Origin of the sequence: Hydrogenibacillus schlegelii, assembly GCF_001653195.1 — a bacterium.
Taxonomy (GTDB): domain Bacteria; phylum Bacillota; class Bacilli; order Thermicanales; family DSM-22653; genus Hydrogenibacillus; species Hydrogenibacillus schlegelii.
This window is the reverse complement of the sequence record NZ_JXBB01000008.1, coordinates 1-50,326: the sequence shown is the minus strand read 5'-3', so window position 1 is coordinate 50,326 and position 50,326 is coordinate 1. Positions and strand designations below refer to the sequence as shown.

At 67.6% G+C, this 50,326-nt stretch carries 41 protein-coding genes; 30 read left to right on the top strand and 11 right to left on the bottom strand.

Translation table 11 applies throughout. The features are described 5' to 3' along the window. From SA87_RS03670 to SA87_RS03660, 3 genes are all read left to right on the top strand, one after another. On the top strand, nucleotides 1-419 hold a 419-nt coding region (locus tag SA87_RS03670; protein WP_156516485.1), incomplete at its 5' end, for an RNA-guided endonuclease TnpB family protein. Nucleotides 420-594: 175 nt separating this feature from the next. After that, nucleotides 595-1,131 carry a beta-class carbonic anhydrase gene (locus SA87_RS03665; RefSeq protein ID WP_066199368.1) on the top strand — a complete coding sequence of 179 codons (537 nt, stop codon included), beginning with the start codon at nucleotides 595-597 and terminating at the stop codon, nucleotides 1,129-1,131. A 163-nt stretch (nucleotides 1,132-1,294) separates the two neighbouring features. Then, a complete protein-coding gene (locus SA87_RS03660; protein ID WP_066199366.1) occupies nucleotides 1,295-1,744 on the top strand; it encodes an OsmC family protein in 450 nt (149 codons plus the stop codon). A gap of 63 nt (nucleotides 1,745-1,807) precedes the next feature. Here the strand turns inward: SA87_RS03660 and SA87_RS03655 are convergent, their stop codons facing one another. Continuing rightward, complete coding sequence (locus SA87_RS03655) at nucleotides 1,808-2,065, bottom strand: hypothetical protein (protein WP_156423565.1); 258 nt, start codon at nucleotides 2,063-2,065, stop codon at nucleotides 1,808-1,810. A gap of 265 nt (nucleotides 2,066-2,330) precedes the next feature. Between SA87_RS03655 and SA87_RS03650 the strand changes: the two genes are divergently transcribed. From SA87_RS03650 to yihA, 9 genes are all read left to right on the top strand, one after another. Then, on the top strand, nucleotides 2,331-3,380 hold the full coding sequence (locus tag SA87_RS03650) for an ABC transporter substrate-binding protein (protein WP_066199358.1): 1,050 nt from the start codon (nucleotides 2,331-2,333) through the stop codon (nucleotides 3,378-3,380). 40 nt (nucleotides 3,381-3,420) lie between these two features. Then, complete coding sequence (locus SA87_RS03645; protein WP_082910461.1) at nucleotides 3,421-5,142, top strand: ABC transporter permease; 1,722 nt, start codon at nucleotides 3,421-3,423, stop codon at nucleotides 5,140-5,142. Between the two features lie 25 nt (nucleotides 5,143-5,167). Further along, complete coding sequence (locus SA87_RS13030) at nucleotides 5,168-6,589, top strand: ABC transporter ATP-binding protein (RefSeq protein ID WP_066199352.1); 1,422 nt, start codon at nucleotides 5,168-5,170, stop codon at nucleotides 6,587-6,589. Nucleotides 6,590-6,866: 277 nt separating this feature from the next. Next, entirely contained in the window at nucleotides 6,867-8,366 is a 1,500-nt protein-coding gene (gene tig, locus SA87_RS03635) for a trigger factor (RefSeq protein WP_066199349.1), read from the top strand. 185 nt (nucleotides 8,367-8,551) lie between these two features. Further along, a complete protein-coding gene (gene clpP, locus SA87_RS03630) occupies nucleotides 8,552-9,154 on the top strand; it encodes an ATP-dependent Clp endopeptidase proteolytic subunit ClpP (RefSeq protein ID WP_066199347.1) in 603 nt (200 codons plus the stop codon). A gap of 5 nt (nucleotides 9,155-9,159) precedes the next feature. Next, complete coding sequence (gene clpX / locus SA87_RS03625; protein ID WP_066199344.1) at nucleotides 9,160-10,425, top strand: ATP-dependent Clp protease ATP-binding subunit ClpX; 1,266 nt, start codon at nucleotides 9,160-9,162, stop codon at nucleotides 10,423-10,425. 380 nt (nucleotides 10,426-10,805) lie between these two features. Continuing rightward, nucleotides 10,806-12,545: an ATP-dependent protease LonB gene (gene lonB / locus SA87_RS03620; protein WP_082718332.1), complete on the top strand. Its 1,740-nt coding sequence runs from the start codon at nucleotides 10,806-10,808 to the stop codon at nucleotides 12,543-12,545. Nucleotides 12,546-12,578: 33 nt separating this feature from the next. Further along, nucleotides 12,579-14,897 (top strand): endopeptidase La, encoded by a 2,319-nt coding sequence (gene lon, locus SA87_RS03615; protein ID WP_156423567.1) that lies wholly within the window; start codon nucleotides 12,579-12,581, stop codon nucleotides 14,895-14,897. Then, complete coding sequence (yihA, locus tag SA87_RS03610; protein WP_066199337.1) at nucleotides 14,894-15,481, top strand: ribosome biogenesis GTP-binding protein YihA/YsxC; 588 nt, start codon at nucleotides 14,894-14,896, stop codon at nucleotides 15,479-15,481. The genes lon and yihA overlap by 4 nt, the downstream gene beginning before the upstream one ends. Here the strand turns inward: yihA and SA87_RS03605 are convergent. Continuing rightward, a complete protein-coding gene (locus tag SA87_RS03605) occupies nucleotides 15,417-16,490 on the bottom strand; it encodes a DMT family transporter (protein WP_066199334.1) in 1,074 nt (357 codons plus the stop codon). The two genes, yihA and SA87_RS03605, sit on opposite strands and share 65 nt — an antisense overlap. A 185-nt stretch (nucleotides 16,491-16,675) precedes the next feature. On the opposite strand from SA87_RS03605, the gene SA87_RS03600 reads away from it, so the two are divergent. The 6 genes from SA87_RS03600 (at nucleotide 16,676) to hemB (ending at nucleotide 22,774) form a co-directional block, all read left to right on the top strand. Next, entirely contained in the window at nucleotides 16,676-17,236 is a 561-nt protein-coding gene (locus SA87_RS03600; RefSeq protein ID WP_066199331.1) for a helix-turn-helix domain-containing protein, read from the top strand. Nucleotides 17,237-17,510: 274 nt separating this feature from the next. After that, on the top strand, nucleotides 17,511-18,902 hold the full coding sequence (gene hemA / locus SA87_RS03595; protein WP_066199327.1) for a glutamyl-tRNA reductase: 1,392 nt from the start codon (nucleotides 17,511-17,513) through the stop codon (nucleotides 18,900-18,902). A 14-nt stretch (nucleotides 18,903-18,916) separates the two neighbouring features. Further along, a complete protein-coding gene (gene ccsA, locus SA87_RS03590; protein WP_066199322.1) occupies nucleotides 18,917-19,732 on the top strand; it encodes a cytochrome c biogenesis protein CcsA in 816 nt (271 codons plus the stop codon). 118 nt (nucleotides 19,733-19,850) lie between these two features. Next, nucleotides 19,851-20,801 carry a hydroxymethylbilane synthase gene (hemC, locus tag SA87_RS03585; RefSeq protein ID WP_066199319.1) on the top strand — a complete coding sequence of 317 codons (951 nt, stop codon included), beginning with the start codon at nucleotides 19,851-19,853 and terminating at the stop codon, nucleotides 20,799-20,801. Then, nucleotides 20,798-21,748, top strand: coding sequence for a uroporphyrinogen-III synthase (locus SA87_RS03580; RefSeq protein ID WP_066199316.1), 951 nt, complete (start codon nucleotides 20,798-20,800; stop codon nucleotides 21,746-21,748). Before hemC ends, SA87_RS03580 begins: the two co-directional genes overlap by 4 nt. A 96-nt stretch (nucleotides 21,749-21,844) precedes the next feature. Then, nucleotides 21,845-22,774 carry a porphobilinogen synthase gene (gene hemB, locus SA87_RS03575; RefSeq protein ID WP_066199389.1) on the top strand — a complete coding sequence of 310 codons (930 nt, stop codon included), beginning with the start codon at nucleotides 21,845-21,847 and terminating at the stop codon, nucleotides 22,772-22,774. Between the two features lie 125 nt (nucleotides 22,775-22,899). On the opposite strand, the gene SA87_RS03570 is transcribed toward hemB, so the two are convergent. Next, nucleotides 22,900-24,216, bottom strand: coding sequence for an RNA-guided endonuclease InsQ/TnpB family protein (locus SA87_RS03570; RefSeq protein WP_066199313.1), 1,317 nt, complete (start codon nucleotides 24,214-24,216; stop codon nucleotides 22,900-22,902). Between the two features lie 145 nt (nucleotides 24,217-24,361). Continuing rightward, a complete protein-coding gene (locus tag SA87_RS03565; RefSeq protein WP_066199310.1) occupies nucleotides 24,362-24,799 on the bottom strand; it encodes an Hsp20/alpha crystallin family protein in 438 nt (145 codons plus the stop codon). Between the two features lie 486 nt (nucleotides 24,800-25,285). Between SA87_RS03565 and SA87_RS03560 the strand changes: the two genes are divergently transcribed. From SA87_RS03560 to SA87_RS03530, 7 genes are all read left to right on the top strand, one after another. Beyond that, nucleotides 25,286-26,371, top strand: coding sequence for an ABC transporter substrate-binding protein (locus tag SA87_RS03560; RefSeq protein WP_066199306.1), 1,086 nt, complete (start codon nucleotides 25,286-25,288; stop codon nucleotides 26,369-26,371). 154 nt (nucleotides 26,372-26,525) lie between these two features. After that, on the top strand, nucleotides 26,526-27,542 hold the full coding sequence (locus tag SA87_RS03555) for an ABC transporter permease (RefSeq protein ID WP_066199304.1): 1,017 nt from the start codon (nucleotides 26,526-26,528) through the stop codon (nucleotides 27,540-27,542). Next, nucleotides 27,539-28,369 carry an ABC transporter ATP-binding protein gene (locus tag SA87_RS03550; protein ID WP_066199301.1) on the top strand — a complete coding sequence of 277 codons (831 nt, stop codon included), beginning with the start codon at nucleotides 27,539-27,541 and terminating at the stop codon, nucleotides 28,367-28,369. Before SA87_RS03555 ends, SA87_RS03550 begins: the two co-directional genes overlap by 4 nt. A gap of 596 nt (nucleotides 28,370-28,965) precedes the next feature. Further along, complete coding sequence (hemL, locus tag SA87_RS03545) at nucleotides 28,966-30,273, top strand: glutamate-1-semialdehyde 2,1-aminomutase (protein WP_409359809.1); 1,308 nt, start codon at nucleotides 28,966-28,968, stop codon at nucleotides 30,271-30,273. 166 nt (nucleotides 30,274-30,439) lie between these two features. Next, nucleotides 30,440-31,402 carry a 4-hydroxy-3-methylbut-2-enyl diphosphate reductase gene (locus tag SA87_RS03540; protein ID WP_066199298.1) on the top strand — a complete coding sequence of 321 codons (963 nt, stop codon included), beginning with the start codon at nucleotides 30,440-30,442 and terminating at the stop codon, nucleotides 31,400-31,402. 153 nt (nucleotides 31,403-31,555) lie between these two features. After that, a complete protein-coding gene (locus SA87_RS03535; RefSeq protein ID WP_156516484.1) occupies nucleotides 31,556-32,740 on the top strand; it encodes a LysM peptidoglycan-binding domain-containing protein in 1,185 nt (394 codons plus the stop codon). A 10-nt stretch (nucleotides 32,741-32,750) separates the two neighbouring features. After that, nucleotides 32,751-33,785 (top strand): hypothetical protein, encoded by a 1,035-nt coding sequence (locus SA87_RS03530; protein WP_066199290.1) that lies wholly within the window; start codon nucleotides 32,751-32,753, stop codon nucleotides 33,783-33,785. Here the strand turns inward: SA87_RS03530 and SA87_RS13445 are convergent. From SA87_RS13445 to SA87_RS03520, 3 genes are all read right to left on the bottom strand, one after another. Further along, nucleotides 33,744-33,920 carry a hypothetical protein gene (locus SA87_RS13445; RefSeq protein ID WP_169793297.1) on the bottom strand — a complete coding sequence of 59 codons (177 nt, stop codon included), beginning with the start codon at nucleotides 33,918-33,920 and terminating at the stop codon, nucleotides 33,744-33,746. The genes SA87_RS03530 and SA87_RS13445 overlap by 42 nt on opposite strands. A 152-nt stretch (nucleotides 33,921-34,072) precedes the next feature. Next, a complete protein-coding gene (locus tag SA87_RS03525; protein ID WP_066199285.1) occupies nucleotides 34,073-34,981 on the bottom strand; it encodes a diaminopimelate dehydrogenase in 909 nt (302 codons plus the stop codon). 130 nt (nucleotides 34,982-35,111) lie between these two features. Continuing rightward, nucleotides 35,112-36,263: an MBL fold metallo-hydrolase gene (locus SA87_RS03520; protein ID WP_066199282.1), complete on the bottom strand. Its 1,152-nt coding sequence runs from the start codon at nucleotides 36,261-36,263 to the stop codon at nucleotides 35,112-35,114. Nucleotides 36,264-36,688: 425 nt separating this feature from the next. On the opposite strand from SA87_RS03520, the gene SA87_RS03515 reads away from it, so the two are divergent. From SA87_RS03515 to murC, 5 genes are all read left to right on the top strand, one after another. Continuing rightward, nucleotides 36,689-37,351, top strand: a complete 663-nt coding sequence (locus SA87_RS03515) for an MOSC domain-containing protein (RefSeq protein WP_066199383.1) — start codon at nucleotides 36,689-36,691, stop codon at nucleotides 37,349-37,351. Between the two features lie 157 nt (nucleotides 37,352-37,508). Continuing rightward, a complete protein-coding gene (locus SA87_RS03510; RefSeq protein ID WP_245637636.1) occupies nucleotides 37,509-38,531 on the top strand; it encodes a zinc-binding dehydrogenase in 1,023 nt (340 codons plus the stop codon). Between the two features lie 527 nt (nucleotides 38,532-39,058). Continuing rightward, nucleotides 39,059-42,004 carry a valine--tRNA ligase gene (locus SA87_RS14210; protein WP_281180920.1) on the top strand — a complete coding sequence of 982 codons (2,946 nt, stop codon included), beginning with the start codon at nucleotides 39,059-39,061 and terminating at the stop codon, nucleotides 42,002-42,004. 166 nt (nucleotides 42,005-42,170) lie between these two features. After that, nucleotides 42,171-43,670 carry a bifunctional folylpolyglutamate synthase/dihydrofolate synthase gene (locus tag SA87_RS03500; protein WP_066199279.1) on the top strand — a complete coding sequence of 500 codons (1,500 nt, stop codon included), beginning with the start codon at nucleotides 42,171-42,173 and terminating at the stop codon, nucleotides 43,668-43,670. Between the two features lie 4 nt (nucleotides 43,671-43,674). Further along, a complete protein-coding gene (gene murC, locus SA87_RS03495; protein ID WP_082910460.1) occupies nucleotides 43,675-45,063 on the top strand; it encodes a UDP-N-acetylmuramate--L-alanine ligase in 1,389 nt (462 codons plus the stop codon). On the opposite strand, the gene SA87_RS03490 is transcribed toward murC, so the two are convergent. From SA87_RS03490 to SA87_RS03475, 4 genes are all read right to left on the bottom strand, one after another. Beyond that, nucleotides 44,996-46,249 (bottom strand): MFS transporter, encoded by a 1,254-nt coding sequence (locus SA87_RS03490; RefSeq protein ID WP_066199276.1) that lies wholly within the window; start codon nucleotides 46,247-46,249, stop codon nucleotides 44,996-44,998. The two genes, murC and SA87_RS03490, sit on opposite strands and share 68 nt — an antisense overlap. A gap of 136 nt (nucleotides 46,250-46,385) precedes the next feature. Further along, nucleotides 46,386-48,068, bottom strand: a complete 1,683-nt coding sequence (locus SA87_RS03485) for an NAD(P)H-hydrate epimerase (RefSeq protein WP_066441662.1) — start codon at nucleotides 48,066-48,068, stop codon at nucleotides 46,386-46,388. Between the two features lie 82 nt (nucleotides 48,069-48,150). Continuing rightward, nucleotides 48,151-48,819 carry a [protein ADP-ribosylglutamate] hydrolase gene (locus SA87_RS03480; RefSeq protein WP_211258058.1) on the bottom strand — a complete coding sequence of 223 codons (669 nt, stop codon included), beginning with the start codon at nucleotides 48,817-48,819 and terminating at the stop codon, nucleotides 48,151-48,153. A 120-nt stretch (nucleotides 48,820-48,939) separates the two neighbouring features. Continuing rightward, nucleotides 48,940-49,953 (bottom strand): MBL fold metallo-hydrolase, encoded by a 1,014-nt coding sequence (locus SA87_RS03475; RefSeq protein ID WP_066199273.1) that lies wholly within the window; start codon nucleotides 49,951-49,953, stop codon nucleotides 48,940-48,942. Nucleotides 49,954-50,326 lie beyond the last annotated feature (373 nt).

Here is a 50,326-nt window from a genome sequence, read left to right as displayed (position 1 = left end):
AGAACCGACAAAAATCGGCCCTTCGCCTGGCCCGGCTGCACCGGAAGATCCGGAACATTCGTCTGGACTTCCTCCACAAGCGCACGACCGAACTCGTCCGGACGCATCCGGTGATCGCGATCGAGGATTTGAACGTTGCCGGCATGCTGAAGAACGACCACCTGGCGCGGCCCATCGCCGACGTCGGCTGGGGCACCTTCCGGGCGCTCCTCGAAGCGAAAGCCAAACTTCGAGGCGTGCGGATCGTGAAGGCAGGGCGCTTTGAGCCGACGTCGAAGACGTGCCACGCCTGCGGCCACGTTCTGTCAGAACTCCCGCTTTCCGTCCGGGCGTGGACGTGCCCGGCGTGCGGCACGCATCACGATCGGGACGTGAATGCGGCCAAGAATCTGCTCAGGTTTGCCCTGACCGTGGCGTAAGACGGTCCTACCGTGAGTTCCACGGGAAGTCAAGCCTGTGGAGACGGGCTCTGCGGCGGAACGCGGCTGGCCGCGGTCTACGAGCACCCCGCCGAAGAAGCAGGAAGCAACCGGGGCGGTATTCCTTCGATGGAATATTTGTCCATGAGTTGCGGAACGGGAAGGGTCCGTGAGCTTGAGTCAGCACATCGACGAGGCCATCCAAAAGCACGAAGCGTTGGTGCTTCGGAGACAACGGGGAATTCCCAACAACCGGCGGCTGTTTGTCCTGGCATGCATGGATGAGCGGCTGGATGTGGAAGAAATGCTCGGTCTCCAGCCCGGCGATGCTCATATCTTCCGCAACGCCGGGGGCCTGGTGACCGATGATGTCATCCGTTCGGCGGTTCTGAGTGTGAATTTCTTCGGAACGAAAGAGATCATCGTGATCAATCACACGGAATGTGGAATGATGACGGCTCAGGGCCGGGAAATCGTCGAGGCGCTCCGGGCCAAATTCAACATCGATGTGGAACGCGTTCAGCTGGACCCCTCGCTTCCCGAACGGGTGCTGACGGACCCCGACGCATTCGAACGGTGGTTTCGCACCTTTGAAAGCGTAGACGACGTGACCGTCGCCCAGGTCGAATATTTGCGGAATCACCCCTTGATCCCCAAAGACACGGTGATCAACGGATACGTGTATGAAGTCGAGTCTCATCGTCTGCGCTGACCGCATCAACGGCTGAGCCGGCGCGTGAATACGCGCGATGAACTGCTGGGGCGGGCTCGGGATTAACCGAGGAGGGCGGATGATCGCCTCCCGATGGCGCCGCCAAGGGCGTCGGGTCCTGCACGTTCATGCTTGATGAAGATCAGGACTGGAGGAGAACCGCATGCCCAAACAGACCTTTGCCTCTCGCGTCGAGTGGTCCGGGGAGGGCGTGCGCGCCGTCGCGCACATCCGCGACAAACAGATCGTCATCGACGAACCGCCGGCGCTCGGCGGAACGGACCAGGGCCCGAACCCGGTGGAGCTCGTCCTCGCGGCGCTCGGCGGATGCATCAGCGTCCTGGTGAGTTTGCTGGCCAAGCGACACGGCGTGGAGCTGCGCGGGGTGACGATCGATGTGGAGGGCGACCTCGATCCGGACGGCTTTTTAGAAAAAGCGCCGGGCGTCCGGCCGGGATTTCAAGAAATTCGCTATCGGATCGCGATCGACTCCCTGTCCGCCGCGGATCGGGTTCGGGCGCTCATCGAACACGTTGAGCGCATTTGCCCGGTGAAAGACACCCTCCGCGGCGTGCCGACGCTGGCCGTTCCGCCGGCGCAGAACGGGCGGTGAGCACCGGGGATCGGGAGAGGCTCGATCCCGACGGAGGAATTTCGTTCTCCCAAAGAGACCCGCCTATTCTTCGAAGGCGTAAAATGAAAATGCCCTGACGACGGCCCGCCCGGGCCGTCTTTTTTGAGCCGTTTTCGCCCGTGACGGCTTGATAATCGCGCGGTCGACCGGAAAACGGGCGGGGTTTCCCCCCGCGCCTCCGGCGACGGGGACGTTATCTTTGACGGTCAATCCCAGATACGAACGGGAAACGAGAACATGCTCGTCGTCATCGACAAGATCAAAATCGGCGACCGGATACGCTAAGGTCTTCGACGCCATCGAAGAACTCGCCCGGGACATCGAATAGCACCGCTTTATCACCACCGGTTTGAATGCAGCCGGTGCTCGGGGAAAGCTCATCGTCTTGCTGGCGACGGGAACGCGGCCAGTGGTCGGCGCGCCGATCGTCCGTTTTACACAATCTTTATCTTCCGTTCATCCGGCCTTAACATATCTCCGCTATGCTTGTCCTAGGCGCGTGCGAGGGAACACCCGGCATGAGCGGCAATGACCAGAAAGCATGAGAACGAACGGAGGAAAAGCGATGGTTAAGAAAGCGCTGGCGAGGTCGATCTTCGCTTTCGTTTTCGTGACGGTCGGGGTCGGTTTTTGGCTTTCGGGTTGCGGACAAAACGGGCAAGGTCAGGTTCAAGATGCCGAAGGGAACGGTAAAGCCCCGGTGGGAGGGACGCTTCATTTTTACACCTCGCAACCGGACGACGATGCGAACAAGCTCGTCGAGGCCTTCCGCGGGCGGTATCCGGCGGTGGATGTCGTCGTTTTTCGCTCGGGAACGGAAGAAATCGTCGCCAAGCTCAGGTCGGAAAAGCTGGCCGGCAGGGTGAAAGCCGACGTGCTCCTCCTGGCCGATGCGGTGACGTTCGAAGCGTTGAAGGCCGAAGGGCTTCTCGAACGGTATCGCTCGCCGAACGTCGAGGCGATCCCCCAGGCGTTTGTCGATCCCGACGGGACGTATACCGGAACGAAGGTCATGGCCAGCATCATCGTCGTAAACACGAAGGAAGTCAAAACGCTTCCGGATTCCTGGCGTGTGTTCACTTCTCCGGAGGCGCGCGGCAAGGCGATGATGCCGAGCCCGCTCTACTCGGGCGCGGCCGCCTATAACCTCGGCGTGTTCGTGCGGCAGCCGGAGTTCGGCTGGAAATTTTATGAAGACATGAAGCAAAACGGCGTCGTCGTCGGAAAAGGGAACGGCGGGGTGCTCACGGCCGTCGCCGGCGGCGAAAAAGCGTACGGCATGCTCGTCGATTTTATGGCCGCCCGGGCGAAGCGGGAGGGCTCACCGGTCGAGTTCGTCTATCCGAAAGAAGGCGTGCCGGCGATCACCGAGCCGGTGGCCATCGTGAAAGGGACGAAAAACATAAAGGCGGCGCAGGCGTTCGTCGACTTCATCCTTTCGGAAGAGGGGCAGAAGCTCGAGGCCGAACTCGGTTACACGCCGATCCGCCCGGGGATTGCGCCTCCTGAAGGGATGCGGCCCGCCGAGTCGCTTCAGGTGCTGGGGGCGGACCCGAAGGAGATGGCCCGGACGCGGGAAGCGGAAAAAGAGAAGTTCGCTGCCCTGTTCCGCTGACATCGAGAGCCATGGCAATCGGCGGTGGAGATCGGCCGTGATGGAGGATCGTTCCGGGCAGGCCGTAGCGCACGCGCGGCAGGCAAATGAGCGATGGTGGAGCGCGGTGCGCCGGGGAGGAGAAGCGGCGGCGGTTATCGCCATCGTCGCTTTTTTCGCCGGGCCGCTCCTGGCGCTTCTGGTTCAAAGTTTTCGCCATGGGCCGACGGCAGAGGTGCTTTCGTTTTTTGCCGCACCGCGGACGACGGCGATGCTCTGGAATACGGCGGTCATGGTCGCCGGCGGGACGGCGATCGCTCTGGCCGCGGGCGCGGCGCTCGGGCTTGTCGTTTCTTTCGCCGATCTCCCCGGTCGTTCCCTCCTTTCGGCGCTCGTTTGGCTTCCGCTGATTCTCCCGTCTTATGTCGTCGCTTTAAGCTGGGCGGCGCTGTTCGAAAAAAACGGCCTGCTGGACCGGGCGTTTGGCGCTTTAGGCGTTCCGTGGCCCGATGGGTCGGTCTACGGCTTAAGCGGCATGACGGTGGTCATGGGGCTTACGCATTATCCGCTCGTGTATCTTTTTGTCATCCGGGCCGCGCGTCGCGTCCCCGAAGCGCTCTATGCGGCGGCCCGCGCCTCGGGAGCCCGGCCGCTTCGGGCTTTCCTCCTCGTGGTGCTGCCGCTTTTGCGCCCGGCGCTGGCCGCGGGAGGCGCGTTGGCGTTTTTGGCGGCCCTGGACAATTTCGGTATCCCTGCTTTTCTCGGCATTCCGGCGAACGTGCCGGTGCTTTCGACGTCCATCTACGAACAGATCGCCGGTTTCGGACCGTCGGCCTTCGCTCGGGCGGCGGCGCTCAGCCTGCTCCTCATGGCGATCGCTTTGATGGGGCTTTACGGCTTTTGGCTGTGGGCCCGGCGCGACGTGTCGGAGGCGTTTGGCGACGGCGGATGGGAAGGGCGGGTTGACCTCGGGCCGCTCAGGTGGCCGCTTTTCATGCTGATTCTCGTTTTTTTGCTTCTGACGAGCATTCTTCCTCTGGTCGGGCTCGGTCTGGGAGCGATCGTCCGGGCTTACGGCCTACCGCCGACGCCGGAAAACTGGACGCTGAAGCATTTTGCCGCCGTGCTCGCCGATGGGCGGACGGCGCGGGCGGCGTTCAACAGCGGGCTGATTGCGATCGGGGCGGCGGTGGTGACGGTCGCCATCGGTACCGGGGTGGCCCTTCGGCGGCGCCGGCGGCCGGGGCTCCCCTGGCGGGTGGTGGGGGGGCTCATGACCCTTCCTTTTGCGCTGCCGGGCATCGTCGTCGCTCTCGGGCTCATCGTTTTTTGGGCGTCGCCGGTCGGGCGCTTGGCCGGCGGGGTCTACGGGACGCTCGCCATGCTCTGGATCGCCTATACGGTGCGCTTTGGCGCGATCGGCGTGCGGTCCGCCGAAGCCGCTCTGGCGCGCCTCGACCGGCGCTTGGAACAGGCGGCCCAGATGAGCGGCGCGCGGCTTTGGGCGCGGCTTGGGCGCATCGTCTTTCCCCTCATTGCCGGGGAGCTCCTGGGCGGCATGGTGCTCGTTGTCCTGCTGGCCGGGACGGAGCTGACGCTTTCCGTCCTTCTGGCTTCCTCGGGGCAGGAGACGGTCGGCATGCGCATTTTCCAGCTGGAACAGGGCGGAGCGCTGACGGAGGCGCGGGCGCTCGCTTTTCTCATCGCGGTTTTTGTCTTTCTTCTCTTTGTTCTTGCCGAAGCGCTTCGCAGGGGCGGCTTTAAGGGCGAGACCGAACGGTAGCTGAGCCACCGACCGCAAGCGGGGGATGGTCGTGAAAGTCGATCTCTTCGGGGTTTCGGTCAAACTGGGCGGGCGAACGGTGCTCAGGGACGTGTCGCTCACCGTTCCGTCCGGCGCTTTTTTGGCCGTGCTCGGCCCGTCGGGAAGCGGCAAGACGACGCTTTTGAACGCCATCGCCGGTTTCGTCTCTCTTGAGGCGGGGACGATCGCTTTTGACGGACGGGTCGTGAGCCGGGCGGGGGAGGGGGTTCCGCCGGAAGAGCGGGACGTCGGAGTGGTTTTTCAATCGTTCGCTCTTTGGCCTCACATGACGGTCGAAGCGCATATCGCCTTTCCTCTGATTCAGCGACGTCGCCGCCTTCAGCGGGCCGCGTTCGGCTGGAAGGGGCTTTTCGGCCGTGTGACCGGCGGAAGGCGGCCGAGTCGCCCGTCGGATCGGGACGGCGAAAGCGCGGGCGATGGGAAACGCGACGCCGATGATGAAATGAGGCGCGAAGTGGAGGCGCTTCTTCAGCTGACGGAGCTTCAGCCTTTCCGAAAAAGATTTCCGAAGGAACTTTCCGGGGGACAGAAGCAGCGAGTGGCGTTTGCCCGCGCGCTGGCGGCGTCGAAAAGGCTCCTTTTGCTGGATGAGCCGTTTTCCCAGCTCGATGCGCCGCTTCGGGCCGCCATGCAGAGGGAACTGGCGAAGATTCATCGGGCGACCGGAAGCACCGTCATCTTTGTCACCCACGACCGGGAAGAAGCGCTGGCGCTTGCTGACCTCGTCGCCGTCATGGAAGCGGGGCGCTTGGTGCAGGTCGGCCCTCCGGATGAGGTCTATCTGAGGCCCAAGACGCCGTTTGTCGCCGCCTTTGTTGCCGGGGCGGCCCTCGTTCCGGGAACGTGGCGGGGGGAGCGGTTTGCGCCTGCCGGGTACGTCGGGGATGCGGGGCGCGCGTCGGCCGACGATGCGGCGCTGGTTGAGCGTTCACCGCTCGGTGAACGTACGAGCGGCGAAACGGCGGACGGTCGGGTCCCGGATGATCGAGGGGCAAACCGGGCGATGTCGGGCGGCCTTTGGGACGGCTCCCGCATCCCTCTCGCTTTCCGCGCGGCCGGGTGCTACCCGGTGCGGCCGGAGGAGTGGGCGTTTCGCGAGGGACCGCCCGGGATTCCGGTCCGCATCGTGCGGCGGGCGTACGAAGGGCGGGCCGTCCGGCTGACGGTCGAGGTCGTCGCGGCGGGGGTCGGCCCCGTCGAGGCGGCAGGCGAGGAAGAAGGGGCTTCCGACCGGCTGCTCCGGCAGACGTCGTTCGATCTTTTCGTCTCGCCGGAGGGGCTTCGCGACGGGCGTCTGGCGCCGGGGCAGACGGGGTACGTCGACCGGAGGCGGGAAGCGGAGCGCTCGCAGGACGTCGAACGGAGTACGGACGCCCATCATCATGATCATAAGTGCCGGGGTTAAACTATGGATATTATTTTAAGGGTTTCGCCGGACCTCTTTTTCTCATATTGCCCATTTTATTCCGGTCACTCGAAAAACCAGATCAAGAATTTCGAGCATCGAACGGTTTCGGAACGGATCGCGCCGGACGCGGCGCGTTGCGGACGACGCCGGTGGCCGCCCGCTCCCCGGTCGCTTCCGAAATCGCTTTCCCGATTGCCCGCGGCAATCGCTTTCCTGATTGCCTCCGATGGAACATATGCTATAATAAGGGAGTTTAAGAAGTGGAGGGAGCGACGTGAGCATAAAGGCGACGCTGGAACGGCACGATCGGCATCGCGTGGCCCTGACGGTGGAAGTCGATGCCGAACGGGTGGAAGCGGCGCTCGATCAGGCCTTCAAAAAGGTGGTCAAACGGGTCAGCGTCCCCGGTTTTCGCAAAGGGCGCGTGCCGCGGCCGATCTTCGAGCGTCGGGTCGGCGTCCAGGTCCTGTTTGACGAAGCGCTGGACGACCTTCTGCCCCAGGCGTATGCGGCGGCCGTTCGGGAGACGGGCATCGAGCCGGTGGAGCGACCGGCGATCGAAATCGTCCGCCTGGACAAAAACGCCCCCCTCGTCTTCAAGGCCGTCGTCACCGTCCGTCCGGACGTCACCTGGCCGGAGGAGGCGGAACATCTTGTGCTCGAAAAGGTGATCCGGCCGGTGACCGACGCCGACGTCGAGGCGAAGCTTCGCGCCATGCGGGAGAAGGTCGCCGTTCTCGAGCCGGTGGACGGGCCGGTGGCCGAGGGGATGCTGGCGACCGTCGAGTACGAAGGGTTCATCGACGGCAAGCGGATCGCCGCGGGGACCGACGTCGAAATCGAGGTCGGCGCCGGGCGCACTCTGCCGGATTTCGAGCAGGGCCTCATCGGCCTTTCCGTTGGCGAGACGCGGACGGTGGACGTCCGCTTTCCCGACGATTACCGGGAGGCCGATCTCGCCGGAAAGACGGCGACGTTCACCGTCACCGTGAAGACGCTCAAACAAAAGCGCTATCCCGAGCTTGACGACGACTTCGCCCGGGAAGTGAGCGACTTCGATTCTCTGGACGAACTGAAGGCGTCCATCCGCCGGGAGCTCGAGGCCGAGCGGGAAAAAGAGGCGACCGAACGGCTTCGGGATCAGGCGGCGGAGGCGTTTGCCGCCCGGGTCGCCGTCGATCTTCCCGACGTCATGATCCGGGAAGAAGCGCACGACATGGTCCACGAGCTCGAGCATGCGCTCCTTGCGACGGGCATCCCCCTTCAGGCCTACCTTCAGATGACGAACAAGACGGAAGACGATCTCATCACCGAGTTCTGGGAGACGGCCCAAAAGCGCGTCACCATCCGCCTCGCCCTCGAAGCGTATGCCAGAAAGTACGGCCTGGAACCGACGCCGGAAGAGCGCGAAGCGGAGATCCGGAAGATCGCCGAGGCGTGGCGCGTTTCGCCGGAGGAGGCCGCCCGGGCGCTGGAAGGACAGGGAACCATGGCCGTGATCGAGCGCACCCTCCGCGCCCGGAAGGCGATCGATCGCCTCCTCGCCGATGCCGACGTCACCGTCCGGGAGGCGACCGACACCGACGGCGAAGCGGACGGCGCCCGCGGCAAGCGGACCGCCTCCGGCGAGGAAGCGGCGAGCGTCGGATCGGTGCCGCCTGAAGGCGCCGCCGACGCGAAAAACGCCCCCGCCGAAGGGGCGGAGGCGGAAGGAGGGCCGCGAACTTCCGGCGGCTTGGGCGACGCAGGTGTAAACGGCGCGGAAAACGCATAGACTGTCGGGCGTGGTCGTCCGTTCGGCGCCTCACCGGGCGGTCGGCCGGCGCCGATCCCGTGCGGCGCCCGGGTACGGGCGCCGCACATTCACAAACGCGCCGGAATCCGGTACAATGAGGTTAGAATGGAACGAAGAAAAAAGGAGGTGGCGTCCGGCGGAGGCTTTGCCCCGGCCGGAAAGGGATGCTCGTTCCGATCGTCATCGACCAGTCGACGCGCGGCGAACGCGCTTACGATATCTACTCCCGTCTCCTCAAGGATCGGATCATCGTCCTCGGAGCGCCGATCGACGACCACGTGGCCAACCTCGTCGTCGCCCAGCTCCTCTTTCTGGAAGCGGAAGACCCGAACAAGGACATCTATCTGTACATAAACTCGCCGGGCGGCTCCGTCACCGCCGGGCTCGCCATCTACGACACGATGCAGTTCATCAAGGCCCCGGTCTCGACGATCTGCATCGGGATGGCGGCGTCGATGGCCGCGGTGCTTCTTTCCGCCGGCGAGAAAGGGAAGCGTTACGCCCTTCCCAACAGCGAGATCATGATCCACCAGCCGCTGGGCGGGGCCCGCGGGCAAGCGGCGGACATCAAGATCCACGCCGAGTGGATCATCCGGACCCGGGATCGGCTGAACCGCATCTTGGCCGAACGGACCGGGCAGCCGCTCGAACGGATCGAGCGGGACACCGACCGGGACTTTTTCATGGATGCGGAGGAGGCCAAGGCGTACGGGATCATCGACGAGGTGATCACGAGCGCCCAGTCGATGCACCGGGAAAAGGGGTGAGGAAGATGGCCAAACAGACCGACGACCGGAGCCCGATCCGCTGTTCGTTCTGCGGCAAGACGCAGGATCAGGTGAAAAAGCTCGTCGCCGGCCCCGGCGTCTACATCTGCGACGAATGCATCGAGCTCGTCAACGAGATCATCGAAGAAGACAACGACCAGACGACGACGGAAGAGCTCAAAGACGTGCCGAAACCGGTGGAGATCCGCCGCTTCCTCGACGAGTACGTCATCGGCCAGGAGCAGGCGAAAAAGGCGCTTTCCGTGGCCGTCTACAACCACTACAAGCGGATCTATTCCGACAAGAAGAAAGACGACGTCGAGCTGTCGAAGAGCAACATCCTCCTCATCGGCCCGACCGGGAGCGGGAAGACGCTGCTCGCCCAGACGCTTGCCCGGATGCTCAAGGTGCCCTTTGCCATCGCCGATGCCACAACCCTCACCGAAGCAGGGTACGTCGGCGAGGATGTCGAAAACATCCTGCTTCGGCTCATCCAGGCGGCCGACTTCGACATCGAGAAGGCCGAGCGGGGCATCGTCTACATCGACGAAATCGATAAGATCGCCCGGAAGTCGGAAAACCCGTCCATCACCCGGGACGTCTCCGGCGAAGGCGTGCAGCAGGCGCTGCTCAAAATTCTCGAAGGCACCGTCGCCAACGTCCCGCCGCAGGGCGGCCGGAAGCATCCGCATCAGGAATTCATCCAGATCGACACGACGAACATCCTCTTCATCGTCGGCGGCGCCTTCGACGGCCTCGAGACGATCATCAAGCGCCGCCTCGGGGCGAAGGTGATCGGTTTCGGCGCCGATGTCCAGTCGGTCAACCTGAAGAAAGGCGAATACCTGAAGAAGGTCACGCCGGAAGACCTGATCAAGTTCGGCATGATCCCCGAGTTTGTCGGGCGGGTACCGGTCATCTCCGTCCTCGATCCCCTCGACGAAGAGGCGCTCACCCGCATCCTCACCGAGCCGAGAAACGCGCTCGTCAAGCAGTACAAAAAGCTCTTCGAACTGGACGGCGTCGAGCTTGAGTTTATGCCGGAGGCGCTTCGGGAAATCGCCAAGGAGGCCGTCCGGCGGGAGACCGGCGCCCGGGGGCTTCGGGCGATCCTCGAGGAGATCATGCTCGACGTCATGTACGAGATCCCGTCCCGCAAGGACGTGACCAAAGTCGTCGTGACGCCGGAGACGGTCACCCGTCGGCTGCCGCCCCTTCTTTACGGGAAGGACGGCCGCCTGATCGCCCTGAAGACGGAGGAGACCGCCTGAGGGCGCAGGCGGCGAACAACTTCGAACGCGCGAGCGGAACCCCCTTGAACGCGCGATCAACCTCGAGCGCGCGTCCGGTCAGCGCCGTGAACGCGCCGGTGGCGGGCGTGCCGGTGTCCGGAAGCATATCCGGGCACCGGCTTTTTTTGGCCCGATTTCGGCCCCGCAGAACCGACGGGCGGAACCGAGGGCCGGCATCCGGCCGGCGCCCTCGCCACCGACTTTCCGGCGGCCTTCCGGGCGCGCCGGCGGCAGGTCCCGGTCTCCGAACCCCCCGGCATCTTTCCGGCGGCGTTTAGCCCTTCGGCCCTTCGGCCATAATGGGCAAAAGACGTCCGCCGCCCTCGGGCGGCGTGGGCGAGGAGGCCGAACGTGCCGTGATCAGCGTCCAGATTCTCCTCATCGTGCTTCAGATTTTCGTCGGGCTGGCCGTCGGGCTGTATTTCTGGAACCTCCTCCGCCGGGAGCGTTCCGGCCGGCTGACCCAGCGTCAGAGCACCGGCCGGGAGATGGAGGAGTTGCGACGGCTTCGGGCGATCGCCTTGAGCGAGCCGCTGTCGGAGCGGACCCGGCCGGCGTCGATCGATGAGATCGTCGGCCAGGAGGAGGGCCTCAAGGCCCTGCGGGCGGCGCTCATGGGGCCGAACCCCCAGCACGTCATCATTTACGGGCCGCCCGGCGTCGGAAAGACGGCCGCCGCCCGACTCGTGCTGGAAGAGGCGAAGAAAAATCCCCTCTCGCCGTTTCGCGCCGACGCCCCCTTCGTCGAGCTCGACGCAACGACGGCCCGCTTTGACGAACGGGGCATCGCCGATCCGCTGATCGGCTCGGTCCACGATCCGATCTACCAGGGGGCCGGAGCGCTCGGACAGGCCGGCGTGCCGCAGCCGAAACCCGGTGCCGTCACCCGGGCCCACGGCGGCGTCCTCTTTATCGATGAGATCGGGGAACTCCACCCGATCCAGATGAACAAGCTCCTCAAGGTCCTTGAAGATCGCCTCGTCCGGCTGGAGAGCGCCTACTATAGCCCCGACAATCCGAACATCCCGCCGCACATCCACGACATCTTCCAGAACGGCCTTCCGGCCGACTTCCGTCTCGTCGGCGCGACGACCCGCCTGCCGGAGGAGCTTCCGCCGGCGCTCCGCTCTCGCTGCGTCGAAGTCTACTTCCGTCCCCTCACCGAGCGGGAGATCGAGACGATCGCCCGGCGGGCGGCGGGCAAGCTCGGCGCCGCCGTCGAGCCGGGGGCGCTGGAACTCCTCGCCCGTTACGCCCAGAACGGCCGTGAGGCCGTCGCGGCCGTCCAGCTCGCCTACGGCGTCGCCCTCACCGAGGGGCGGCGGGACCTCCGCATCCGGGACATCCGGTGGGTGATCGACACGAGCCGGCTTCAGCCGCGGCCGAAGGCCCGCCTACCGGAGCGGCCGGAGGTCGGCCGGGCGCTCGGGCTGGCCGTTTACGGACCGAGCCTCGGCGCGGTGATCGACGTCGAGGCGACGGCGGTCCCGGCCCGCCGCCCCGGCGCCGGCCAATTCACCGTCACCGGGATCGTCGAAGAAGAGGCCCTGGGTGGTCGGGGCCGGACCCTCACCCGAAAGAGCCTGGCTTTCGGCGCCGCCGAGACCGTCCGCACGCTCCTCGGCCGCCTCGGTTTTCGGGTGGCCGACCACGATCTTCACGTTCACTTTCCCGGCGGCGCTCCCCTGGACGGCCCGTCCGCCGGCGTCACGGTGTTCGTCGCGCTGTATTCCGCCCTCACCGGCCGGCCGGTCGATCCCCGGACGGCCTTGACCGGCGAGGTCAGCGTCCGCGGGAAGGTGCTTCCCGTCGGCGGGATTCGGGCCAAGCTCGATGCCGCCCGGGAGGCGGGCCTTCGCCGCGTCGTCGTCCCGAAGGCGAACGAAGAAGCCCGTTCGTGCGAAGGCCTCGAGGTCGTCTTTGCCGGGACGATCGAAGAGGTGCTGGCCGTCGCTCTCCTGCCGGCGTCGTCCGCCCCGGCGTCCGCGCCGGTGCCGGAGGTGCTCGATCGCTCCGCCGTCCGACGGGAGGGCGGATATCGGCCCGCCGCCCGGGGGACCGGCGTGGCCGACCTTGCGTCGCCGTCGGAAGAGGCCTAGAATGAGGGGACGGAGGTGTCGCCGATGACCGAGATGGCCCGCGGCGCCGAGTCCATCCTTCCCCTGCTCCCCCTGCGGGGGCTCATGGTCTTTCCGACGATGGTCGTCCACCTCGACGTCGGGCGGGAAAAAAGCGTCGCCGCCCTCGAGGCGGCGATGGTCGACGCGCATCGGCTGCTCCTCGCCGCGCAAAAAGATCCGCATCTCGATTCGCCGGCGCCGGACGATATCTACGGCGTCGGCACGATCTCCCTCATCAAGCAGATGCTTCGGCTCCCAAACGGAACGGTGCGGATCCTGATCGAGGGCGAAGCCCGGGCCCGCATCGTCGCCTATGAAACGGTGGAGCCGTATTTTTCCGTCCGCTACGAGCGGCTCGAAGAAGAGACGAGCGACGACGTCGAGACGACGGCCCTCATGCGGGCCGTGGTCCGGGAATTCGAGCAGGTCATCCGCCTCTCTCGGAAGATCTCGCCGGAGACCCTCGCCAGCATCGCCGATATCGCCGAGCCGGGGCGGCTCGCGGACGTCATCGCCGCGCACCTGGCCCTTCGGCTGCAAGATCGCCAGACGCTCCTCGAAGAGACGAACGTCAAGCGCCGGTTGGAGCGGCTTCTCGAGCTCCTTTCGAACGAGCAGGAAGTGCTCGAGCTCGAACGGCGCATCAGTCAGCGCGTCAAAAAGCAGATGGAAAAGACGCAAAAAGAATACTACCTCCGGGAGCAGATGAAGGCGATCCAGCGGGAGCTCGGCGAGCGGGAAGGTCGGAGCGCCGAGGTGGAGGAGCTCAGGGCGGAGGCCGCGAAAAAGGCGTTCCCGGCTCACGTCCGGGAGAAGATCGACAAGGAACTCGAACGCCTCGAGCGCATCCCGCCGATGGCCCAGGAAGGGCATGTGATCCGGACGTACATCGAGTGGCTGATCGCCCTCCCGTGGGAGGAGCGGACCGAGGATGCCAAGAGCCTCCGGCGGGCGGAGCGGATCCTCGACGAGGACCACTACGGCCTCGCCAAGGTCAAGGAGCGCATCCTCGAATACCTCGCCGTCCGTCAGCTCGTCGACCGAATGAAAGGGCCGATCCTCTGCCTCGTCGGCCCGCCGGGCGTCGGCAAGACGTCCCTCGGCCGCTCCGTCGCCCGGGCCCTCGGTCGCCGCTTCGTCCGCATCGCCCTGGGCGGCGTCCGGGACGAGGCGGAGATCCGGGGCCACCGGAGGACGTACGTCGGGGCGCTTCCGGGGCGGATCATCCAGGGGCTCCGGACGGCCGGAACGAAAAACCCGGTGATGCTCCTCGACGAGATCGACAAGCTCGGCGCCGATTTCCGCGGCGACCCGGCGAGCGCCCTCCTGGAGGTGCTCGACCCGGAGCAGAACCACGCCTTTTCCGACCACTACATCGAAGAGCCGTTCGATCTCTCAGAGGTCCTTTTCATCGCCACCGCCAACACGATCCACACGATCCCGCGGCCGCTGCTCGACCGCATGGAAGTCATCCCCATCAGCGGCTACACCGAGATCGAAAAAGTCCACATCGCCGAGCGGCACCTCATCCCGAAGCAGCTTGAGGCCCACGGCCTTCGGCGCGGGCAGGTCGCCTTCGAAAAAGAGGCCCTGCTCGAGCTCATCCGCCGCTACACCCGGGAGGCCGGCGTCCGGGAACTGGAGCGCATGCTGGCGGCCCTCGCCCGAAAGGCGGCGCGCCTCATCGTTTCCGGCGAGAAAAAGCGCGTCGTCATCACGCCCCGGGCGCTGGAAGCGTATCTCGGCCGACCGCGGTTCCGGCACGGCATCGCCGAACGGGCGCCGGAGGTCGGCGTCGTTACCGGCCTCGCTTGGACGGAAGCCGGCGGCGAGACGCTGTCGATCGAGGTGACCCATTTTCCCGGGAGCGGGAAGCTCCTCCTTACCGGTCAGCTGGGGGACGTCATGAAAGAGTCGGCCCAGGCCGCGATGAGCTACGTCCTTTCCCGGGCGGAGCGCCTCGGCATCGACCCGGCGTTCCGGGAAAAGACCGACGTCCACATCCACATTCCGGAAGGGGCCATCCCGAAGGACGGCCCGTCGGCCGGCATCGCCATCGCCACCGCCCTCGTCTCGGCCCTGACCGGCATTCCGGTGGCGAACGACGTCGGCATGACCGGGGAGATCACCCTCCGGGGCCGGGTGCTTCCGATCGGCGGTCTCAAGGAAAAAAGCCTCGCCGCCCACCGGGCAGGCCTCCGGCGGGTGATCCTTCCGAAGGACAACGAAAAAGACCTCGAGGACATTCCCGAGGTCGTCCGCCGGGCGCTCACCTTCATCTTGGTCGACCACATGGACCAGGTGCTCGACGCGGCGCTGGTGAGAACATGAGCGGCCGGGCCCACCTCTGGCGGATGGCGGCGCGCCTCAAGGACCTTCCGCCGCCGGAGCGGCCGGAGATCGCCCTCGTCGGCCGCTCCAACGTCGGCAAATCGTCCCTCATCAACACCCTCGCCGGGCAGAACGACCTCGCCCGGACGAGCCGGACGCCGGGGAAGACGCGGCTCATCCATCTCTATCGCTTCGATGCTTTCGTCCTCGTCGACCTCCCCGGTTACGGCTACGCCCAGGTGTCGAAGGCGATGCGGCGCGAGTTCGGCCGCCTCGTCGAGGGCTACCTCAAGACGCGGGAGGCGCTCCGTCTCGTGCTCCAGCTCGTCGACGTCCGGCACCCGCCGACGGAAGACGACCGCCTCATGCGGCAGTGGCTCGTCTTCCACGGCCTGAAGACGCTCGTCGTCGCCACGAAGGCGGACAAACTCGGCCGCGGTCGGGCGCTCGATCAGGCCCGCCGGATCGCCGGCGAGCTTCGCCTCGCCGCCGATGAAGGGCCGATCCTCTTTTCCGCCGTCACCGGCGAAGGAAAAAACGATCTCTGGAAGGCGATCCACGGCGCCCTCCGGGTGCTCCGCTGAGGCCGGGCGCCCCGGCAGGGCGCCGCCGTTTGTCGGCCGCCGCTTCGGGACTTCCGGACGTTCCGTCGCTTCCGGACGCCCGGGCGGCGAGGACGGCCGACGGAAGCTCGGCGACGAGCATCCCGAAGACGATGAAAAGTCCGCCGGCGATCACCCGGCCGGCCGGCGGCTCGTGGCCGGTCGCCCACGAGGTGAGCGCCGCAAACACCGGCTCCAGGGCGAAGATGATCGCCATGTGCACCGGGCTTGTCCGGCGTCCCGCCGCCGACTGCACCCAGTAGGCGAGGGCCGTCGCCAGGACGGCGGTGACAAAAAGGCCGAGGGCGACCGCCGGCACCCGGTAAGGCGCCGGATCGAGCATCGCTCCCCCATCGACGGCGAACGCCGCCGCGGCGGAGAGGGCGGCGACGGTGCCGAGCTGAAAGGTCGCCAGGGCCGCCGGCGGGTGCCGGCGGCTGGCTCGGGCGGTGGCGACGATCTGCAGCGCAAATGAGAGCGCTCCGAGAAACGTCAAGAGATCGCCCAAGCCCGTCTCCCGTTCGCCGGCCGGGCCGTCGGCGGGATCCGGCCGTCCCCCGGCGGCGAGGAGCAGGACCCCGCCGAAGGCCAGGGCGACGCCCGCCCACGCCGCCGGCGGCACCCGCTCCCGGAGCCAAAGGGCGCTCAAGGCCGGAACGAGGACGACCGAAAGACCGGTGATGAATCCCGACCGGGCCGGCGTCGTAAAGAGCAGGCCGAACGTCTGAAAGGCGTAGCCGCCGAAAAGAAAGAGTCCGATGCCGATCCCGGCCCGGGTCGCCCCGGCGCCGCCCGACCGGAGGGCGAACGGCAGGAGGAGGAGAAAGGCGAGGCCGAAGCGAACGGCGAGAAAGGAAAACGGGGGGAGGTGGGCGATGGCGTCCTGGACGACGACGAACGTCGTCCCCCAGACGAACGTGACGAACAGGAGGGCGAGGTCGCCGGCGAGGGCCGTTCGCCTCGAGGGAACGGTAGGGGAGATCAGGGTCACGCTCCTTCGGAAAGGGGGGTGTTCTGCACCGAAAGCCCGCCGGGCCGATCGGCGGAACCGGTCGGATAAGGGCTATTATATCGGCATCGGGCGAATTTTTCTATGGACTTTCCGAGCGGATTTGTTATAATATAGCCTGCTCTGTATCCGCCAAACTCGGGAAACGACGGGGAGCCGAAGCGACGATGAATGAACTGGCCCAGTACGTCAAACAGGTCCTGAAGGACGACCCGCTTTTTTTGGAGACGATCGACGACAGCATCGAAAAGCGGGTCGCCTACCACGTCAAGCGCCTTCGAAAAGCGCTCAAGCTCACGCAGGCCGACCTGGCGGAAAAGATGGGGGTCAAACAGCCGTTCGTCGCCCGGATCGAAAGCGGGAAAAACAACATCTCCATCCGCAAGCTGGCGGAACTCGCCCAGGTGCTCGGCGTCGATCCGATGGACCTTGTGCGGCCGATCTACACCCTCGGCCACCCGGATACCGTCGTCCGGCTGATCGTCAACCGCCGCTTTCGCATCATGGCCGTCAACCCCGGCGGCGTCCGCTACTTCGGCCGGCCGCAGCTCGAGCTCGTCCACACCCTTCTTTCCCACGAATCGCCGTTTCGCCGGGCGGCGGAACAGGTGTTTCAAACCGGGGAGCCGGCGGTGGCGACGCCCGTCGAAGGGATGACGATCGAGGCCCGTCCGATTCGAAACGGCCGCGGCCAGGTGATCGGTGCGGAATTGACTTACGTCCGGTGAGCGAACAGCGGCGAGGGACAGGCCCTCCGGCGTGCGGGGACCGAAGCGGATCGCGCCGTCCGGTGAGCGGGAAGCGGTGAGGGGCGCGCCCCCCGTGCGCGGCGTTCCCCAAGGGCGTCCGACTTTGTCACGTCGGTGACAAAAGCGGCCGTTTTTCGATGCCCGGCGACGAAAGCGGTTGTGATATAATAACCGCAGATTGGAATCGGACTCATCGGCGAATCGTTTTTCCTCCGCCGCCGGCGCGAACCGGGCGGAAAAGGAGGGATGGGGGATGCATCTTCTTGCCGTCGGTCTCAACCACCGGACGGCGCCGGTCGAAATCCGGGAGCGCTGCACGTTCCAGCCGGAACAGCTTCCGGAGGTGTACCGGACGCTTCTTACGCACCGGAGCCTCGTCGAAGCGGTGATCGTCGCCACGTGCAATCGCACGGAGCTTTACCTCGTCACCGACCGAAGGACGATGAAAGCGGCCGAGGAGGAAGCGCTTTCGTTTATGGTGCGCCGGTTTCGCCTCCCGGCCGATGGCCTTCGGCCGCATCTGGTCGTGCTCCGAGATCGGGAGGCGGTGCGGCACCTCTTTCGCGTCGCCGCCGGCCTCGATTCGATGGTCCTCGGCGAGACGGAAATCCTCGGCCAGGTCCGGGAAGCGTGGGAGACGGCGCGGGCGCATCGGGCGACGGGGAAGCTTTTGAACGTCCTCTTCCAGCGGGCGATCGCCTTTGCCAAACGCGCCCATACGACGTGGCGGGTGAACGACCGTCCCCTTTCGGTGCCGTACGTGGCGATCGGTCTCGCCCGGACGTTTTTCGGCGATCTCGCGTCCAAGCGGGTGCTCGTCGTCGGCGCCGGAGAAACGGGCCGGCTTCTTTTGCGGCATTTTGCCGATCAGGGCGTGCGGGCGCTTTTCATCGCCAACCGGACCCCGGAGCGGGCGGAGGAACTGGCCCGGCGGTTTGGCGCCAAGGCGGTGCCGTTTGCGCGGCGGGTAGAGATCGCCCGGGAAGCGGACGTCGTGGCGACGGCGACGTCGGCGCCGGAGCCCATTTTTACCCGACCGGCGCTGGAGGCGGCGCTCGGACGCCGGGAGCGGCCGCTTCTTTTTCTCGATCTCGCCGTTCCCCGGGACGTCGACCCGGCGCTCCACGGCCTCGGTCAGGTGTTCGTCTACGACATCGATGATCTTCAGGGCATCGTCGAGGAAAATCTCGCCGAGCGGCGGCGGATCGCCGCCGCGATCGAGCGGACGATCGACGGTGAGGTGGCGGCGTATGAGCGGTGGCTGGAGACGCTCGATGCGGTGCCGGTGATCGCCGCCCTGCAGGCGAAAGGGATGGCCCTTCAGGCGGAGACGATGGAGAGCCTCCTCCGGAAGCTCCCGCCGCTCGATGAGCGGAGCCGGCGGCTTCTGGAGAAGCATACGAAAAACCTCGTCAACCGCCTGCTTCAAGACGCCGTTCTCTACCTGAAGGAGACCGCCGGAACGCGGGAGGGCCGGGCGGCGCAGGCGGCCATCGTCCAGAGCTTTCGCCTGGAACCGTATCTGGCCGTTCGCTCCGGCTCTGAGGAGGAGACGGGAGAGCGCCCGGCGCCGGAGGCGCCGCGCCGCGATCCCCGCGTAGGCGGCGTCCGCCTCGTCCGGCGGAGCGAGCCGGCGACGACCTGACGGAGGCGGCCGCCGTGCTCGTGGGGCGCTGGCTGCTTGATCTCGCGATCGCCGTCTACGGCCTGGCGGTGAGCGTCATGTTTATCGAGGTCGTCCGGCCGACGCCGGCGGCCGGACGAACGGCCTTCGTCTTTTTGAACGGCGCGTTTCTCTTGCTCACGGCGGGGATCACCGTCGAACTCATCGGCTACAGCTCCCTGGCCGCCTTTGTCGCCGAGCGGACGCGGCTCCTTTACGCGTGGCTGCTTCTTGCCGCCTCGCTTCTTTTGAGCGCCGTGGTGCGGGCGGATCTTTTTTTGCTTTTGACGAACGCGGTCGGCCTAGCGGTCGTCACGCTCCACCTCTTTCCGCCGGGGGCGCCGGCGTCGGGGCCTTCGGGCCGGGAGGAGCTTCTCGTGCTCCATATCGTCGGGGCCCTCGTCGCGTACGTCCTGTTCGTCCTGGCGGGCGTCTTTTCCGTGCTGTACCTCCTCCTCGACGGATGGCTCGCCGCCAAGCGGGTTCGGGGCCGGGCCTTTCGCATGCCGCCCCTCGAACAGCTCGCCCGCTACGCCGGGACGGCGGCGCTCGTGGGGGTGCCGGTGTTTGCGGTCTCCCTCTTTCTCGGCGGGGTCTGGGCCTTCGGAGAGGCCGGCTTCGGCGCTCTCCGGGATCCAAAGGTCGGGTTTTCCGGAGCGGTCCTTCTGGCCTACGGCTTTTTCGTCTACGTCCGGACGTTCGCCCGCTGGCCGTGGCGGCGGGCGATGTGGGTCGGCGCCGGTGCGTTTTTTCTGCTCTGGCTGAATTTCTGGACGACCCATTCTTTGGCCCTGGCCGCCTGGCCGGGCTGACGGCTTCGGGCCCCGCCGGCGGCGGGGCCTTTTTCCGTCCGGCGCCGGCCGGGCCGGGCTCGCCAAAGGCCGCCGCTTGCGTTAAGATTAGAGAGGGGAAACAAAAAGGAGGCAGCCGATGCCGGAACTTGTTTTGGCGTCACGAAAAAGTCCCCTCGCCCTGGCCCAGAGCGAAGGGGTGCGCGCGCTCCTCGAGTCCCGTTACCCGGCGCTCCGGGTGCGGATCGCCCCCTACGTCACGGAGGGCGATCGCCGGCTCGAAGCGACGCTGGCGAAGATCGGCGGGAAGGGGCTTTTTGTCAAAGAGCTCGAGCGGGCGATGCTGAGCGGGGAGGCGGATTTTGCCGTCCACAGCCTGAAAGACGTTCCGGCGATGCTGCCGGAAGGGCTGGCCCTCGTCGCGATCCTTGCGCGGGGCCCGGTGGAGGACGTCCTCATCACCCGCGACGGCCGGGAATTGAACGCGCTTCCGCCCGGCGCCGTCGTCGGCACGTCGAGCCTCCGGCGCACCGTCCTCCTTCGGCGCCTCCGGCCGGACCTGGACGTCCGGCCGCTCCGGGGGAATGTCGATACCCGCCTCCGGCGCCTCATGGCAGGGGACTTTGACGCGATCGTGCTGGCCCGGGCCGGCGTCGAGCGCCTCGGGCTGGACGTCCGGTCGGTCCCGCTCGACCCGACGGCGTTCATCCCGGCGGTCGGACAGGGGGCGCTGGCGATCGAGGCGCGGCGGGGAGATGGGGCCGTCCTTCGGTGGCTCGAGCCCTTCGACGACGCGCCGACGCGGCGAGCGGTCGAGGCGGAGCGGGCGTTTTTGGCCCGCCTCGGAGGGAGCTGCCAGGTTCCCCTCGGAGCGTACGGGACGGTGGAGGCCGACGGAACGGTGACGCTTCGAGGTTTTATCGCGGAACCCGACGGCTCCGGTTTCTGGTCGGGCGTTCTCCGGGGACCATCGCCGGACGTCGGAACGGCGCTTGCGGAGCGGCTGATCGCCGAGGGCGCCGGAAAGACGGTCGCCCGCTTTGCGGCCGGAGAGGACGATGATGGATCGACGGAGGGTCAGAAGGCATGAGGCGGTTTTCCTTTTTTGCCGCCGCCGGCGATTCCGGAGCGTCGGGGCGCGGGGACGGGCCGGCGCCGGCCGGTGATCCGACGAGACGGGAGACTGGGTTCGCCGGGTCCGCCCCGGGCGGGCCGGCGGCGGTGGATGGCGAAGCGGTCGTCGGCGATCGGCCGCTTGCGGGGCGCGTCGTCGTCGTCACCCGCGCCAAGCATCAGGGAGAACACCTCGTCGGGCGACTTCAGGCCCTCGGCGCCCGGGCGTACCACGTCCCGCTCATCTGCGTCTCGCCGCTTCCTCTGACGGACGATCTGGCGGCGGCGCTGAAGGCGGCGCGAACCGCGGACTGGCTCATCTTCACGAGTCAAAACGGCGTCGATGCATTCTTTGCCCGCTACCGGGAGGCGGCCCTTCCGCCCCTTTCTCCGGCGCGGCCGAGGCGGGTCGCCGTCGGCCCGAAGACGGCGGAGCGCCTGGCCGCCTTCGGGCTTCCGGCGGACGTCGTTGCCGAAGAGTACACCGCCGAGGGCGTCGTCGAGGCGCTCGCCGGCCGGGTTGCCCCCGGCGAACAGGCGGTGATCGTCCGGGGAACGCTGAGCCGGGACGTCGTGGCGCCGGCGCTTCGGGAGTACGGCCTTGAGGTCACCTCGGCGGTCGTCTATGACAACGTCCGGGACGAGGCGGGCGTGCGACGGCTCCAGGCGCTCCTCCAGGAGGCCGTCGTCGACGTCGTCACGCTGACGAGCCCGTCGATTGCCGAGGCGGTCGCCGAGGCGGTGGCGGCCGCCGGGCGTGGGCCGCGCTGGTACGCGAGCATCGGTCCGGTGACGACCGGCCGGGCCCGCGCCCTCGGCCTCGCGCCGGTCATCGAGGCCCGGCCCTTCACCGAAGAAGGGCTCGTCGCCGCCCTCGTCGAGGCGGTCCGTTCCGGCGAGGCGCCGGGGCAGCCTCTGCCTTAAGCGGCGCCTTTGGGTCGAGCCCGTCAGGAAGGAGCGATCGACGTGCGGGATTTTATCCGCCACCGCCGCCTCCGGCGGTCGTCCAACCTGCGACGGATGGTACGGGAGACGCATCTTCGGGTCGACGATCTCATTTATCCGCTGTTCGTCACCGAGGGGAGCGGCATCCGGCGAGAAGTGCCGTCGATGCCGGGGGTCTACCAGCTTTCCCTGGACCGGCTGAACGAGGAGGTCGAGGACGTCCTCGCCCTCGGCATCCCGGCGGTCATCCTCTTCGGCATTCCCGACCACAAAGACGAGGTCGGAAGCGGCGCCTACGAGGAGGCGGGGATCGTCCAGCGGGCGCTCCGCCAGCTGAAAAAGGCGTATCCGGAGCTCGTCCTCATCGCCGACAACTGCCTGTGCGAATACACGAGCCACGGCCACTGCGGCCTCGTCCGGGACGGGGAGATCTTAAACGACGAGACGCTGGAGCTCCTCGTCCGGACGGCGGTGACGCAGGCGGAAGCCGGTGCCGACGTCATCGCCCCGTCGAACATGATGGACGGGTTCGTCGCCGCGATCCGGGACGGGCTCGATACGGCCGGATTCAAGCATACGCCGATCATGGCCTACTCGGTAAAGTACGCTTCCGCTTTTTACGGGCCTTTCCGGGAGGCGGCCCATTCGGCGCCGGCGTTCGGCGACCGGCGGACGTACCAGATGGATCCGGCCAACGTCCGGGAGGCGCTTCGGGAAGCCCGAAGCGACGTCGAAGAAGGCGCCGATTTTCTCATGGTGAAGCCGGCGATGGCCTACCTGGACGTGGTGAAGGCGCTCCGGGAGGCGTTCCCCCACCCCCTCGTCGCCTACAACGTGAGCGGCGAGTACGCGATGATCAAGGCGGCGGCCCGAAACGGCTGGCTCGACGAACGGGCGGTCGTGCTGGAGCTTTTGACCGGCGTCAAGCGGGCCGGCGCCGACCTCATCATCACCTACCACGCCAAAGACGTTGCCCGCTGGCTGCGGGAGGAAGATCGCGGGTGACTTTCTCCCTCCCCCTGAAGGGGAAGGGCTTCCTGGCGGCAGGATGTCCCGCCGGGTTACACCGAAGGCTTCACGCCTCCGGAGGGGACCGTCACCGAAGTCCCGACTACGTCAGGTACCGGGCCTCAGGCCCCGGCCCTTGACGATACGCGTACGTACCGGTTGTAGCGCTTATCCCAGCGCCAGTGCCGGATCGTGTGGAAAGACACCGGACCGGGTACGCCGACGACGTTTTCGGCAAGCCGGAACTTGAGCAGGTTGCCGGCGCCGTTCAGATCCGCCTGCAAAGAGAAGCCGCACCGCCTGCACTTCCAGTGCCCGCGATGTCTTCTCGACGACGGGTCTCGCCGGCCGCAGGCGTAACAGGTCGATGACGTGTACTTTTCGGGAAGAAAGATCGTCCGAATCCCGCGCATGAGGTTTTTGTACCCCTGCTGGGAGCCGAGGCGATCGTAGGCCATCTGGTGGATCTTCTGACTGGCCTTCTTCCCCTTCATCCCGGTTCCGGCGGAGCGGCGAAGGCCGGTCAGATCGCCGAGGACAGCGGTGGCGATGCCTTCTTTGAGGTCGAGTTCGGCCAGCGCCTTCGTCAGAGCATGCTCCATGGGCCGGATCCGGCGATCGAGCTTCTCCAGGATCCGGCCTTTGGCCGCCTGAAGCCGGCGCCAGCGCCGCGACCCTTCCCTGAGGCGGCTCAGCTTCGCCTGAAATTCCGCCAGCCCCTTGTTGCGGTCCTGGATCTGGGCCAGGAGTTCGCGGCCGACGAAAAGATCCAGCACACCGGCGGAGGTCGCCCGGGCAAGCATGGCCGCGTTGTAGTCGTACGCCGCGACGGGCCCCGCCTCAGGGCGGACCGGCACGACCCCGAAATCGAAGGTCACGTGGAGGATGAGGTTTTCCACCTTCCGGCGACGGACGATCGCCTTCACCTTGACCTCGACCGGCGTCCCGGTCACGCTTCGTCCATCCGGCAGGACGATGACGTTCCATCCCGCAGGCAGCGGAACCGAAACGGGATCTTTTCCCCGCGATCGCTTCAGCCCAAGGCCGTCCGGTCGGACGTCAAAGCCCTGCTTTTTCCAGGTGACCGTCCGAAGATGCTTCTTTGGCTTGAAATCCGGAGGCCGCATTTCCTCGTGACCGTTTTCCCGGTGCTTCCGGTAGCCGGAGACGGCCTCAAAGTACTCTTCCACCACCGCCTGAGCCGACTGGGAGTGGAGTTCTTTCCAGACCTTGAAGAACTTGAATTTCGCCTTCAGCTCTCCTTCGTTCGGCCACCGGTTTTCCTTTTCCCGGATCTCCCGCGAATGCCAGACGCACGAATTCCAGATCCGGTTGGCCGCCTGCATGATCGGTTCGAACTCCGGCAGGCGGTCGGGTCCGATCGGAAACTGCCGGGTGAGCAGCAGCCGATCGGGACGGGAGGCGGAACTCCAGGCCATGCTTTTCACCTCCTTTAAGGCGAGGATACCGAAATTCGTACAAATGTTCAAGCGCCGCTTTCATCCCGCCCCCTGAAGGAGGCGGGTCTTCCCGCGGCGTTCTATAAAAAAGCCGCCCGGAGGGTCCGGGCGGCTTTTTCGTCGATCATTCGATGTCGATGCGCCGGCCTTTGGGCGGCGTCCGCTTGAGTTTCGGCAGCGTGACGGTGAGCAGGCCGTTTTTGTACGTCGCCCGGATGCCGTCCGGATCGACGTTCTCAAGGGAAAAATGCCGCTCCAGCCGGCCCCGGTACCGCTCCCGGCGGACGTACGCCTCCCGCTCCTCGTCGACGCCGCCGGCCTCTTCGACGGTGATGCTTAAGACGCCGTCGTCGTAGTGGATCTGGATGTGGTCTTTGTCGACGCCGGGAAGCTCGGCTTCGACGATGTAGGCGTCTTCCGTCTCCCGAATGTCCGTACGGAAACGGCCGGTTCCCGCGAAGACGGCCAGCGGTTCGGCGAAGAAGCGTTCCATGATCGCCTCGACGTCGTCCCACACCGGCCAGTTGGATCGGCGCCGGCGATCGGGCCACCAACGGCTCATCCTACCCCCTCCTCCCTTCGCTCGGCCTCAAGTCGGGGTGCCCCGGCTGCCGGGCGGGCGAGCAGCATCCGGCCCGCCGATCGGGGCCTGCCGGCCTTCTCGGGCTTCCGGGCGGGCCGAAGGCTCCCGGCCCGTCTCCGGAGCGTCGCCCCGGCCCCGCGTCCAAAAAGCGGCAGAAAAAGGGTTCCCTTCTCCATTATCCGCTATGCATGGGGCCGGTCAAGGGGGGCGCCCGGAAAAACTTTGCAAGAAAATCCGCTTGCGGCGGCGCCGCAGGGCTGCTATGATTGATCCAAGATTTTTTGTTTTAGAGCGCCACCGCTTTGCGGCGGTCCCGCTTTGCCGCGTCGACCCTTTTCCGCAGAAAAGGGGCGGTGAAATCGCGAATGCGGCACCGCAAAAGCGGGGCAGCGGAGAAGGAAAGGTTAAAAAAATCCAGCACGAACCGGGTATCGGCGCCCGGGAGAGCGGGGGAGGACCGTACGCATGCGGCGCAGGGGATGGTCGGGTTGGCACAAGGCGCTCGGGGCGTTCGCCGCACTCACGCTCGTCCTCGTCGCCGTCTCCGCCTGCGGCACCGGGGCGGGCGGCAAGACCTCAGAGAGCGGGGCGAACGGTCAGGCCTCGGGCGGCACGACGGCCGGGGAGAACGGAGAACCCAGCGGCGCGTCGGCCGGGACGGAGTTGAAGCGGATCGGCATTACCCAGATCCGCTCGCATCCCGCCCTCGACAATGCCCGCCAGGGCTTTATCGATGCGCTCAGGGACGGCGGCTACGTCGAAGGCGAGACCGTCAAGTACGACATTCAGAACGCCGAAGGATCCCAGGATACGGCGAAGCAGATCGCGGACAAGTTCGTCGCCGATCGGGTCGACCTCATCCTCGCCATCGCGACGCCGACGGCCCAGGCGGTCGCCGAGGCGACGAAGGACATCCCGATCGTCATCACCGCCGTCACCGACCCGGTCGGCGCCGGCCTGGTGGAGTCGCTCGAGCGGCCCGGCCGGAACGTCACCGGAACGACGGACATGAATCCGGTGAAGGAACAGCTCGAGCTCGCCAAGCGGCTGGCCAAAGGCAACCGCATCGGCGTCCTCTACAACAGCGGCGAGTCGAACTCCCTCGTGCAGGTCGAAATGGCGAAGGAGGCGGCCGCGTCCCTCGGCCTTGAGCTCGTGCCGAAGGCGGTGACGAACACGTCCGAGGTGAAGCAGGCGGCGGAATCGCTCGTCGGCAAGGTCGATGCCCTCTACATCCCGACGGACAACACCGTCGTCTCCGCCATCCGGGCGGTCGTCGACGTCGCCGAGTCGGCCAAGCTTCCCCTGATCGCCGCCGAAGGCGATTCGGTGAAGGAAGGGGCGCTCATCACCTACGGCATCGACTACTACAAGCTCGGCTATCAGACCGGCGAGATGGCGATCAAGATCTTAAAGGGCGAGGCGAAGCCCGAGTCGATGCCGATCGAACGGCAGAAGGAGCTCAAACTCTACGTCAACAAGACGGAAGCGGACAAAATCGGCCTTGAGATCCCCCGGGATCTCCTCGAACGGGCGGACGTGACGTATTGATGGGCGCCGCCGGGCGTCCGGCGGGCCGGTGTGCCGGGAGCCGGCCCGCTCTTTTTCTTTGCCCGAATGAACCGGTGAGGCGCCTTTCGATCGCGCCCTTTTTCGCGGACGGGCCTCTGTCTCATGACGAAGAAAACGGGGTGTCCGACTTACCATGGCCCTCTGGATCGGTTCGCTGGAACAAGGACTTCTGTTCGGCATCATGGCCATCGGCGTCTATCTCACCTTTCGGGTGCTGAGCTTCCCCGACCTCACCGTCGACGGGAGTTTCGCCCTGGGCGGGGCGGTGGCGGCGAGCCTCGTCGTCGCCGGGGTCAGCGGTTGGGCGGCGGCGGCCGTCGCGGCTTTGGCCGGCGCCGGGGCGGGGCTCATCACCGGGCTTCTCCACACCAAGGGAAAGATCAATGGGCTTCTGTCCGGGATCCTCACGATGATCGCCCTTTATTCCGTCAACCTCCGGGTGATGGGCCGGGCGAACGTGTCGCTCCTCAACGAGAAGACCATCAAGACCGAGCTCGAGGCATGGGCCCAGGCCGCCGGCGTCGACCGGCACGTCGTATTCGGGGTGATGTTTTTCCTGCTTCTCTTCGCGGTGAAACTCGCCGTCGACTGGTTTTTGCGGACCGATCTCGGGACCGCCGTCCGGGCGACGGGCGACAATCCGGCCATGATCCGGAGCTTCGGCGTCGACACCGACGGGACGATCCTGCTCGGCCTCATCCTCTCGAACGCCCTCGTCGGCCTCTCCGGCGGTCTCATCGCCCAGTACCAGGGTTACGCCGATGTGCAGATGGGGATCGGGATGATCATCGTCGGGCTGGCCTCGGTCATCATCGGCGAAGTCCTCATCGGCGCGCAGACGATCTTCCGGGCGACGCTCGCGGCGGCGGCCGGCGCCGTCGCCTACCGGTTCGTCATCGCCGCCGCCCTTCGGCTGAACGTCGACCCGAACGATCTCAAGCTCCTCACGGCGCTCATCGTGGTCGTCGCCCTCGTCGTCCCGCCGATTTTGGAAAAACGCCGCCTTCAGCGGCGTCTGGACGCGGAAGACGCCGATGCCGTCTTCGGCGATGACCGCCGTCAGGCGGCGGCCGACCGCGCCGGCGCCGGAGCAGGGCCCAAGGCGGAAGGCCGGGTGCGGCCCGCGGAAAAAGGAGGGGAGGGAGGATGACCGGCGGGCTTTGGCTCGAGCGGGTGTCGAAGACGTTCCATCCCGGGACGTCGAACGCCCGGCGGGCGCTCAAGGACGTGACCCTGTCGATCGCCCCGGGGGAGTTCGTCATCCTCATCGGCTCGAACGGCGCCGGCAAATCGACGCTCATGAACGCCATCGCCGGCCGCATCCCGGTCGACCGCGGCCGGATCGTCCTGGACGGCGTCGACATCACCCGCTGGCCGGAACATCGCCGGGCGGCCCTCATCGGCCGGGTTTTTCAAGATCCGATGATGGGGACGGCGCCGTCCTTGTCCATTGCAGAAAATATGGCCCTCGCCTATCGCCGGGGGCGCCGGCGGGTGCTCCGGTCGTTCATCGGGGCCAAAGAGCGGGCCCTCTACCGGGAGGCGCTCGCGACGCTGGAGCTCGGCCTCGAGGCGCGGCTCGAGACGAAGGTCGGGACGCTTTCCGGCGGGGAACGGCAGGCCCTTTCGCTCCTCATGGCGACGTTCGTCGAGCCGAAGCTCCTCCTTTTGGACGAGCATACGGCGGCCCTCGACCCGAAGCGGGCGGAGCTCGTCCTTCGGCTCACGGAGAAGATCGTTCGGGAGAAGCGCCTCACCACCCTCATGATCACCCACAACATGGCCCACGCGCTCCGAATGGGCGACCGGCTCCTCATGATGCACGCCGGGGAGATCGTCCTCGATCTTTCGGCGGAGGAAAAGGCGCAGATGGAGATCGACGACCTTCTCCGGGCCTTCGAACGGGTTCGGGGGGAAACGTTCGTCGACGACCGCCTCGTCTTCAGCCAGCTGGAGGGAAAAGACCATGCACCCTAACGTCATTGCGGCCTTCTCCGCGAATGCCGTGTCGCTCACCCTCGCGCTTTTCGTTTTGGCGTGGCTCAGATCCCGGCGCGTTTCCTTAGGCGTTGGATTCACCCGGGTTCTGGAGTCAATTTCCGTCTGCCGTCCGAATTTTAAAGCGCGAGATCCCGACGTCGGGGCCAGTCCTGCTTGATTGAGGGCCGTTGAAGCCGATCGATCGATGCATGGCGAAGTTGAAAATCCCCGAAAACGTCGCCGGCTTTGTCGCCTCATTGGGGACGGCCATGAATTAGAACGGCTGTGGAGGCGTTTGGCCGGCCGTCGTCGCCGTCTTTGCTGTGGATATGGGACGAACGCCGATCGACCGGATCATCGCTTTGTTTCTCGCTCGACGGGAAGGCCCATTCGATGAGAAAGCGTGTTATGAACCCGACGATGAGGCGTTGACGTCGACGATGAGCGCCGGTTCGTGAAGCGGACCGACCGGTTCGTGAAGCAGACTGAATAAGATGGTCGGTCCCTGGCTTGCAAGCGATTCATGGCTCCGGCATAATGGATGAAGGGTCAGACAACGGGCGGCGAACGTGGCCCAGAAAGGAGCCGAGGCGTTGAACACGTTGCGCGACGGCCGTTCTCGGGCGCTCTATGAAAAGGCGGTCGGCCTTCTTCCCGGCGGCGTCAACAGCCCGGTTCGGGCCTTCCGCGCCGTCGGTCGGCCGCCGCTTTTTATCGTCCGAGGGGAAGGGCCGTATCTTTTCGACGAAGACGGCAACCGCTTCATCGATTACGTCCTGTCGTGGGGGCCCCTGATCCTCGGCCACGCCGACCCGGACGTCGTCCGGGCGGTGACGGAGGCCGCCCGCCGGGGGACGAGCTTCGGCGCCCCGACGGAAGTCGAGCTCGCAATGGCCGAGGAGGTCATCCGCCGCATGCCGGCGGTGGAGATGGTCCGGATGGTGAACTCCGGCACCGAGGCGACGATGAGCGCCCTCCGGCTCGCCCGGGCGGTGACCGGCCGCTCGCGGGTGGTGAAGTTCATCGGGTGTTATCACGGCCACGGCGACAGCTTCCTCGTCAAGGCCGGATCCGGCGTGGCGACGCTCGGGCTGCCGGATTCCCCCGGCGTCCCGGGGGCGCTGGCGGAGCTTACGCTCACGGCGCCGTACAACGATCTGGAGGCGGTTCGGGCGCTTTTCGACGCTTACGGCGATGACATCGCGGCGGTCATCGTCGAGCCGGTCGCCGGGAACATGGGTGTCGTCCCGCCGGCGCCGGGCTTTCTCGAGGGACTCCGGGCGCTTACGCGCGCGGCCGGGGCGCTCCTCATCTTCGACGAGGTGATGACCGGCTTTCGAGTGCATTTCCATTCGGCTCAGGGGCTGTACGGCGTCATGCCAGACCTCGTGACGATGGGGAAGGTCATCGGCGGCGGGCTTCCGGTCGGCGCCTACGGCGGCCGTCGGGCGATCCTGGAGCAGGTCGCGCCGAGCGGGCCAGTCTACCAGGCGGGCACGCTTTCGGGAAATCCCCTCGCGATGCACGCGGGACTCGCGACGCTCCGGAAACTCGACGCGGCGGCGTACGAGCGGCTCGAAGCCCTCTCCCGACGGCTCGCCGACGGCCTGGCGGAGGCCGCCCGAGCCGAGGGGGTGCCGCTTACGTTAAACCGAGTGGGATCGATGCTGACCCCGTTTTTCGCTGACGGACCGGTGACCGACTTCGCTTCCGCCAAGCGGCAGAACGAGGCGGCCTTCCGGGCCTTTTATCACGCCCTCCTCGCGGAAGGCGTCTACGCGCCCCCTTCGGCGTACGAGGCGTGGTTCGTGTCGCTCGCCCATACGGAAGCGGAGATCGACCGGACGATCGAGGCGGCGGCGCGGGCGTTCCGGGCGGCGCGGGCGGCCCTAGGCGGCTGAAGCGGCGCGGGGAGCTTGTTTCTGCCGCCGTGCCGTGGCCGGCGGGCAAACGGGGAAGCGGGGCACGGGCCCGGGGGGAAACGGCGGGTCGACGGCTCCGGTGCGACCGGCGGCCGAAAGGCGCCGCGGTCGGCCGGCAAAGGCGAGAAAGGGGCGGGTACAGGCGATGGAGGTCGTAAAGATCACCCCGCGGGGGTACTGTTACGGCGTCGTCGATGCGATGGTCCTTGCCCGGCGGGCGGCGGAAGATCCGTCGCTTCCAAGGCCGATCCACATCCTCGGCATGCTCGTCCACAACCGGCACGTCGTCGAGGCGTTTCGCGCCCTCGGCGTTCTGACCGTCGACGCGCCGGACCGGCTCGAGGCGCTGGAGGCGATCGACCGCGGGACGGTCATCTTCACCGCCCACGGCGTCTCTCCGGAAGTCCGGCGCCGGGCGGCGGAAAAGGGCCTCGTCGTCCTCGACGCCACCTGCCCCGACGTGATGAAGACCCACGCGCTCATCGCCGAAAAGGTCGCCCGGGGCTACGAGGTCATCTACATCGGCAAAAAAGGCCACCCGGAGCCGGAGGGGGCGATGGGCGTCGCGCCGGGAAAGGTCCACCTCATCGAAACGGAGAAAGACCTGAAGGCCCTCCGGATCACGGCGGGGCGCATCCTCGTCACCAACCAGACGACGATGAGCCGGTGGGACGTCGAAGATCTGATCGCGGCCGTCCTCCGGCGCTATCCGCACGCCGAGGTGGAAAACGAGATCTGTCAGGCGACCGAGCTCCGGCAGGCGGCCGTCGCCACCCAGGCCCGCGGCGCCGATCTTCTCATCGTCGTCGGCGACCCTCGGAGCAACAACACCGCCCGCCTCGTCGAGGTGGGGGAGAAGATCGCGGGGGTGCCGTCCGTCCGGGTCTCGAACGTGCACGAGATCGATCCGGCGTGGCTGATCGGCAAAAAGCGCGTCGCCGTCACCGCCGGCGCCTCGACGCCGACGCCGATTACGAACGCCGTCATCCGCTATCTCGAGGCGTTCGATCCGGACGACCCCAAGACGTGGCGCCATCCGGAACCGCTGCCCCTTCCGGCGATCTTGCCGCAGCCGAGGACATCCCGGAGCACCCGGGTGCTCAACTGAGCAACGAAGTGAACCTGGCCGTGGCGAGAGCGGCCCGACCGAGCGCCTCGACGCCTCATCGCGGCGCGAGCAGGGCTTTCGGGCGCCGGGGAAGGTCTAAACGTCCGCCTTCTGCCGTAAGGTGTACGGGAGATCCCGGTCGGGTGGCAGGAGGTGGACGCGGTGCAGGATGCGGTGCGACGGGTGACGTTTGAGCTTAAGGAGCGGATTCCCCTCGACGTCCCGCTGGAGGACATCGAGGGGATGGAACGCGTCGAGCTCATCCCGGATGTGGAGCTCATCGATGAAGGGAAACACCTGCGCCTTCGGGGACATCTCGCCTTTACCGCCGAGTACCGGGCCGGCGCCGGGGAGGGCGACGTGCGCCCCGACGTCCTGGATGAGGCGGTGACGCCGAAAAAGGCCCGCAAAGGGCACGTCTACTACCGCATCCCGGTCGACATCGCCTTCGGCCGGGAACGGGTCGACGAATCGGGCGTCGAACTGATCATCCAGGACCTGGCGTATGAGCTCCTTTCGCCGAATCGGCTCCTCATCCGGGCGGTGATCGACCTCGAGGGCGTCTCCGCCGAAGGGTACGTTCAGCCGGTCCAGGCGGAGCGGGAGGACGTCTTCGAGGCGACGAGCCACTGGCCGCACCCCGTTTATACGGCCGGGGAAGAGGCGACGCCGGGTCCGTTCGGCTGGATCGAAGAACTGCCCCCTTCGGGGGCGGAGCCTTCGCTCGAAAACGCCGGCGATGCGTCGGAGCCGGAAGCGTTCCCGGAATCCCCGCCGACATCGGAAAGCGAGGCCGCGGTCGCCGAAGCGGATCGCCCGCCGGAAAGCGGGGCCGCGCCGGACGCTTCGCCGGCTCCCGGTCCGGCCGGCGCGCCGTATGGCGATGCGCCGGAGGCGCCGAAAGAGGCGCGTTCGGGCGGAGGGCGCCCGGAGGCGGGCCGTCCCGCCGGCTCCGAGCCGATCCTCGTGCCGGCGTCCGGCGGTCCGGCCGGCCCGCCGGACGCCTTCGGCGCGGTCGGTCGGGGTCCCTGCGTCGAACCGGGCCACGGCGAAGCGCCGGCGGTCGGGCCGGCGGCTTCGACGACGGATGCGGCCGAAGCCGATTCGCCTTCCGGCGCCGATTCGCCGGGGTCCCTGTGGACGCGCCTGTTCGGCGCCAAAGAGGGGGGACGCCGTCCGCTCATCTGGCATTTTGTCCGCGAGCTGGAGACGCTCGAGACGATCGCCGAGCGGTACGGGGTGGCGCCGGAAGCGATCCGGGCCGCCAACCGGGCGGCGAACGATCTCCGACCCGGGATGCGCCTTTTGATCCCCGACGCGCCGGGTCGTCGGCGATAGGGGTCGGGCGGTGGCGCCGATGGAGGATGCGCTCCTTCGCGAGGCGCTTCGGGCGTACGGCCTCAAGCTCCGGCGGTGGACGCGCTTCCGCCGGACGGTTCGGGTGGAGACGGACGGCGGGCTTTTCGCCCTCACGGCGGTTCCGGATGCCGGCCGGTTTGAACGGGCGATGGAACGGCTCTTGGGTTATGCCCTGAGGCAGCCGTTCGTCCTGCTTCCGGTGCCGACGCCGTCGGGCCGGCCGGTAACCGTCGTCGGCGACCGGGCGTACGCGCTGTTTCCGTGGGTGGCGGCCGACACCGCCCGGCACGCCCTGCGGGCCGGGGAGTGGCGCTGGCTGCCGGCGTTTTTGGAGGCGCTGGCGGCGTTTCACGCCGCCTACCGGCGCCCGGCGCCGGCGGCGCCGGTTCGGGCCGCCGCGGACGACCTCATCGCCCGGTGGACGGCGGAGCGCTCGGCGCTCGAGGCGTGGGCGGCGGATGCCGCCGGTCGGGCGTATCCGTCGCCGGTGGACGTGCTTTTCGTCCACGCCCGAGAGGCGCTGACGCTTGCCCTCGATGCGGCGATCGAGGCGGCACGGCGCTTCCGGGCGGCCCTTGAAGGGGAGACGACGGACGTCGTCCTCCTTCACACCCGGCCGGCGCCGGAGCGGATCGCCCTGACGCCTCGCGGGATCGTGCTTCTGGACTGGACGGGCGCGGAAGACGGGCCGGCGGTGCGGGATCTTGCGGTTTTTTTTCAGTCGCTGGCGCCGGAACTCGCCGCTCGGTCGGAGGCGGCGGAACGCCTGAGGGCGGGGCTTTCCGCGTACCGGCGCCGCCGGCTCTGGCAGCCGGAGGAGGCGGCGCTCCTTCGCGCCGCCCTGTTTTATCCCGGAACGGTGCTGGCATTTTTCCGGCGGCATTTTTCCGGCGAGGCCCGGGATCACCTGCTCGATCGGACGGAGGCGGCCCAGGCGGCGCTCCGGGCGTTTTACGCCCGTTCCGCCCTGGCGGAGGCGCTGTCAGTACCACTCGAGGAGCGCCCCGACGTAGATCAAAAATAAAATAAAGAGGACGAGAACGTCGATGAACGTCGGGATGAACATCGTGCGGATGAAATAGAGGATGATCACCGGCAGCATAAACGTCTTGACGTGCTTTTTGGCGTCTTTGAACCAGTTGAGAATCGTCTTGAGCATGCTCTCCCTCCTCCCGGCATCGTATGCCGGAAAGGGGGAAGGGGTCATGAAAAAAGCGCCGCTTCCTCCGGCGCGGCGCTTTTTGCGGTGTTATGCGCTTTTTGCAGACGAGCGCGGAGCGGAACGGTTTCCCGGACGGAAAGCCCGTCCCCTCACACGAGGCGGGCGATCCACGTCTCGACGTCGCCGGGCAGGAAGGCGACCGGCGGGATTTCGATCAGGGTGTAGGCCCCCGGCTGAAGGCGCATCGCCGCTCGGGCGGCCGAGACCATCACCTGGGCGGTGAGGGCGGGGTTGTGGATGCGCATCTCAAAGGAGAACCGCTGGTTTGCCGTCCGACCGGAGGTCCCCTTTCGTTCCATCACGACGCCGTGGCCGACGTCTTTCAGGCGCTCGACGTCGTCGACGAAGGCGACGTGCGTCTCGTCGTGGGCGAAGTACGGATCGGCGAGAATCGCCTGCCGGACGGCGTCGGGATCGGCGCCCGGTTCGAGGGCGACGTAGACCATCCGCCGGTGGACGCCGGCCCCGGCCGGGATCGTCAGGGAGAGGGCGTCCCGGACGCCGGGGATCGCTTTGACGGCGACGGTATGGCCCATGCTCATGCCGGGGCCGAAGTTCGTGGTGGTGATGCCCCGGGGCGCCATGAGCTCAAACAAGGCCCGAACGACCGAGTCGGTGCCGGGGTCCCAGCCGGCGGCGACGACGGCGACGGCGCCGCCGGCCCGGGCGACGGCATGGAGTTCCCGTCGGACGCGGACGATGTCGCCGTGGAGGTCGAAGCTGTCGACGGTGCGAATGCCCCGCTCCAGATACGTCCGGGCGATCGCCGGCGTCTCGCGGGTCGGGGTGGCAAGGAGGACGACGTCGACGGGGCCGAGATCGGCGACGTCGGCGGCGACCGGAAGGCCGGCGAGCGCCCGGGGGAGCGTCCGGTCGAGGGAGGTCTTTCTTCGGACAAGGCCGGCGAGTTCAAAATCGTCGGCCGCCTCGATCGCCTCAAGGGCGGCGTGGCCGATGTTGCCGAGGCCGACGACGGCGGCGCGGATCCGCTTGGACATGGGCTCACCTCGTTTCAACGGGGCTGATATCCTCACGATACGGGCGGGCCCCGCCGCTGTCAATAGGGGCCTAGGCGAGAAAAAAGCCCCCGCGGCAGTGGGCGGGGGCGCGGAGGACGGGAGGGGACGATCAGGCCGTCGCGTGGTGAACGGCGCAGCGGTTCGGCCCGATTTCGAGCTCGATCGCTTCCTGATCGTCCACGGCGAGTTTGCCGACGTTGATGGCGATGATCTTTTCGTAGTTCGGAGGCTTCACCGTCGAGGCGGCCGCTTCGACCCGAGCGAGGAACGTCTCCCGGTCCATCTCCCGCAGCAGGTCGTTCGCCCGCCGGAGCTCCCCGAGGGTGGCGCCGACGATTCCTCGGTCGTTGATCTCCGAGTAATGGGAGTAGTGGGCGGGAAGGACGAGGAGCTCGTCGGGGAGGTCCTTCAGCTTCGTCACGACGGTCTCGTACAGGTCTTTGGCCCACGCTTCGACCATCCCGCCGAGGTCCGGCCGGCCGAGGCCGCTCACGAAGACGGTGTCGCCGGAGAGGAAGAAGCGCCGATCGACGAGCAGCGACGTCGAACCGGGGGTGTGCCCGGGGGTCGGGATGATGACGACTTCCACCTCCACGTCGCCGACCCGAAGCGTCTGGTACTGCTCCAGCGGCTCGAAGGAGATGCCCCCCTGATGGGTGAAGACGTCGTGGGACGAAACGTAGTAGGGCGCACCGGTCAGGCGGGAGAGGGCCTGGCCGCCGGAGATGTGGTCGGCGTGGATGTGGGTGTCGACGATGTGGCGGATGGTCAGGCCGTGTTCACGGGCAAAGTCGTCGTAGACGTCGGCCCGGCGGAGGGGATCGACGACCATCATCTCGCCTTTGGAGATGATGGCGTAGGAGAGGCAGCCTTTTCCGAGGCGGTTGAACTGGACGATCTTCAGCTTCTCGTCTTCGTACGCCGTCACCGGATGGTAGTACTGGCTCCACGCTTCCATTCCGCCGACGAGCTCGACCGCGCGGTAACCCCGCTCGGCGAGGCGGCGGGCCACTTCCGTGCTGGTGAGCCCTTTGGCGCAGACGACGTGAATCTCCCGGTCTTTGGGAAGCTCGGCGTACGCTTCCGGCGCCTCTTCAAGGAGCAGAGCGGCGGGGAAGTGGCGAAACTCGACGTTCCGGTGCTCGATGTGCCAGTCCTGGACGTCTTTCGGATTGGAGCGGACGTCGATGAGGAAGACCGGTTCGTCGGTGCCGAGCTTTTGCGCCAGTTCTGCCGGCTGAAGGCGCATCCATTCCGCCATGGCGAACCCTCCTTCGCAGACATTTGGCCTCCCCCGCTCCGATACCGGGGAGGGTTTATCGGGACGGGACCATTGTAACGCGGAGAATGTTTTTTGTCAACGGATTGTCATTAAGATTTTTCTTATAAGACGTCATTTATCGTAAATTCTAACTATAAAACCCGTAATTACGGTGAAAACGGGGGATACCGCCGGATGGGAAGCGATCGTCGCAATCGATCGTCGCAATCGACGGTTGAAAAGCCCTGAAGACGTTTCTCGCTCGATCGAAAATCTGTTAAAATACGGCCGTGAACCAAACGGGCATGAACGAAAAGACGGACGATGACACGCAACGTTGCCGTGAAAGGCGTGAAAGGGGAAAAGAGCCGGGCGGTTTGGCCGTCCGGGAATCGCCGGTCGTTCGATGTCCGGGAGGGACGGACGTGGAGAATCGGTTTCGAGTTCGGGGGCCGAACGTCGGCCCGGTGCGGTGGCTGGCCTGGGACGGTCGGGGGGCCTGGAGCGCGATCGACAAGCGGCCGGTCGACGGGCCCCTCCGGCTCACCCGGACGGGTTTTGTCGGCGATGCGCAGGGCGATCCGGTCCGGCACGGCGGGCCGGACAAGGCGGTCTCGGCGTACCCGCTCGATCACTATGCCGGCTGGGAACGGTGGCTCGGTCGGCCGCTTCCGCCGGCGGCCTTCGGCGAAAACCTGACCGTCGAAGGCCTCACCGAGGAGGCGGTCGGCATCGGCGACGTCTTTCGGCTCGGCACGGCGCTGCTTCAGGTCGCCCAACCGCGGCGCCCCTGCTTTAAGTTGGAGCTCCGATATGAGAACCGGCAGCTTCCGGCCGAGGTGCGCCGGACGGGGAAGAGCGGCTGGTATTTTCGCGTGCTCGAGGAAGGAATGGTGCGGCCGGGCGATCGGCTCATTCGCTTGGAGCGGGATCCCCGCGGGGTGAGCGTCGCGGCGGTGATGGCGGCGACCGACGCGGAGCCGCCGGATCCGGAGCTCCTGGGTCGTCTGGCGGATCACCCGGCGCTCGCGGACGGCTACCGCCGGAAGCTCCTCGGGCGGCTCGAGCGAAGAGAAGGCGGACGATAAGCGGGGGCGGCGAGCGGGGTCCCGCTCGCGGCGGAAGCCGGTTGCGCCGCCGGCCGCCGGCGCCCTCCGGCGCGAGGCAGTCGGCCCACGGCCATCGGGCACGCGGTCGAGTTCCGCGGTCGAGTTCAAAAGCGAGCGAACGGAGGAGGCGGGGCGGATGGCCGGGACGATGAAGGCGTGGGTTTTTGAACGGACGGGGCTTGAGGGACTCGCGTGGACAGACGTGCCGCTTCCGGAACCGGGTCCCGGCGAGGTGCGGGTCCGGCTCCGGGCGAGCGCCCTCAACCACCGGGATCTCTACTTTCTCGAAGGCCGCTCGAAGGCCGCACCGGGCGCCATCCTCGGCTCCGACGGCGCCGGCGTCGTCGAGGCGATCGGCGACGGCGTGACGGGCGTCCGCGTCGGCGATGAAGTGCTGATCGTGCCGAGCCTCGGCTGGCCGGCCAAAAGCGACGCGCCGCCGGAGGGGTTTCGCATCCTCGGCGTGCCGGATCCCGGCACGCTGGCGGAGGCGATCGTCGTGCCGGCGGAGGGCGTCGTGCCGAAGCCGCCGTATCTTTCGTGGGAGGAGGCGGCGGCGCTTCCGCTGTCGTCGCTTACCGCCTACCGGGCGGTCGTGACCCGGGCCGCCGTCCGGGCCGGCGAGACGGTGCTCATCCCGGGGATCGGCGGCGCGGTGGCCCAAAGCGCCCTCCTCATCGCCCGGGCCCTCGGCGCCCGGGTGTTCGCCACCTCCCGGAGCCCGGAAAAGGCCGAGCGGGCCCGAGCCCTCGGCGCCGAGCGGGTGTTTGACACGGCCGGGGACTTCGCCGAAGCGGCGCGGGCGGCGACCGGCGGCCGCGGGGTGGACGTCGTCGTCGAGACGGTCGGTGGGGTGACCTTCGGGACGTCCCTTCGGGCGCTTCGGCGGGGCGGCCGGCTGGTGACGTTTGCCGCCGGCTACGGCGGGACGGCGGAGATCGACATCCGGAGCTTTTTCTACGGGCAGTACACGCTTCTCGGGACGACGATGGGGAGCACGGAGGAGTTCCGGGAAATGGTGACGTTTTTTGCCGTCCACGGCCTGCGGCCGGTCGTCGACCGGGTGTACCCGGCGGAAGCGGCCCGGGAGGCGTTCGAACGGCTCTTGCGCTCGGAACAGTTCGGGAAGATCGTCCTTCGGTGGACGGAGGGCCTTTGACATTTACCCGCCGGTTCAGTACAATGGTGCACACGACCCGAGGGACGCCGGGGTCGCGACGTCGACAGGACGAATCGCCGGCGATGACGGGGAGGAGTAGTCGCCTGCGCCTTATCCAGAGAGGGGGCCCGCGGCTGGAAGGTCCCTTAAGGCCGGCGGCGAAGGTCGCCCCGGAGCCGTCCGCCCGAACGCCGGGTCCGCCGGCCGGTAGGGCGGACCGCTTGGCCCGCGTTACGGGCCGGGAGGGCACCGCATCGGCGCCGGAGGGCGGTCTTCGTCCGGATCCGTCCGCATCGCTCCCGGGATCCGGGCAAGAAGCCGGCGAGCGGCTTCGAACTCCGGATCGATCGGCGGGCCGGCGACGACCGGCTGTGGCGCACGGGCGGTGAACAAAGGTGGTACCGCGGAGTTTGGCTCCGTCCTTTGGCGAGGACGGAGCTTTTTTGATGGCGCATGGGATGGAGCGTTGCAGGGGAAGGCCGGGGAAGGCCGGAAAACGGCAACCGGACGTGAGAGGAGGCGTTCGGATGGCGCGCGACAAGACGCAGGCGGCGCCGGCGAACGGGGGAGGTTCGTCGGCGACGAACGGCGCCGGGGCGGCCGGCGCCGGGAAAAAGGACATTCCGAAGACGTACCGGCCTCACGAGGCGGCGGAGAGGTGGTACCGGCACTGGGTCGAGCGGGGGTATTTTACGCCGAAGGGCGACGGCTCCAAGCCGCCCTTTACGATCGTGATCCCTCCGCCGAACGTGACCGGGAATCTTCACCTTGGCCATGCCCTCAACAACACGCTTCAGGACATCCTCATCCGCTTCAAGCGGATGCAGGGCTACGACGCCCTCTGGCTCCCGGGGATGGACCACGCCGGGATCGCCACCCAGACGCGGGTCGAGGCGAAGCTTGCCGAAGAGGGACTCACGCGGCACGACCTCGGCCGGGAGGCGTTTTTGGAGCGGGTGTGGTCGTGGAAGGAGCACTTTGCCGACGTCATCCGGAAGCAGTGGGCGAGCCTCGGCCTCTCCCTCGACTACAGCCGGGAGCGCTTTACCCTCGACGAGGGGCTTTCCCGGGCGGTGCGGGAGGTGTTCGTCCGCCTTTACGAAAAGGGACTCATCTACCGGGGCGAGTACATCATCCACTGGGACCCGGTCGCCCGGACGGCCCTGTCGGACATCGAAGTCGAGTACCGGGAGGTGGAAGGGAAGCTCTACCACCTCCGCTACCCGCTCAAGGACGAAAGCGGCTGGATCGAAATCGCCACGACGCGGCCGGAGACGATGTTCGGCGACGTCGCCGTCGCCGTCCACCCGGACGACGAGCGCTACCGGGAGCTCGTCGGGAAGACGGTCGTCCTGCCGGTGATCGGCCGGGAGATCCCGATCATCGCCGACGCCTACGTCGACCCGACCTTCGGCACCGGTGCGGTGAAGGTGACGCCGGCCCACGATCCGAACGACTTCGAGATCGGCCTCCGGCACGATCTGCCGCGGATCGTCGTCATGGACGAAAGCGGCCGGATGAACGAAAACGCCGGGCCGTACGCCGGCCTCGACCGCTTCGAGTGCCGCCGCCGGCTCGCCGAAGACCTCGCGGCCGCCGGCGTCCTCGTCAAGGCGGAGCGGCACGTGCACAACGTCGGCCACAGCCAGCGGACCGGCGCCGTCGTCGAGCCGTATCTGTCGACCCAGTGGTTCGTCCGCATGAAGCCCCTCGCCGAGCGGGCGATCGCCCAAGCCCACGCCGACGATCGCCTGCTGGCGGATCGGGACCGTGTTGCGCCGGCGGCGGAAGACGACGGGGGGACGGGCGGTTCGGCGGCCGGCAACGCGGGGGCGTTCGCGCCCGGCGCGCCGACGCACGGGCGAAGCGGTTCCGGCGAAGACGTCCCCGTTCGCTTCGTCCCGGAGCGCTTTAAGAAGATCTACCTGAACTGGATCGAAAACGTCCGGGACTGGGTCATCTCGCGGCAGCTCTGGTGGGGCCACCGCATCCCGGCGTGGCACTGCGACGACTGCGGCGGCATCACCGTCGACCGCAAGACGCCCCCCCGGTGCGTCCACTGCGGGAGCGAGCGGATCCGCCAGGACGAGGACGTCCTCGACACGTGGTTCAGTTCCGCCCTCTGGCCGTTTTCCACCCTCGGCTGGCCGGAGGAGACGGACGATTTCCGGCGCTTTTACCCGACGGACGTCCTCGTCACCGGCCATGACATCATCTTCTTCTGGGTGGCGCGGATGATCTTCACCGCCCTCGAGTTCACCGGGAACAATCCGTTCCGGACCGTCCTCATCCACGGCCTCGTCCGGGACGCCGAAGGGCGGAAGATGTCCAAGTCCCTCGGCAACGGCGTCGACCCGATGGAGATGATCGAGAAATACGGCGCCGACGCCCTCCGCTTCATGCTGTCGACCGGCTTTGCTCCGGGGCAGGATCTCCGCTTCCGGGAAGACCGGATGGAGGCGGCGCGGAATTTTGCCAATAAGGTGTGGAACGCCTCCCGCTTCGTCCTCCTGAACGTCGAGGACGCCGTCTTCGACGCCGAGGGGATCGTCGAAGCGGCGCATCGGGCCGGGACGCTCAAGATGACGGAGCGGTGGATCCTCTCGCGCCTCGCGGCGACGATCGAGGCGGTGACGGAGCGGCTGGAGCGGTTTGAAATCGGCGAGGCGGGCCGCCTCGTGTACGATTTCATCTGGGACGAATACTGCGACTGGTTCATCGAGTTTTCCAAGGAAGACCTCTACGGCGCCGATCCGACGGCCCGGCGGCAGGCCCTCGGCGTGCTCCTCTACGTGCTGGAGCGGGCCCTCAAGCTCCTTCACCCGTACATGCCCTTTGTCACCGAAGAGATCTACCACCTGCTTCCGGCGGCGCCGGAGGGCCGCCCGGAAAGCCTCGTCATCGCCGACTGGCCGCGACCGGCAGCACACCACCGCGACCCGGAAGCCGAAGAGGTGATCGGCGAGGTGAGGGAGCTCATCCGCGGCGTGCGGAACATCCGGCAGGAGGTCGGCGTCGCGCCGGGGAAGACGGTCGCCCTCCACATCGCCGCCGACCCGGAGGCGATCGAGCGGTTTTCCGCTCACCGGCCCTACATTGCCCGGCTGGCCCAGGCGGACGTGACGGTCGCGCCGCGGGAGCGGGGCGAGGCGCCGGAGACGGTTTACGCCCTGGGCGGCGTGACGCGACACGCCGAGTACCGGCTGCCGCTTCGGGACCTCGTCGACGTGGAGAAAGAACTCGAGCGGCTGAAGAAAGAGTGGGCCCGCTGGGACGGCGAGGTCGAGCGGGTGCGGAAAAAGCTCGCCGACCCGGACTTCGTCGAAAAGGCGCCGCCGGCGGTCGTCGAGGCGGAGCGGGAAAAAGAGCGGGACTACCTCGAGCGACGGGAGAAAGTGCGGGAGCGGCTCGAGCTTTTCACCCGGATGCTGAACGACGAGCATAAGGCGCAATCCCGGGAGAAGCGCGGCTGAGAGAAGGGCGGCCGAGGCGACCGGAACCGGAGGCCTGGCCGCCTATGCAAGCGCGGCGTGGGGAGACGTCGCGGAGGGGCGATCGGCGCCCGCTTGATGCGACGGCGGGCGCCCGGTCGTTCCGGCGCGGGAGACATCGGGCCGGCGGGGAAAAGGAGGGGTTGGGATGGACGTCCGAGCGATCATCGCCTGGTTCGAAGCCCATCGGAAGGACGTGTATGAGCCGGGGACGGTGCGCATGGAGGCCCTCCTCGAGCGGCTCGGCCATCCGGAGCGGCGACTCAAATTCGTGCACATCGCCGGCACGAACGGCAAGGGTTCGACCCTTGCCTTTTTGCACGGGATTTTGCGGGCTGCCGGCTACGACGTCGGCGCGTACATCTCGCCGCACGTGACGACGTATGAAAGCCGCATCCAGCTGAACGGCGCGCCGATCGATCCGGAAGGGCTTCGGTTCGTCTACGAGACCTTAAGGCCCCACGCCGAGGCGCTCGCCGCGGGGCCCCTCGGGGCGCCGACGGAATTTGAACTCCTCACGGCGGCGGCGATCGTCTACTTCGCCCGCCGGGCGTATCCGGACGTCGTCCTCTGGGAGACGGGCATGGGGGGACGGCACGATTCGACGAACGTCGTCTACCCGATCCTTTCGATCATCACCCGCATCGGCTACGACCACGTCCGGCTCCTCGGGCCGACGCTCCGGGACATTGCCCGGGAAAAGGCCGGCATCATCAAAAGCGGCGTCCCGGTCGTCACCGCCCCCCAGGCGCCGGAGGCGATGGCGGTGCTGGTGGAGACGGCGCGGGCCCGCCGGACGACGCTCTACGGGCCGGAGACGCACTACTGGATCGAAGCGCGCTCCCTCGGTCCCGAGGGGCAGCGGCTCACCGTGGCGACGCTGCACCGGCGCTACCCCGATCTCGCCCTCGGCCTCGTCGGCGTGCACCAGTTTGAAAACGCCGCCGTCGCCGTCGTCGCGGCGGAGGTCCTGCGGCTTTTTTACGCCTTTTATATCGAAGACGACCACATCGCGGAAGGGCTGCGGAAGGCCGAACATCCCGGGCGGTTTGAACGGTTCGTCGATGCGAAGACCGGCGTTCCGATCGTCCTCGACGGGGCCCACAACGAAGACGGCATGAACGCCTTCTCCCGATCGCTGGAGGCGCTCTTCCCGGCGCGGCGGCGGTATGCCGTCTTTGCGGCGATGAAAGACAAAGACCATCGGGCGATGCTCATGCACCTTCTCCCCCGCGTCGACGGCCTCGTCGTCACGGCGCCGGACGTGCCTCGGGCCCGGGATCCGGAAGACGTTGCCCGGACGGCGCGCATGATCCGGTCGGACCTGCCCGTATATATCCACCAGGCGCCGGCGGCGGCCCTTTCGGCGGCGATCCGCCTGGCCGCAGGCAGGGACGAAAAGGCGCCGGAGCGCCCGGCGGAAGACGGGAGCGGCCGTGTGCCTTCGGACGAAGGCCCGCCGGTCGTCGCCGTCACCGGTTCGCTCTACCTCATCCAGGCCGTCCGGCCGGCGGTGCTCCGGCGGGCGCGAACGGGGAAGCCGCCCGGTCCTCCTCCCTCCGAAGCGGCCGCTTACCGGGCGCCGGCCGAAGCCGGGGTTCGGCCGCCTCTTTCGCTGCCTCCGGGAAGTCCGGCGGAAGGAAGGTGAAGGCGTGAAGATTCACTTTATCGGCATCGGCGGCACCGGGATGAGCGCCTTGGCCTCGGTCTACCTCGGCCGGGGCGCCGAGGTGAGCGGCTCGGACCTCCGGGAAAAGCCGGTGCTTGGCGCCCTTCGGGCCGCCGGGGCCCGCATCTTCATCGGCCACGCCGAAGCGCACGTGCCGCCGGAGGCGACGGTCGTCTATTCGTCCGACGTCCCGCCGGACAACGTCGAGCTGGCGGCGGCCCGCCGACGGGGACAGCCGGTGGTGCACCGGTCGGATCTCCTCGCGCACCTGCTGAACGCCGGTTACGGCATCGCCGTCGCCGGCTCCCACGGCAAGACGACGACGACGGCGATGATCGCTTACGTTCTGGAGCGGGCCGACCGCTCTCCGACGGCGGTCATCGGCGGCGAGGTGGTCGGCTGGGAAAGCGGCGGCCGCGCCGGCCAAAGCTCGATCGTCGTCGCCGAGGCGGATGAAAGCGACGGCTCGTTTCTCCGCTACCACCCGGCGATGACGGTCATCACGAACATCGAACCGGACCACCTGGAAAATTTTGACGGCGACTTCGAGGCGCTGAAACGGGCGTTTTTGCGTTTTGCCAAAAACACCCGCCTCGGCGGCACCGTCGTCCTCGGCGTCGACGACCCCGAAGTGCTCTCCCTCTACGAGGCGGTGAAAAAACGAAAAAAGCGCCGCCGACTTCGCTTCGTCACGTTCGGCGCCCACTGGGCCGACGTGACGGTGGCGGAGGGGGCCGAGGTACGGCTCGAGGACGGCCGGGCGTCGTTCGGGCTGGAGCTTTTCGGCGAGCCGGTCGGCGAGGTGCGGCTTCAGGTGATCGGCGCCCACCACGTGATGAACGCCCTCGCCGCCGCCGCGGCGCTTAGGGTCCTGGGCGTCCCCGCGTCGGCGATCGTCGAGGGGCTTTCGGCCTTTCCGGGGGTGAAGCGGCGTTTCGAGCGGCTGGGGGAGGTCGACGGCGCCCTCGTCGTCGACGACTACGCCGTCCACCCGACGGAGATCCGGGCGACGCTCGCCGCCGCCCGGGCGCTTCGGCGCCGGGTGATCGCCGTGTTCCAGCCGCACCGGAAGGCGCGGGTGTACTACCTGTGGCAGGAGTTTGTCCGGGCGTTTGACGACGCCGACCTTATCTACGTCACCGACGTCTATGCGCCGAAGGGGGATCGGGCGCCGGAGGCGGTGAGCGCCGAGGCCCTCGCCGGAGAGATCGCCCGCGAAAGCGGGCGTCCGACCTTCTACCTTCCGGACCGATCGGCGATTCTGGCCGCGCTTCGGGCGGCCCTTCGCCCCGGCGACGTCGTCGTCACGCTGGGGGCCGGAGACGTGCGGGCCGTCGGCGAGGCTTTGGCGCGAGGCCGCCGAGAAGGATGAACAGGGCAAAGAGAGCGGCCAGCCCCCGGTACATGGGACGAAAGCCGACGGCGGTGGCGACGGGGCCGAGGAGGATGGCGCCGCCGCCGATGCCGAGGTCAAAGGCAGAAAAATACATCGCGTTGGCCGCCCCCCGCCGCTCGGGCGCCGCGAGGCTCACCGCCCACGCCTGAAGCGCCGGCTGGATGACGCCGAAGGCGACGCCGTAAAAGAGGGCGGCGACGAGGAGGTCGCCGAGGGTGCGGGCGCCGGCGATGAGGAGGAGGCCGATGCCGCCAAAGACGGCGGCGCCGGCGATGACGACGTATCCGGAGCGGTCGAACAGCCGGCCGGCGACGAGCCGGACGAGGAGCGTCATGACGGCGTTGGCGGAAAAGAAAAGCCCCGCTCCGGCGATGCCGGCCTCCCGCCCGAAGAGGGGGAGGAAGGTGACGATGCCGCCGTACGTGAGCGTCATGAGCATGGCGAGCGCCGCCGGCCAGGCGGCCGCCGGTTCGACGAGGTCGCGGAGGGCCGGGATGAGGCGCGGCGCGGACCGCCCGGCGCGGGAAGCGGCGGCGGGCGGGACGGTCTTGTGGTCCGCCGTGTCCGTCCGGTCGGGCGGCGGCAAATCGCCGGCCGGCGCCGGGAGGGGCGGCACCATGAGGAGGAGCGCGAAGGCGGTGAAGGCGAAAGCGACGCCGAAGACGGCCGCCGGCCCGAAGGCGTAGAGCCTGTTGCCGATCGCCGGACCGACGGCCATGCCGAGGGCCGAGGAGAGGCCGAAATAACCGATCCCTTCGCCGCGGCGCTCCGCCGGCACGAGGTCGGCGGCGAGGGTGCCGAAGGCGGTCGTCGCCATCCCCCAGCCGAGGCCGTGGACGATCCGGGCGACGACGAGGCCGGCCAGGCCGAACGGAAGGGCGTACAGCCCCATGGCGAGCCCGTGAAGCAAAAGCCCGGCGAAAAGCGGCCCCCGGCGGCCGTAGCGGTCGAGGGCGGCGCCGGCGAACGGTCGAATGAGGACGGCAAAGGCGGTCATCGTGCCGACGATGAGGCCGATGGCCGTTTCGGCGGCGCCGAGGTCGGCGGCGTAGAGGGGGATCGTGGGCAAAAGAAACTGAAAGGCCGTAAAAAGTAGGAAGTTTCCGGCGGTAACGCGGACAAAGGCGCCCGACCAGAGGGGCGCCGTTTTCGGTGCGGGCATCTTTGTTCTCCTTTCGACGGCCGCTGAGCGCGGCAGACGATCGGCACGACGGCGGCCAAGCCCGACATCCGCCCCAGTGCCGTTCGTTCGGCCGGGGCGACGACCGCTCGGCGAACGTTTCGGGTCCGACGACGTCTCAAGGGAAAAACGGCGAGGCGATCCGGGGCGGCGCGTCCCCCCGGCGGACGCGTTCGGTCACCTCCGGCAGCGCGCCGGCGACGGCTTCGGCGGTGTAGTGGGGTCCGACCTTACGGGCGAGGGTTTCGCCGGTGAGGCCGACGAGAAAGGCGCCGGTCATCGCCGCCTCGAGCGGCGGGACGCCCCGGGCGAGGAAGGCGCCGATGAGGCCGGCGAGGACGTCGCCGGTTCCGCCGGCCGTGAGCCCCACGTCGCCGGTGAGGTTGTAACGCCAGCGGCGGCCGTCGCTGATCATGTCGAGGCGGCCTTTCCGGAGGACGACGGCGTGCCACCGCTCGGCGAGGCGTCGGGTCGCCTCGCCGAGGGCGGCGATGTCGGCCCACGGCGTCGCCGGACCGATCGAATAGGTGCTTCCGAGATCGGTCCTTTCCTCGACGCTTCTTTCGGCGGCGGCAAAGGCGGCCGTCCAAAGGCGGCGGAATTCGCCGCCGTGAGGGGTAAGAACGCGGATCGGATCGGCGTCCGCTCCGCCGCCGGAAGGGGCGTCTTCGGTCGAGGCGTTCGGCCCGACCGCCCGCTCCGACCCCGGGGATCCGGACGGTTCGAGGGCGTACAGGGCGTCGGCATCGACGACGTGCGGCCGGCGAAGCGCCTCAAGGACGGCCAGCACGCTTCGCACAAAGGCGAGCGCTTCCGGCGTCCGACCGAGGCCGGGGCCGAGGACGACCGCGTCGGCCGCTTCCAGGTACGATCGAAGGAGGGCGACGTCGTCCGGATGAAACGTCTCCCGTCCTCCGCCGGGCCGGTCGGGAAGGGGGACGGGGATGACGGCCGGCGACGGAGGCGGCGCCTCCCCCGGCCGGGCGAGGAAGACCCGGTCGACGAAGGGCGCCGCCGCCAGGGCGGCGAGGGCCGCCGCGCCGGGATAGCGGGAGCTTCCGGCGAGGATCAACAGATCGCCGTTTTCCCCTTTGTGGGCGCCGCGCCGCATAAGATGCGGCCGGACGTCCGCCGGCCCGACGAGGTGGGCGAGCTCCGGGAGAAAGCCGATCGGGCGGACGATGCGGGCAAAGCCGGCATACTCTCGCTTGTCCCATTCAAACGTGACGGCGACGTCGGCCTCGACCGTCGGCTCGTGCGGATGGCCGCTCGGAAGATCGACGGCGACGACCGGCCGGCGCGGCCGGTGCCGGTTGATCGCCTCGATCGCCGCCCGCATGAGCCCCCGGGGCGCGCCGCGCAGGCCGGCGCCGAGCAAAGCGTCGAGGATGAGGTCGTACGCCTCGAGGCGGAGGGCCCGGACGTCGTCTTCCGCCCCGAGCGCCGTCACCCGAACGTGAGGGGAGGCGGCGATGAGGGCGAAGTTGTGCTTGGCCTCCGGCGTGCGGATCTCTTCCGGCCGGCCGACGAGGTAGACGTCGACCGTGCGGTTCCGGGCAAGATGCCGGGCGGCGACGAAGCCGTCGCCGCCGTTGTTGCCGGGGCCGGCGAGGACGGCGATGCGGCGGGCGTCGGGGAAGGCGGTCTCGATGACGTCGGCCACCGCCCGGCCGGCATTTTCCATCAGTTGAAGCGGCAAAAGCCCGAGCCAGCGGGCGTTTTCGTCCCAGCGGGCGACGTCGCGGATGCCGTACGGGCGAAGGCTCCCGAGCTCCTCAATGGGCGATGGATCCGGATGCACGCGCAACCCTCCTTTCCCGGCGGCCCGGCGGCCTGCCGTCGGCTTGGCGTCGGGAGGCGCGACCGGTTTCACGCGACCGGTTTCAGAGGTCTTGTTCGTCCCAGCCGAGGGCCTGCCGGGCCCGCCGAACGTCGTCTTCGGTTCGGAGGACGAGGGTGACCTGCCGGAGCGTCCGGCGGGGGAAGGAAGCCGCGTATCCCTGAACGGCGGCGGCAAACGTCCGCACGACGGCGTCGAAGGGGCATCCGTAGATGCCGGCGCTCACCGCCGGGAAGGCGATGTGCCGGATGCCTTCGGCATCGGCCCGCCGAAGGGCGGCGAAGAGGGCGGAGGTGAGCTTCGCCTCCGTCTCTTTGTCCCACCGCCCGTCGCATCGCGGGCCGACGATGTGCAGGACGAGGCGGATGCCGCGTTCGGCGAGGGCGAGGGGCGGCGTGACGACGACTTCATCGTGGCGGATGAACGGGCGGCCGTATTCTTTCTGCATGGCCTCCTGCGTCAGGCGGGTGTAGGCGGCCGCGTCGCCGGCGGCGGCCCGGGCGATGGCGTAGGCGACGCCGCCGCCGTGGATCATTTCGGCGTTGGCGGCGTTGACGATGGCGTCGGCGGGAAAGCGGGTGAGGTCGCCGGCGACGACGGCGAACTGAAGATCGGCGCCGAGGAGGGCGCTTTCCGGTGCGCCGCGATCCGCCGGTCCGCTTTTCGCTTCGCCGTATTTCATTCCTCCGTTTTTCATTTCATCGCTTTTCATTTCACTTTTTCCTCCGTTTTTCACTTCCTCACGTTTTTCATTGCTCCGGCGAGGGCGTCCTCCGTACGGTTGGGATCGGCGCCGGCTTTTCGGAGATCGGTCCTCCTGTTTTTTACCTTCTCATCTCCCGGTCCGGCCGAGATGGTCCAGGATGCCGAGGGCGTCGATCGTCGCATCGAAGCCGAGCATGGCGTAGGCCGGATGATCGGCCGGCACGCCGAGGCGCTCCAGTTCCTGGCGGAAGGCGAGGAGGAGGGCGTCCCGGGCCCGTTCGGCGAGAGCGCGGTCGGGCCCCGCCGGGGGGGCGGCCGAGAAGGAGGGGGCCGTTTCTAGGGCGTCCCGGACGGTCTTCAGCATGCCCGGAAGGCGCTCCTTGAGCGCGTAAAACGCCTCTTCGACCCGGTCGGTGGCGCCGAAGTGGCCGTAGTAGATCGTCTTCGGACGGAGGGCTTCGAGCCTGCGGGCGCTTTCCAGCGTGGCCTCGGGGTCGAACTGGTTCGGCGAGGTCGACGGGACGACGAAAAAGACGCCGTCGGCGAGGAGGTCCGCGTAGAGAACGCCGAGGGTGTCGCCGGCAAAGAGGCCGCCGGCGTCGAGGTCGACGATGCCGAGGTGATGCCGGGCGTGGCCGGGGGTGTCGAGAAAGAGAAACGTCCGCCGGCCGAACGTCCGCCGCTCGCCGTCTTCCGGGACGATCAGGCGGTCTTCCGGCACCGGGAGCACCGGATCGAACCACCGGTCGTACCGCTCGCCGTAGACCGCCCGGGCGCCGGCGATGAGCCGGGTCGGATCGACGAGGTGCCGGGCGCCCCGAGGGTGAACGACGACGCGGGCGTGGGGCATCTCCCGCAGGAGGAGCCCGACGGCGCCGGCGTGGTCGAGGTGGATGTGGGTGACGATGATCGTCTCGATGCTTGCCGGCTCGACGCCGAGGGCGCGGAGGCCGGAGAGAAGCCGTTCGGCGCCCATCGCCGGCCCCGTTTCGAGGATGATCCGGTCCTCGGGGAAGACGTAGGCGCCGGTCCGGCGGGGAAGCTCCAGGTCGTAAACGTCGATGAGGGCAAGGCCGTCGCCGAGGCGGACGATCTCTTCGGCCGGCGCCGGCCCCGGCGTTTGATCCGGGTGAACCGTCATCGGCACATCTCCCTTCCGTCGCATCCGGTCGGGCCGTTTCACGGGAGGTCGCGATGTTCGGCCCGTTTCAGACCGTTGGTTTGGCCCGATGGGGCCCATGAGACGCTCGGTTCCGAGGACCGCGGTCATGGTGCTATTTCCATCTTAGCACAGAACGCCGGCTTCCAGAAATCGCCGCAACTTCGCTGACAGAGGGAACCGTTTCTTTTTACGAGAGGCCGCCGGGAAAGCCCACCCTTTCAAGGATGGGATGAAAGGCGGCTTTTTCGTTAGATGTATTGCAGTTTTCTAATGGTTGTGCTATGATACAGACATGAACGGGAAACGATGGAAGCGATCAAAAACGGTAGGGTACAACATCGGCTACCACTTC

What these genes read in the sequence shown, in the direction of transcription:
- SA87_RS14210 (WP_281180920.1), top strand. Translation starts at nt 39,059, where the DNA reads ATGGCGCGCGACAAGACGCAGGCGGCGCCGGCGAACGGGGGAGGTTCG.
- SA87_RS03565 (WP_066199310.1), bottom strand. Translation starts at nt 24,799, where the DNA reads ATGAGCCGTTGGTGGCCCGATCGCCGGCGCCGATCCAACTGGCCGGTG.
- lon (WP_156423567.1), top strand. Translation starts at nt 12,579, where the DNA reads ATGGCCCGCGGCGCCGAGTCCATCCTTCCCCTGCTCCCCCTGCGGGGG.
- SA87_RS03550 (WP_066199301.1), top strand. Translation starts at nt 27,539, where the DNA reads ATGACCGGCGGGCTTTGGCTCGAGCGGGTGTCGAAGACGTTCCATCCC.
- yihA (WP_066199337.1), top strand. Translation starts at nt 14,894, where the DNA reads ATGAGCGGCCGGGCCCACCTCTGGCGGATGGCGGCGCGCCTCAAGGAC.
- SA87_RS03555 (WP_066199304.1), top strand. Translation starts at nt 26,526, where the DNA reads ATGGCCCTCTGGATCGGTTCGCTGGAACAAGGACTTCTGTTCGGCATC.
- hemB (WP_066199389.1), top strand. Translation starts at nt 21,845, where the DNA reads ATGGTACGGGAGACGCATCTTCGGGTCGACGATCTCATTTATCCGCTG.
- clpX (WP_066199344.1), top strand. Translation starts at nt 9,160, where the DNA reads ATGGCCAAACAGACCGACGACCGGAGCCCGATCCGCTGTTCGTTCTGC.
- SA87_RS03500 (WP_066199279.1), top strand. Translation starts at nt 42,171, where the DNA reads ATGGACGTCCGAGCGATCATCGCCTGGTTCGAAGCCCATCGGAAGGAC.
- SA87_RS03525 (WP_066199285.1), bottom strand. Translation starts at nt 34,981, where the DNA reads ATGTCCAAGCGGATCCGCGCCGCCGTCGTCGGCCTCGGCAACATCGGC.
- SA87_RS03540 (WP_066199298.1), top strand. Translation starts at nt 30,440, where the DNA reads ATGGAGGTCGTAAAGATCACCCCGCGGGGGTACTGTTACGGCGTCGTC.
- SA87_RS13445 (WP_169793297.1), bottom strand. Translation starts at nt 33,920, where the DNA reads ATGCTCAAGACGATTCTCAACTGGTTCAAAGACGCCAAAAAGCACGTC.
- hemC (WP_066199319.1), top strand. Translation starts at nt 19,851, where the DNA reads ATGCCGGAACTTGTTTTGGCGTCACGAAAAAGTCCCCTCGCCCTGGCC.
- SA87_RS03480 (WP_211258058.1), bottom strand. Translation starts at nt 48,819, where the DNA reads ATGAAAAGCGATGAAATGAAAAACGGAGGAATGAAATACGGCGAAGCG.
- SA87_RS03560 (WP_066199306.1), top strand. Translation starts at nt 25,286, where the DNA reads ATGCGGCGCAGGGGATGGTCGGGTTGGCACAAGGCGCTCGGGGCGTTC.
- SA87_RS03645 (WP_082910461.1), top strand. Translation starts at nt 3,421, where the DNA reads ATGGAGGATCGTTCCGGGCAGGCCGTAGCGCACGCGCGGCAGGCAAAT.
- SA87_RS03600 (WP_066199331.1), top strand. Translation starts at nt 16,676, where the DNA reads ATGAATGAACTGGCCCAGTACGTCAAACAGGTCCTGAAGGACGACCCG.
- SA87_RS03490 (WP_066199276.1), bottom strand. Translation starts at nt 46,249, where the DNA reads ATGCCCGCACCGAAAACGGCGCCCCTCTGGTCGGGCGCCTTTGTCCGC.
- SA87_RS03580 (WP_066199316.1), top strand. Translation starts at nt 20,798, where the DNA reads ATGAGGCGGTTTTCCTTTTTTGCCGCCGCCGGCGATTCCGGAGCGTCG.
- SA87_RS03570 (WP_066199313.1), bottom strand. Translation starts at nt 24,216, where the DNA reads ATGGCCTGGAGTTCCGCCTCCCGTCCCGATCGGCTGCTGCTCACCCGG.
- SA87_RS03650 (WP_066199358.1), top strand. Translation starts at nt 2,331, where the DNA reads ATGGTTAAGAAAGCGCTGGCGAGGTCGATCTTCGCTTTCGTTTTCGTG.
- SA87_RS03510 (WP_245637636.1), top strand. Translation starts at nt 37,509, where the DNA reads ATGGCCGGGACGATGAAGGCGTGGGTTTTTGAACGGACGGGGCTTGAG.
- clpP (WP_066199347.1), top strand. Translation starts at nt 8,552, where the DNA reads ATGCTCGTTCCGATCGTCATCGACCAGTCGACGCGCGGCGAACGCGCT.
- SA87_RS13030 (WP_066199352.1), top strand. Translation starts at nt 5,168, where the DNA reads ATGGTCGTGAAAGTCGATCTCTTCGGGGTTTCGGTCAAACTGGGCGGG.
- SA87_RS03655 (WP_156423565.1), bottom strand. Translation starts at nt 2,065, where the DNA reads ATGGCGTCGAAGACCTTAGCGTATCCGGTCGCCGATTTTGATCTTGTC.
- hemA (WP_066199327.1), top strand. Translation starts at nt 17,511, where the DNA reads ATGCATCTTCTTGCCGTCGGTCTCAACCACCGGACGGCGCCGGTCGAA.
- SA87_RS03520 (WP_066199282.1), bottom strand. Translation starts at nt 36,263, where the DNA reads ATGGCGGAATGGATGCGCCTTCAGCCGGCAGAACTGGCGCAAAAGCTC.
- SA87_RS03660 (WP_066199366.1), top strand. Translation starts at nt 1,295, where the DNA reads ATGCCCAAACAGACCTTTGCCTCTCGCGTCGAGTGGTCCGGGGAGGGC.
- SA87_RS03475 (WP_066199273.1), bottom strand. Translation starts at nt 49,953, where the DNA reads ATGACGGTTCACCCGGATCAAACGCCGGGGCCGGCGCCGGCCGAAGAG.